We start from the raw sequence: 55,769 nt of genomic DNA, 5'->3' as shown, positions 1-55,769 counted from the left end.
GCAAGTTCCGCGACAGCGGGAGCCGCGTGTACGAACTGTCACCGCTCGCGGAAGGGTTCGTCCCCCAAATTTTTGACGCGGTCGGGTCGCGTGACGAGGCAGTCTAGGTATCGTCGCGTTCTCGAACGAGACCGGGGATCGAGGAAGCACGACAGGTCGGTCGATCCGAACGGACTGACCGACCAGTTCTTTTGCAGGACGGGAAAATACAGGTACTGCCCCGTTCGCGGGCCGATTTCTGAATCTGGATTGTGACTGGAGAAAACCCGTCGATAGAACCACCATAGCTATAGCGATATACAGTTTACAAGGTGGCGGTCGAGCACGAGTAATACGCACTGAGAGCAGAATAGAAGCTCCAGAGGGGGCGAAATGAGCGAATTCGATCGATACTACTACTCGGTCACCGAGTAGATACACTCGAGATACGTATCCCGAACCCGGTCGCCCCAGTTGTGCGTGTAGGTGTCGATCACATCGCTCGCGACGTCTCCGCGGAGATACTGGACGATACCGCGGTCACCGGTTCGATCCCGGAGGTGCGTCGTGAAGAAGTGCCGGAAGTAGTGGGGCGTGACGTTCTCGGTCGTACCGCCGCCAGTTCGGTACCATCCCCGCTCTCGAGCGTGTTTCTTGACGATGTAGCGGACGTCCGACGGCTCGAGGCGCTGTCCCCACGACTCGCCGGTGTCGAGAAACAGAGGTTGGGCCGGAGAGACCGCGTCCGGCCGGATCGCGAGCCACTCGATCAGTGCCCACTGGAGTTCGTCATCGACGGGAACCACCGTGTCGCGCTTTCGCTTGTTCGAGGCGGTCCGTACCTCGTCGTTGACGCTCTTCCCGCGGGCAGGCTCCGAGGAGACGAAGATCGAATCCGGCCGCCGATCCAGGTGGACGCGTGGCTCCCACTCGAGGTCGATTTCGGGCGTCTCGAGGTGTAGATCCTCCAGATCGAGGTTGCAGAGTTCGCCGACACGCATCCCCGTCTTCAGCAGTGTGACGACGATGGCCCGCTCGAGGGGATGGGAGATTGAGTCGACGAACGACTGCATCTCGGGAACGGAGACGTCCCGTCGAGTCGGATCGGTGTCGATCGATTCGGACATCTCCTCCATGACGAGCGCCATCGGGTTGTGTTCGAAGACGCCGACGCGGTTCATGTAGTCGTAAAAGCGGTTGAGGTAGGAGGCGTAGGTGGCGATCGTACTCGGTTCGAACTCCCCCCGCAGGGAGTGAATCCAGGCCATACACTCCCGGCGGTCGGCGTCACGGGGACCCTCGACGCCGTCGAATCGCTCTCGAAGGAACGCCTCGAACTCGTGGAGCACCCGGTCGTAGGCCTCGAGGGTGCGTTCGCTCTTGCCGTGATACCGCTGGTCGTCGAGGAAGTACTCGATCGGATCCTCTACCTCCTCCGGAACCTGGGTGCCGCGTGGATCAGTCGCCATCGTTATCACCGACAGTGGTGTATCCGCCGTGGCGTCCGCTGTACCTGATCTCGTTTCGCGCCTGGAGTTCCTCGAGTGCGTCGTCCAGTCGCGACTCGATGTCGTCGCTGACTGCCTCGAGGAGTTCGTCCCAGTCGTACGTGTCATTCTGTAGCAATTTCAGGACACGTGTTTCGAGGCCGTTACCCCCAGGGTCTGGGTCCGGAGAAGTGGGTTCCTCACGACCCGATTCGAACCCCGCGCGCCCCGCCTGGACCATCGTCCGGACGAACTCGCTTTGACTCATGTCGAGGTCGTCGGCGTGGGACTGCCACTCCTCTTTCTGGTAGGCAGGGACGTAGGTCTTGACCGTCTTCCTGGAGGTGTCCGCAGCGTCGCTCATACGTGACCGATCAAACGCCGTGACCTTCAATCTTCCCGTTATTCGGGCTAAGTGAGTTTATCTCTTTTTGTAGACCGAATTTCCTCTCAAAAGTAGCACCACCAGTACGTATTTTCTATATGAGGAGACCACATTCTGGGATTTCATTATCAGATATGTGGCCCCACAATTCGAGATATAGATTTGGGTAGGATTCGTCTTCACAGTGGCCACAGTCGCCGGGAAAGTTTCCGATGGAGGACTCGAGTGATCGGAGTTGTCGACAGTCGCGATACTAAGGACTGCAACGATTCACACACTGATCGCACGACAACTGTGCGATCAGGTGTGAACTGACTTACAGTGGCTACTATAGTGAACGAGTATTGAACTCGGCCCCAGCTCGGCAAACAGAGCTACCTACAATGTCGCAGTGATCGGTACGAGTCGTATCGAACACTGGGAGTTCCTGGCGTTCGCAGATCAAGAGGTTGGAGGCCAGCCGTCGGCGTTCCTAGTGTGGCTGTCGTCTCGGTCCAGTGCTACGGATCTCCGAAAGTCATCGTCGGGCCGTCAGTGGCCGCAGTTATCGGTTGCTGCAGGTCCTTCAGTGCGTCTCAGCGGCCGACTGTCGCCGATTTCGTCGGCAGAGGAGTGGTTGCCTGCATAGTGGCATCGGCCGTTTCGAGGCGATCTGCAACGATCGAAGCGCAGGGAGGAGTACGGATCGAACGTCGCCAACTGTCGAGACGGTCGTCGAAGAAGCGTCTCGAGACGATTATCCGAAAGTCACCGAAACTACATTCGCGAAATCGGGCTCGAGAAGCCCTATATGCCGCACTCTTCGAATTTCAGTCGCTGCCACGCCCGTTTTGAACCCGGTTTGTAAATTCTATATCGCTATATCGATGGTAGCCTCGAGTTGCCGGTCACAGCACGTCTCGAGACTGCAGGAACGACACCTGCCGGTACATCCGACAGCCAAGGCAGAATCCAGTCGTCGCCGAGAGCGCCGCGAGTAACCCGACCAGTGCAGCTAGAGCGAATCCGGCAGTTGGGGAACCCAGGAGCAAGAAAAGCGTCGCAGCGCCGGAGCCGACCGCACCCAGGACCTTCGCGAAGCGATGTGGTGCCGCAGCCTCGAGTTCGTCGGGCCGACCGACCACGCGAACCACGACGTGTTGCCAGAGCAACCGATATGCGTCGAGTCGCCAGCCGGAGACGACCGCGAGCCCGAGAATCAGGGCCACTACGTAGACGAACGCCGACTCGGTGAGTGCGACCCCGGCGAGCAGCAACGTCGCCGTAATCGCCTGTCCGAACCTGGCTGCTCGAGGATCGGTCAGTTCGTTGTTCGAGCGGGCCCTACTCGAGGACCCAGATCCCTGATTTACGTTCACATGTGACGTAGTAACTCGAGAGAGAAGAACACGTTGCCAGTCGGATACAGAGAACGTCGAGAGTTAGTGAGTCGCAGTTCGTACGTCTTCTACCTGATACAGGTCTTCCTGGAGTCCTTCGCCGTCGCAGTCCTCGCTTGGACACTCGTAGTGCCACCCGTCCTGGGTCGCGTCGGCCTCCTGGAACCGGTCGCCACATTCCTGACAGAAGAGCTGGCCCTTCTTGCAGGTGTCCCGGTGTAACTCGAGGGCGAGCTCAGTCTGGAAGGACTGGTTGCAGTTACGACAAGTGTGCATATTTCGTCTGACGCGAGCATCCACCAAAACTGCTTGGATTCGTTTATTACGTTGAATTCGGCAGTGATTAGGGCCCTATGCGCTGGTTTACGTCGAATGTGCTCGGAATAAAGAGTTACAGAATACGCTGTTTACTATGACTCAAGTACATTGTCGGCTGTCAAGAACAGCCGTCGTGGGGGTTCAGGAACACACAGACCCGAGCTAAACCGAATCCGACAGTTACTGAGCGAAACGAATCGAAAACAGCGACAGCGACTCGAGACGTCAGACTGGCTCGTAGCCGTTCAGTCGTCCTGACCGAGAATACCGCGTTCGGTCATCGCGGCGGGGTCGAGCACTTCGTCGGCCTCCTCCTCGTCGAGGTAGCCTTTCTCGAGGACGACTTCTCGAACCGTCTTGTCCTCCTTGAGCGCGGTCTTCGCGACCTCACTGGCCTTGTCGTAGCCGATGTGGACGTTCAGCGAAGTCGCCATCGCCATCGATTGCTCGACGCGATCACGACAGTACTCCTCGTTTGCCTCGAGCGGATCGACGAACCGCTCGGCGAAGACCTGACTCGAGTTCGAGATCAGTTCCGCGGACTCGAGGAAGTTGTGGGCCAGCACGGGCTTGTAGAGGTTGAGGTCGATCTGACCCTCGGCAGCGCCGGCCGACACTGCGGCGTCGTTGCCGACGACCTGCTTGTGGACCTGGTTGACGGCCTCGGCGACGACCGGGTTGATCTTGCCGGGCATGATCGAAGATCCGGGCTGGTTCTCCGGCTGTTCGAGTTCGCCCAGACCATTGCGGGGCCCGGAAGCGAGCAGGCGCAGGTCGTTGGCGATCTTATTGAGCGATCCAGCGACGACGCGAAGGGCACCGTGGGCCTCGCTCATGGCGTCGTGGGCGGCCTGTGCCTCGAAGTGGTTGTCGGCCTCGCGGAACTGGACGCCGGTCTCTTTGGTGATGTACTCCGCGGCGCGGCCGGGGAACTCGGGGTGGGTGTTCAGCCCCGTTCCCGTCGCGGTGCCACCGAGTGCGAGTTCGGCGAGGTGGTCTCGTACCTTGTCGACGCGGTCGAGTCCCTTCTGGATCTGCGTGCGGTAGCCGCCGAACTCCTGGCCGAGCGTGACCGGCGTCGCGTCCTGAAGGTGCGTGCGGCCGGTCTTGACGACGTCGTCGAACTCCTCTTCCTTGCGCTCGAGCGACTCACGAAGCGTATCGAGTGCCGGGATGACGTCTTTCTCGACGGCCTCGAGGGAGGCGACGTGCATCGCGGTCGGGATGACGTCGTTGCTCGACTGGCCGTAGTTGACGTGGTCGTTCGGGTGGACGACGCGGTCGCCGATCTCCGCGCCCATGATCTCGGCGGCACGGTTGGCGATGACCTCGTTTGCGTTCATGTTCGAGGAGGTGCCGGAGCCGGTCTGGAAGACGTCGACCGGGAACTGGTCGTCGTGTTCGCCGGCGATGACCTCGTCTGCGGCTTCGACGATCGCCTCTGCGACGTCGTCCTCGATCAGGTCCAGATCGCGGTTTGCCTGTGCAGCACCTTTCTTGACGACGCCGAGTGCGCGGACGAACCGTCGGCCAAACGAGATTCCGGAGATGGGGAAGTTCTGGATCGCACGCTGGGTCTGGGCGCCCCAGTAGGCGTCCGCCGGAACCTCCATTTCGCCGAGGCTGTCCTCTTCGATTCGGTATTCGTCTCCCATACGCGGAGCGTCGCGGGCGGAGGGGTAAAATCCACCGAAACCGCGGACGTGGCCGGACTGTACGCGTTCAGGTAAAGTCGACGGAGAGGCCGACGTCGTCGGCGGCCGCCCGTTCTTGCAGCGCCGTCTGGAGGCGCTTGCGGCTGGTTCGGTGAACGTCTCGTGCGTCCTCGAGATCGATATCGTAGATCGTCGTCGGCGACCAGAAGAACGTGCGGGAACTGGCCGTATCGACGACCAGCGACGCGATACCGAGTCGCCGCTGGAAGATCGACCGCCGCGTCGAGACCGTCTGGATTCGGTAGTAGGGAATCACCGTCGTCCGTCGCCGCCAGAAGCCACCGCGGATCACGAGGTGGTCCTCGCCGACGTAGTAGCCCAGGTTGACGTATCGGAGGTGGGCTGCCGGCGGCACTGCCAGAAAGACGACCGCGACGAAGTACCAGCCCTCGAACGCCGTCGTGTAGGCGGCGCCGAACGCGACTGCGACGAACGCGGCCGCAAGCAGCGAGTACCGGACCAGATATCGCCGGCGGGCGATCGGTGGTGGACTCTCGAACTTCGGCGTCTCGACGCCGGTGAGGTTCTCCGCGAACGTGTAGACCCGTCGATGCTGGGCCAGCGGCACTGCAGACTGGCTCCCGCCGTTGCTCTCGGGGCCGTAGCCGGCAGTTTCGACCCAGAGTCCGGCATACTCGATCAGGCGCTGAATCGGGTTGTCGGTGACCGTAATCGACTGTACCTTCTCAGAGGGGATCGAGCCGCTGTAGCGCTGGAGCAGTCCGCGCTCGTAGACGAAGTCCTCGCCGACCCGCCCGAGCCGGAAGTCGTAGTACGTCGCGAACGTGTACGCGACGCTGAGCAGGTAGGTGACGAGAATACTGATGATCGCCGAGACGATCGACAGGATGCCGTAACTTCCCGTATCGCCGGTCTCGAGGTCGGCCGGTCCGCCGAACGGCTGGGCAGCGGTGACGAAGAACTCGAGGATCTGGTCAGTCGCGAGAAAGAAGATAAACAGGACTGCAGCGACGGCCGCAGGTCGGAACGAGGTGAACGAATAGAGCAGCAGTTCCCTGGCCTCGAGGTCGAACAGCCGCTGTTTCCGGGGATGGGTCGTCGGGTCCGATCCGACGGCTGGCTCCCGGTCAGCCGCGGGTTCGTGATCGTCGACGTCGTCTGGGTCCGGGGGGACGCGAGTCGCGTCGTCGACGGTTTCCCGATCGGTTTCGACCGGTTCGGCGTACTCGTCGTGTTCGCCCTCGACGTCGGTCGGGGCGTCGGCCTGCGCGTCGGCGTCGGCGGCCGCACGACGGTCGCGTTTCCGTTCCTGTCGTCGCCCCTTCGCCTCGGCAGTGCGTCGTCGGATCTCGCTTTGAAGACGGTTCGCCTCGTCTTCGCTGACGAAGTTCAGCGTCGCTTCGGTGTTGCCCCCACCTGCGGTCTCGATCGAGACGGTCGCGAGACCGAGCAGACGCTGAAAGACGCTCTGTCTGATGTCGACGTTCTGGATCCGACCGTACGGGATCTCACGAGAGCGACGGGCGAAGACCCCCGAAGAGACGTCGGCAGTATCGGACGTTATCTCGTAGCCAAAGCGGTAGTAGTAGGCGACACCGTACGCCGCGCCGAGAAGGAATCCGATGGGTGCGGCAATGGGGAACCAGGCGGCACTCACCGGATCGAAGACGCCAGCCAGCACGACGACGAGAAAGACCGGAATCCAGAGCCAGATGAACCCGTACTGGAGGCCGTACGTGAGCGCGCTGAGTGGATGGAGCCGGTTCATATTAGACTGCGTCGTCGGCCTCGCTCTCGACGGCGAGGTCCCGTAGCGTGTCCTGGAGTTCCCGTGCCCTGTCGGGGGTCAGCCCCGGGATCCGTACGTCCGCGTTCCGCGATCCCGCGGTGTAGACGACCACGCTCGAGAGACCGAGCGCACGCTCGATCGGGCCGAACTGTGTGTCGACGTGCTGGACGCGAACGAACGGCACTGCTGTCTCGACGAACGTGACGACGCCGCGCTCGAGATACAGCGCGTCCGACTGGAGTTCGAACCGCCAGATCTGGTAGAGGCGAATCGCGTACGCGGTTCCCGCGAGGAGGACGACCGCGACGATTCCACCGAGGACGGCCGTCGGGACCGTGACGATCCACTGATCGACGGCCGCGAGCACGACGCCCAGGATGGCCGCCAGGATCACCCCCTGTGCAATCCAGAGATAGCGAATGCGAGTGTTGAGCGCTTCCATGTACGTATCCTATCAGTATAGCAGGATAAAGCTGCGGGTACGCCCTCGGGCGACGAGTATTGGGTCGACTCAATCGTCTCCCCGTGCGCGTTCGAAAGTTTCTATCGCACGCTCTCGGCGTTCGTCGTGGTCGACGATCGGCGCCGGATAGTCGGGCGCGACCGACTCCCGGCGCTCGGCCGAGAGCGTCGGCCAGTCGTGAATGTCGTCGGTGGTCGCGCCCTCGAGTTCGGGGACGTACCGACGAACGTACTCGCCGTCCGGATCGTACTCTCGACATTGTTTCGTCGGGTTGAACACCCGGAAGTACGGCTGGGCGTCCATCCCCGTCGAGGAGGACCACTGCCAGCCGCCGACGTCGTTTGCGGTTTCGTGGTCGGCGAGTTTTCGCCGATACCAGTCGTACCCCTTCCGCCAGTCGACCAGCAGATCCTTCGTCAGGAACGCGGCCGCGATCATCCGGACGCGATTGTGAACCCACCCCTCCTCGAGAAGCTGGCGCATCCCGGCGTCGACGATCGGATACCCCGTCTCGCCGGCTTTCCAGGCGGCGAGTTCACCGGGGTCGTTTCGCCACTCGATTTCGCTCTCGTAGCCGCTGAAGTTCTCCGTGACGATTTCGGGGTTGAACGAAAGCACGTGTGCGTAGAACTCGCGGAACGCAAGCTGTCGCTGGAACGCGGTCACGCCGTCGCGTGCCGTGCTCGTCTCGGCGCGTTCGGCTGCACGTTCGGTCGCCGCGTACACCTCCCGCGGTCCGATCGTCCCCCACTTGTAGTGGACCGAGAGTCGCGAGGTTGCGCCGGCCGCAGGAACATCCCGGTTCTCGTCGTAGCGGTAGATCGGTCCCGAACAGAACGACGTAACGCGTTCGCGTGCCGCCTCTTGCGTGACAGTCAGCGGCGTCGCGTCGGGAGTGTCGAACCCGAGGTCGGCAGCCGAGGGAAGGGGCTCGCCCGTGACGTCGGCGAGGTCGTTCTCGGCTGGGGGCTCGAGCGGTGCTTGCTTCTCGCGGTCGCGCCACTTCTTCCAGAAGTACGAGAACACGGAGTAGTACTCGCCCTGGTTTGGGGTGATCGAGCCGGGTTCGTGGAGGACGGCGTCGTGGGTCGTCTCCGGCGTGATTCCCTCGTCCTCGAGTGCCGCAGTAACGGCCCTGTCTCGTTCCTGGGCGAGGCCGCTGTAGTCTTCGTTCCAGGTGACGGCGTCGACGTCGTATTCGGCGGCGATCCGGGGGAGAACGTCGCTCGGGTCGCCGCGTGCGATCAGCAGGTCGCTTCCGCGGTCGCGGTACCACGACCGGAGTGACTCGAGGGCCTCGAGCAGGCACGCGACCCGGATTGGCGAGGCGTGCTCGAGGACGACCGGATCGAAGACGAACAGGGGAACGACTGGCTCGTCGGCTGCCACAGCGCGGGCGAGTCCACAGTTGTCCCGCACCCGCAGGTCCCGTCGGTGCCAGTGGACGATCATACGTGAACTGTGGACTCGAGGATCGAAAGTACCCGGTTACCGGCACGTCACTCGAGTGTCACTCCCCGCCGGGCTGACCCTCGCGTCCGAGGCGGGAGTCGACGTAGTCGCGAACGCCGCGGAGGATGCCTGCGACGGTGTAGTTGCGACCGATATAGACGCTGACGAGAGCCAGCGCGGTACCGGCAACGACGTCGGAGAACCAGTGGATTCCCAGGTACATCGTCGAGAGCAAGACGCTGAGCGCGAGGATACCGGCGATCGGAACCCACGCCGGATACTTGTCGCGGGTGAGCCAGGCGAGGAGGAAAACGGTCACCGACAGCGACGTGTGCAGGGAGGGGAAGACGTTGGTCGGCTGGTTCACCTGATAGGTGAGAAACCCTGCCTGTGGAAAGGCGTCGTACAGCAGTGGCTCGAATAAATCCGGCGCGATGTTTCGTGGCCCGACAGCGATGAAGAAGACGTAAAACACCAGTCCGATCCCGTAGTTGGCCGTAAACGAGAGGATCAGGGTCGACAGCTCCTCCATCTCCTCGAGGGAGAAGTACGCGACGAAGGGAAACAAAAGCAGGAACGCGTAGCCGTAGATGTAGATGAACACGAAAAACGACGTCAGTTCGGGCGACTGGAACGACTGCAGGACGGCGACGGGATTCTCGGGGAAGACCACGCGCTCGAGTTCGAACAGGTACGGCGTGATGTTGTAGCCGACGACCCGGCGCTCCAGTCGGATCGCAACGTCGACCGTCCCCCATCGAAGTAACAAGACGACGGCGAGTGCCGCAAGCGGGAGCAGGCACATCTGGAGTCGCCATCGAACGTCCGTCAGCGCCGCCGCTAACCGTCGCGGACCGACCACGACCAGCGCCGTGGTCACGAGCATCGTCGTCACCACGACTGCGAGTTCGAGAACGACAGTGGCGAGAGCCATCCCTTCTCGTGTGCTCTACGAACTAAACGGCATTAATATCGATTGGTTGCTCGATCCCGACGAGCCGTCACTACTCGAGGTAGCGGGAACCATTCAACCGAGCAACGAGCCGTCCTCGTACCGATAGCCGGCGTCCTGGAACAGTGACCGGACGAGTTCGACGTCGAGTTCGCCGTCGGAGCCAGGGAACTCGAGTATCGGAATATCGGCGTCGACGTCGAACTCGCTTTCGGAGAGACCGACGAGCGATCCTGGCGACGTCGCAGCGTCGGCGAACCCGTCGAAGACGTCGGAGACGACGTGACTGCGATCGATCAGCCGCGAGAGGATCACCCGGAACCGCGGGTTTCCGAGTTCCGAGTGATGGTGGTTGTAGCCGATCAGGTAAAACGAGTCCGTCGGAGTGCTAATCGCCGACACCTCGTCGTGGCCGGTTATCGCGTCCGCGTTCCCCGGGGGAACGTTGTCTCCGGTCACGTCGATGTCACCCTCGAGAAGCGAGTCGAGCATCGAACCGACGTTCGGATTGATCTGGAACCGGATCCCCGAAAACTGTGAGAAATCCTCGATGACGTCGGGCCGATCGGCGTCCTCGTCCCGGAACACGTGGTCGGAGAACGGCTCGAGGACGATTTCGTCCATTCCGACCGTCTCGAGTTCGAAGAGGCCGGAGCCGACCGGGTTCTCGTTGTCGCTCGTCAGCACTTCGGTCCGGTGGTCGGCGACCACGTTAGTACGAGGCCCCCAGACGTGTTCCGGCAGCACAGGCAGCGAAAATACCCGCTCGGCGACCGGTCGAACCGTCTCACCGAACGAAAGTCGAACCGTCCGAGAGTCCAGGACGTCGACCGTTTCGATGACCGTCTGTCGGCTCCGGTATCGGGGTGCTGGGAGCCCGTCTTCGATCTCGCCCATCGACGTATCCTGAAGCAATCGCATCGTGAACACCACGTCGTTCGCGTCGAGGCTCTCGCCGTCGTGCCACTCGAGTCCTTCGCGGAGCGTGACTTCGGCCCGGAGCTGGTCCGACGAGTCGTCCCAGGCGATTTCCTCGGCAAGCCACGGGACGTAGGTAGAGTCGCGTTCGTCCGTATCCTCGTCCTCCGGGAGCAGACGCTCGTCTACTCGCCGGGCGAGCGGATCGTACAGCAGTCCGAGCAACCCGTCGATCCCGTCGTAATCGACGGAAATCGGGTTCAGCCGTTCGGCCATTCCCTCGCCGAAGACGCCGACCTCGAGTGGCCCTTCCCTGGGTCCTTCATCCAGTTGGCGGCTCATGAGATCGAGGTACTCGATCGAGCAGCGTGGCGGACGGTCGACGTCGAGCGCGTCGCGTCGGCCACCGATTCGAGTGGGGAACGCGACGGTCGTGTAGGGAGCGGTCTCACCGAGATACTCGATCAGTTCCGCGACGACCTCGCGTCGGTCGTCGCCGGTCGTCAGTCGTTGTTGTTCGAGGAGGTCGTCGGCAGTCAGATCCGAGAAGCGAAACGGGTTCTGCCAGCCGAGTTCGCTGACGAAATCCGAGTGGAGCAGTTCCCGTAACCCATCGTAGTCATCCAGTCCCGGGTGCCGGAGGACGAACACGTCGTAATCACCCTCGAGGAGGACGTCACGATAGATGTCGGGTTTGGGGACGGGTTCGTGAGTGACGGCGATTCCGGCCTCCCGGAAGTTCTCGCGGAGGCGACTCATGATAGTGGCAGCGGCGACGTCGTCGTCCGCTGGCACCGTCTTGATGGTAAGCGACACCTGATCGGGGCCGACGTTCTCCGCCCGCGACCAGAACCGCTCCGAACAGCCAGCGAGGGAACTCACAGTGACGGCGCTGACACTCGCGAGGAGCCCTCGCCGCGTCGTCGCCGGTGCGACCTCTTCCATGTCCGTGGGGGTATGCCACCACGAAGTATAGGACTTACTCTCGAAGCGACAACTTCGGCCAGACGACCGGTCGACGGCGTGGGCCGACCAGTACCTCCAAAATATTATATTTCACGACGGTCAGATAAGTATGATTCTCGGTAGGCCACGACTATAACGAGTAAGAGAATGTCACGAATAGATGAACGTCTTTTCTTCCTCTATACGAAGGCCATAACAATGGCCGATACCGGGTTGGTTCGAGTCGTGGCACCCGCTCCCCCACTCCCGGACGTGAACGCCGAGCTATCTCGGGCACGAACGACGCTATCGCGTACGGGAAAGAGCGGCCACGAGAGACAACCATGAAACTCGCACTTATCGGCTTCGGACAGGCAGGCGGGAAGGTCGTCGACGAGTTCCTGGCGTACGACGCATCGATCGACGGCGGGTTCGTCGAGACGGCTATCGCCGTCAACTCCGCGACGACGGACCTCCACGGACTCGAGCACGTTCCCCAGCAGAACCGCGTTCTCATCGGACAGGCACGCGTGAAAGGACACGGCGTCGGCGCCGACAACGAACTCGGCGCGACCGTGACCGAAGAGGACATCGACGAGATCCAGGGCGCGATCGACCGGGTTCCCGTCCACGAGATCGACGCGTTCCTCATCGTCGCCGGTATGGGCGGCGGCACGGGAAGCGGCGGCGCGCCGGTCCTCGCGAAACACCTCAAGCGAATCTACACCGAACCCGTCTACGGGCTCGGCATCCTCCCCGGAACGGACGAGGGCGGAATCTACACCCTCAACGCGGCCCGTTCGTTCCAGACGTTCGTCCACGAGGTCGACAACCTGCTCGTGTTCGACAACGACGTCTGGCGTAGCGCCGGCGAGTCAGTCGAGGACGGCTACGACCGGATCAACCGCGAGATCGTCGAACGGTTCGGCCTCCTCTTCGCCGCCGGCGAGGTCGACGAGGACGACGATGTCGCAGAGAGCGTCGTCGACTCCTCCGAGATCATAAACACCCTGGAAGGCGGCGTCTCGACGATCGGGTACGCTCGCGAGACGGTCGACTCGAGCGGTGGGCTCCTCTCGTCGTTGCGCGACGAAGAGGGGTTCGACGAGGGCGAGGCGACCAACCGGATGACCAGCCTCGTCCGCAAGGCGACGCTGGGCCGACTGACGCTTCCCTGTGACGTTTCGAGTGCGGATCGCGGGCTGGTCGTCGCCACCGGGCCCGCAGAGCACCTGAACCGCAAGGGCGTCGAACGCGGACGCCAGTGGCTCGAGGACGAAACCGGCAGCATGGAGATCCGCGGCGGTGACTACCCGCTGTCGGATCGTAACGAGGTCGGTGCGATCGTCCTCCTGTCGGGCGTGACCGACGTGCCACGCGTCGACCAGCTCCAGCAGGTCGCGATCGAAGCCCAGGAGACCGCCGAGACGGTCCAGGCGAACTCCCAGGACGAGTTCGCGTCGCTGATGGACACCGGCGGCGAGCTAGACGCCCTGTTCTGATCGTCGCCGGTCGTATCGATCGTCGATCTCAAGCGGATACCGGTTCGGCGAACGTCGTTTTCGCGGGGGAACTTTAATAGAGTTGACTGTGTCTTTTCGAGGGGATGACCGACAGAAGTCTTCACCTACCGGTCGCAGCACAGCCCAGCATCGAGTCGATCGTCGACTTCGCCAAACGCGGGGAAGAGCGCGGGTACGAGTACGCCTGGCTCCCCGAGACGTGGGGCCGGGACGCGCCGACCGTGCTCACGGAAATCGCACGCGAGACGGAGACGATCGGCCTCGGACCGAGCATCGTCAACGTCTACTCCCGATCGCCGGCACTGATCGGCCAGACCGCGGCGACGTTGCAGGAAGTCTCCGACGGACGGTTCCGGCTTGGGGTCGCACCGAGCGGCCCTGCCGTCATCGAGGGCTGGCACGGCGTCGACTTCGACCGACCGCTGCGTCGCACCCGCGAGTACGTCGACATCATCCGGGAAGTGCTGTCCGGCGAGACCGTCAACTACGACGGCGATATCTTCTCGCTGTCGGGCTTCCGACTTCGCTGTGATCCGCCCGAAGAACCCGTCCTCATCGACGCCGCCGGGATGGGGCCGAAGTCGGTCGAACTCGCCGGCCGCTTCGCCGACGGCTGGCACGCGATCGTCTTCACCCCCGAGGGTCTCGAGGAACGACTCGAGGACCTCCAGCGTGGGATCGAACTCGGTGACCGCGACCCCGACGACGTTCGCGTCACGTTCTCGCTGACGGCCTGTGCGCTCGAGGACGGTGAACGCGCGCGCGAGCTGGCCCGCGAACACATGGCCTTCTACGTCGGCGCGATGGGAACCTACTACCGCGAGTCGCTGTCCCGCCAGGGATACGAGGAGGAAGCTCACGAGATCGCCGCAGCGTGGGCAAGCGGCGACCGCGAAGAGGCGCTCGACTGCATCTCCGACGAATTGCTCGACGCGACGAGCGCGGCCGGGACGCCCGAACGCGCCCGCGAGGAACTCCAGAAGTTCGCGGAAATCGACGGCGTCGACGACATCGCCGTCGGCTTCCCGCGCGGTGCCACGACCGAGGAGATCGAGACGACGATCGACGCGCTGGCACCCGAAAACTGAAACGATCCACCGACGGTTTACCGGCGTAGCCACAGGATAGTTCGCGATTGGGCCGTCGATGACTGACGGGAGTCCATACGGGTCGACTCGAGACACCAACGAATTCCTGACTTTCCGGTTAACGAGAGTATAACGAACTGTGATATACGATTCGGGTACTCTATGGTCAGCCAGAAGCAATCGAAGCGCGCAACGACGTCGACGATGCGAAAAGCCGTCAAGCGGGTTCTCTTCCGGGGTGACGACGTGACCACCATCGAGGAGTGCCGGCGGTGTGGAAAGTCGATCGAATCCCACCACGTCGACTGTCCGTCCTGTGGCTGTGCCGATATCGTCGAGTACCGGATTCAGTAGCCGTTACTCCTCGGTGAGTGGGAGTGGCTCTATCTCGAGTCCGTCGCGTCGCCCGTCCAGCACGTCGAACCGCTCTCCTCGTCGCCTCTCTAGCCAGTAGAGGAGTCGTTCGGCCCATTCGAGTTTGCGCGCTTTCGTTTCCGTGACGGCGGGGTCGTCGACGTCCCAGCCGACGAACTCGAGTCGGGAAGCGCCGAGGTGGTCGGCGAGAAAGGCCGCCCGGTCGCCGTCGGTGAAGCCACCGAAGTTCCTGACGTGGTCTCGTGGGGCTGCCTGCGTCGTCGGAAGGACGTACTCGTCCGAACAGTCGGGGACGATCGATCGAATCGCATCGACGTTATCGCCGTGTGCGTGGACCGCGACCGGAATCCCTCGCTCGGTCAGTCGACGGACAGTCTCCGGGTTCTTGTCGAGGTCGGTGACCATGCAGTCGACGGCCACGTCGTTTGCGCCGAGAACGTCGGCTGCCGTCGACGCCGCGAATACGGTATCGGCACGGCGTGCCCGCTCGAGTGCCGAGTCGTCCTCGAGCGACGGCCCAGCGCCGGCGACGGCGACAGTGCTGTTGTCGACCGATGGTAGCGTCTCGAGGTCGAACGGATCGGTCAGCGACGCGAGGACGTCTCGTGCCCGTTCGTCGCCGGTTCGGTCGTAGCCGAAGTCCGCGAGAATTTCCTCGTAGACCGGCTCCCAGTCGTCGAACTCCATCAGTGGTGGTTTGCAGTCGAACTACTCGAGACTGACGGTTGGGTGGCAGGTTGTACTCTGGCGGTTAGGTGGCAGGTCGTACTCTGGCGAGTCAGCGATTGTTCTTGCTGTGGCGGGTGGGCGATAGTTCGGACGCTGGTGAGTTAGCTGTAGTTCGTACACTGGCGAATTCGCTGTAGTTCGAACCCGACAGCTATCCGGTAGTTCAGCGGACAGTAACCAGTCAAGCGTCGCCACTGGGCGAGTAATGTCCCAATAATTCTGTGTTGTGGGCCGGGGGTCGCCTCCGAAGTACCCCTACCCGGGAGGCCGCCCGGCGTCCACTCCCCTGTTTCGAAGCATCCGCCATAAGCTTTCTCTTACTGTAGTATATTCTCTATTTCCTCGAGTGGAGTGCTGTCAGTGCCGTTTTCGACTTTTAAAAACGTCGAAATGTCTGAAAACGCCGACGGTGTCCCGGCCAGTAAGACGCCATTACCGGGGGTGGGGTACGTCGAGACGTTCGCGTCGGCGGCAGCCTCGGTCAGGCGGGTTCGCTCGTCGACGGCAAGACCCTCGATTTCGACCAGCTGGGACCCCCAGCGGTCGACCTCGTCGGGATCGACGTCTCGCTCTTCGAGGTGTCGACGAAGTTCACGGTCGGACTGGGCCTCCAACCGAGAGATAGTGACGCCATCGCTCGTAACGGTCGCTCGATCGGCGAACGCGTCACCGATCAGGGCGGCGTCGCGGGTCTCAGCGACGTCGTGGGTTCGGACGACGTCCGCACCACGTTCGACGGCCATCGAGGTGGCTGCCAGACTGACCGGCAGTCGCTCCTCGGTATCGCGGCCGGCGATATCTCCGAGGAAGTTCTTCCGATTGATCGAAACCAACATCGGCTGACCGAGCGCACGGAACTCCCGGAGCCTGCGGAACGTCTCCCGATCGTCCTCGAGCGTCTGGGCCTCGCTCCAGCCACCGAAGGCGGGGTCGACGATCGTCTTGTCGGTAAGTCCGTTCTGTTTGAGCGCCTCGTAGACCTGATCGACGTAATCGGCTTCCGCTGCCCAGTCCGCCGACTTGCGTCGCTTCCAGTCGGTCTCCTCGACCGCGCCCGGCCGCTCGAGGTCAGGCGGACTCGCCATCTTCGCGACGGCGACGTCGTACTCCTCACAGACGGCCGGTAGCTTCGGGTCGGCGAACCCACAGATGTCGTTGACCATGTCGAACCCCTGCGAGAGCGCCTCGTCCGCGACGGAAGCGTAGCGGGTCTCGATCGAGAAGACGGCGTCGCCGGAAACGCTCTCGATCGTCTCGAGGGCGACGTGGAGTCGCTCGAGTTCCTCCTCAGCCGAGAGGACCTCGAAGCGTTTGTTCGCCGACTCGAGGCCGATATCGACGATGTCCGCACCCTGGTCGATGAGTTGTTCGTCGACGTACTGGGCTGCTTCGCCCGGATCGTCGTAGACGCTCGGATCGTACGGGGACTCCTCGCTGACGTTCAACACGCCCATGATACGGGGCGGGTGGCCGTCGCCGATCTCCAGCCCCGCGGCGTCGACGGTGTTCATACCTCGAGTGAGGAAGGGAGACTGAAATGAGACGCGGTTCCGGCGAACCAGTAGAACGAATTTCGAGGGTGCTCAGTTGTCGTCCTCGAGCGCCGTCAGTTTGTATCAGTCGTCGTCCTCGAGCACCGCGAGCCTGGCGTCTCGCAGGAGCACCTTCTTGACGATCGAGGGGTTCTCGAGCAGTCGATGTTTGGCGTGTGCGCCGCGACCGCGTCCGCGTCCCTCGCGTTCGGACTGGATCACGTTGAGGAAGTTCTGTTCCTGGAGGATCTCCTGGACCCGGCGCTCGGAGAGCACGTCGAAGTCGAGCTGTCGGGCGATCTCCTTGTACTGGTTGTAGATGATCTTCGTCGGGAACTCCTTCTGGGTGCTGTTCTCGGTGAGGATCGTCAGGGCGTAGAGGATGGCTTTGGCCTGCTGGGGCGATCCCTCGATGAGTTCGTTAAACCGGTCGGCCTCGGTCTTCTCTTTGGCGTCACGGACGTGATCGGCGGTGACCGCGTCGTCGTTTTGCTTCTTTGCGATACGGCCTGCGTTTCGAAGGATGTCGATCGCTTTGCGCGCGTCGCCGTGTTCCTGGGCCGCGAGTGCCGCAGTAAGCGGAATCACGTCGTCCGAGAGGACGCCGTCGTGGAACGCGTCGCGTCGTTTCTCGAGGATTTCGACGAGCTGGTTCGCGTCGTACGGCGGGAAGACGAGTTCGTCCCGCGAGAGACTGGACTTGACCCGCTCCGAGAGGTGATCCGGGAAGTCGATCTTGTTCGAGATGCCGATGATGCCGATGCTCGAGTCCGAGATGCGCCGGTTCTCGCCCGCACGCGAGAGCTTTCTGAGGACCTCGTCGTCCTCGAGCATGTCGATCTCGTCGAGAATGACGATGGTGACGTCGGTACAGCCGTCGACGGCCTGCCAGAGCCGTTTGTAGTAGTCGCCGGTTCCCAGACCACGATCAGGGACGGTGATGCCGCTCTCGTCCGGTTCGTTGACGATCTGAGCGATGGTCTTGATGATCGATGCTTCCGTGTTTTGCTCTCCACAGTCGATGAAGGCGTATTTCACGGTGACGCCGTCGTGTTCGGCCTCCGAAATCACTCGCTGAGTGACCGACCGCGAAATCAGCGATTTGCCGGTTCCGGTCTTGCCGAAGATGAACAGGTGGTTGGGCTCGCTCCCGAAAATAGCCGGATTCAGGGCGTCCGCGACCCGTTGCATCTGCTCGTCACGACCGACGATCCGGTCCGGCCCGGGCAGGTGCGTGATCTCGAGCAGTCGCTCGTCGGCGAAAACCGGATCGTCGTACTGGAAGAGGGGATCACGATCGTCGTTCGCGGACATTGCAGTACCGAGAGCCTACCAACCGGACTGAAATAAAAGTATAGGGATCGGTCGCGGATGTAAATCCGTCGATTTGGCGGTCGAAATGCCGGAATTTGACTAGGCTAGGAGAGAGTGTCTGGAACGGCCCATATCGCGCTTCTAATCGGGGACGCGTATGGATCGCTTACTCGCCGTTCGACACCGACACCCCCTTCGCGTATGTAAGTGTCGAAAACGGGCCCGAGAGAGGATAGAAGCGAGGTTCGGTCCGAGGTCCGAAGCGGAAAAAACTCTCGAAATGAAATTTTCGGCCGCTGGGACGTGACGCGTCCGTTGGTGATCGAAGTGGTTTTCTCGAGAATCCGGACGACACCCACACCACCGTCGCGGATGTAACGCCGAAACGGTGGGTGGGGTTCGACCGAACTCCCGATTTGGTCGATTTGGGTAGGTCATAACCGAGAATTTTCATCCGCGACGGTGGTGTGTTCCTGATCAGAACTCCCCCACCCTCTAGTGCGCTTACAAACGCGAGGGTGGTGTGTGTGTCAACCGTGACGAGCACTGCACTTCCGAGAACCGAAACCGGTAACCCACACTCGAGTCCATATCGAAGGGATGAGCGAAACGCCGTCCGGGACGGATCGTCGAACGCCAGCGGTCGCCGTCGTCGACGCCCAGTCGCCGGGCAACGTCGGAACGATCGCTCGGGCGATGAAGAACTTCGGGTTCGAGGATCTGCTATTGGTCGATCCGCCCGAACTCGATCCCGACGGTGAGGCCTACGGATTCGCTGGCCATGCTCGAGAAGATATTCTCCCGAACGCCACGGAGATCACGTTCGAGGAACTCGTCTCGAACTACCACACCATCGGTTGTACGGCGGTCACGAACGAGGACGACCGGAGTCACGTCCGGTTTCCGTTCTCGACGCCGGCGGAACTTGCGGATCGACTGCCGACGGTCGATGCACCGACTGCACTCGTCTTCGGCCGGGAACGCGTCGGATTGACCAACGAGGAACTCGCCGAGATTGACGAGATCTGTTCGATTCCGGCCAGCGCCGAGTATCCCGTGCTGAATCTCGGACAGGCCGCGACCGTCACCCTCTACGAACTTCGAACGCTGACGCTCGACGATGACGGCACACAACTTCCCGACGTCGAACGTGTCCGAGCGCCGGAAGCAACGATAGATCGACTTTACGATCAGTGGGCAGAGCTACTCGAGGCGATCAACCATCCCGAGGAGAAACGGGGGAAGACGATGCGAATGCTCCGGAGAGTGTACGGCCGGGCGGATCTCACGGATCGCGAGGCGAATACGCTCCTCGGTCTGCTCCGCCGAGCGACGGAACGGCCGGAACCGAGCGACGACGAGTCGTGATCTTTGGAGACGGACACGACTCCTAAGCACCAGCGATTTTCCACCTGCAACATCAGATTTGGTTGCTAACTCCCCATCTCTAGTCTAGAACTACTACTAGTCTAGATACGATAACTAGTACGAGTAACTAGTATACCGTTTACGAACAGTTCGCTCGAGCGAAAAGGCCGTCACAATGATGTGGGCTTATCGACCACGACCAGAAGATGACTACGCTGGATCGACGTACAGCACTGTCCCTGTTGGGAGCAAGTGTCGCATCGGTATCGCTCGCTGGCTGTTCCGACTCGAGTGAAGAGCCCGAAGAACAAGCGGTAGACGAAGCAGCGATCGCCGCCGACGGTGACCTCCCGTCGTACGCCGGGACGCTTCCCGAGGTAGACGACACGGAGTATCTGTACGGTGCAATCGACTTCGAGACCATGAACGCGCTGTTAGACACCGACGACGCGACGGAGGCCGAGGAGCCGACGGATCCGCTGCTCGGCAATCCCGTCGTTGTCGCACTTCACTGTCTGTACGGCCTCGAGTTGCTCTCGAACTCTCCGAGTTTCGGCGCTTACGTCGAGCACAACCGGACGAGTGACGGCCAGGAGACGTTCGTCTTTGTCGACGGCGTCTACGCGCTGGCCGGCGACTACGACGCCGAGGAACTCGCGGAGGGACTCGAGGAGGCGGGATACGAGCCCGAAGTCACGGACGACGAGTACGCCGTCTATACGTGGCCGAACGCGGGTGAGGTCGTCGGTGTGACCGACGACGCCTTCGTCTTCTCCTACGACGGGGCGGAACTGGAGACCGGCGACGAGTTCGATGCCGTCGACGCGGTCGAGCGAACGGTCGCGACAGCAGCCGACGAACGGGACTCGGCACCCGCTGGAGACGAGGCGTTCGAGGAACTCCTCCGAACCGGCGAACCGGCCGGGATCACGCTGGGACTGTACACGACCGACGACGAGTTCGACGAGGAGACCATCGACGATCCGGCCGAGGCCGAGACTCTGACTCTCTCCTTCGGTGGGTTCACGGGCGCGAACGGCGTTTACCAGCAACTCTCGGTGCTCGAGGGTGGCGACGCCACGGCCCGGACGGTCGTCACCTACGCGGACGAAGAGCGGGTCGACGAGGAACGTCTCGAGTCGACGTTCGGGGCCGATGCGGACTCGTTCGAGACTGTTCATGACGGGACGACCGTTGCACTCGAGGCAGAGTACAGCGGCGACCTCGTCGAGGAGTAGGTCGGCTACTCGTCCGTCGTATCGAAAGCAACACCCTCGCTATCCGGCTACGGGATCGTCGGCGTCTCTTCCGCTCGAGTCGGCGACTCCTGCGAGACGAACTGACCGGCATCGTCGACCGTTCCGAGCCAGCCACATTCCCGGCAGGCGAACAGCCCCTGGCCGTCGACTAACTGGTCGCCACAGTCGGGACAGGTCCCGTCGTTCTCGCCTGCGGATTCGGTGGGCAGTTCGCCCAGCGGCGTCGGCACCTCGCCAGTTCGAAGCGTGGCGATGGCCTCGTCGGTCGTGGCGGTCTCGTCGGTCTCGTCGTCGGAGTGGGGGAACACGCCGACCAGTTCGTCGTCCTCGTAGACCTCGAGACAGAGCAGCGGCGTCATCAACAGCTCCCGTGTCTCGCCGGTCAGCGAGGTCCTCGTGCGTTCTCTGAACGGCGGACGAATGCTCACGCCGCGGCGGTCGGCCCACGACTCGAATCGCTCGAACGTCTCGAGGACCTCCTGGTGGGGACTGGTCTCCGACCGCGTGACTTCTTTCGGCCAGCTTCGAAGCAGCAGGTCGTCGACCGTTCCCTCGGACTCACACGCCTGCAGGGTCTCGACCTGGCTGTCGACCGGTTCCAGGAGCAAGGGCGCACGGACGTGACATACGATTGTAATCGGCGATTCCGTCATCGTTCGGATCGGCCACGTTCTCGCTGATAAATCTTGGTGGTGGGCGTGGTATCACTGGCCATAGGCCGTCGATACAATCTCTCTACGATCGATTCCGCTCGAGTAGTGAGGTGGTCTCGGCTCGATGCCGGGCCGAACCGAGTGGCCGTACTCGTTCTCGAGGACGGCGACAATCAGGATAGTGGATACGAACGGTAGCCGGCCACTGGATTCGCCCGTCAGGACTCGAGAACGAATCGGTCCTCCGTCACGGAGAGGCGAGCGTCGAACAGTTCCGAGAGCAGGTTCATCGTCGGTGCGGCCGTCGTGTCTGGGTCACAGTAGAAGTGAGCGAACGCGTCGGCGGTTTCGACTCGCTCCGTGAGCAGGTGGAAGAACGTAAACGCCGGCTCAAGGTCGTTCGTCGCGAGCACCTCCGAAAGCATGTCGAAGGCAAGCGAGACGTCCGCGTTCGGCGAGTTGTGTTCGGCGATGACACGCGAGATCGTCTCCCCGACCTCGTCCAGTCCGAGCGTCCGATCCAGTTCGACGACCTCGAGTGGGACGTCGCGAAGATCGAGGTCGTCGACCGACGCAAGCGGTCGTTCTTCCGTCGTCAGAACGATCGTTCGATCCGGCCACGACGAGCCTCGTTCCGCGAGCAATCGCAGTCGATCCGCGACTGCAGTCGTCACGAGAATCGCAACGTCACAGGAGTCGAAGAAGTGGATGCGGGCGTCGTTTGCCCGCTCCGGCGACGACAGTACCAGGGCGTTGCCCGCCGATCCGATCTCGTCAGTGACGTGGGTGTCCGTCTCGAGCTGTTGTTCGACGTGATCGAAGAGGTGCTGTTCGAACGACCATACAGCGTCTTCCTTCTCGTGTTTCGCCCTGGCCGCGCCACAGCGGGGGCAGTTCCAGCGGAACTGGTAGCCTTCCCTGGAGAGTGCCCGTTCGTTGTGGTCGAACAGGTGGGTACGGACTGCTTCCCGTACCACGTCTCGCGTTTGCGACCAGACGGCGAACTCACATCGACGGCAACTCCAGCTGTGTGTTACGTCGGTTTTACGCTGCAACGTCGCTTTCGGCGGTATGTCAGTCATCGTTTTCGGTCATCCTCGAGTGACGCATTTCCGGACGGCCGTCGCTGGACCGTAACACGCAGGTTCGGCCGTGCTCCGATTCGTTCGTTCTGTCGCCGTGTTCGGATTCGTGAACTCATTCTGTCGATTCGATCCACGATCCCGCTCCCTGTCCCCGCTTTTTCGCCGTGTAATCGAACGGTTCGGCGACGTAGGTGTACTCCACAGAGTCGACGACTGCTTTCCGCGATGGACCGCGAGTCGTCTGCTTTCGAAGGACGAACTCGGCTCTCGACTTCGCAGCCCCGGAGAGATCGTCGCGGTCTACGAACGCCTCGAGTCGATCGACCAGTCCGGAGTCGTCCAGTTCGGCCAGCGTCGAGAGTGCAAACTCTGCAGTGATCTCGTCGGGATCGTCGAGGGCTTCGACGAGATAGTCCACGCTCTCGTCCGGCAGTTCTACCCCGTGTTCGGCAACGTGCCCGAGCAACCAGGTCGCGTTCCGTCGAACGTACTGCGGTTGATTTTCGTCCAGGATCGCCAGGAGTTCCGAGGGCAGATTCGGCGGGGCTGCATCGCAGATCCGCTCGGCGATTTCGTGGCGAACCTCGTGGCTCCGGTCGCTGGGAGCGTTGGCCAGCAGTTCGAGCAGCGTTCGTGCCGCAGTCCGGCGAACCTGCTCGGACCTGTCCTCGAGTCCGTCGAGCAAGAGCGGCAGCGGCGCTGGAGAGCCGAACTGATCGAGCGAACCGATCGCGATAGCGCGGACGTCCTCGCTACCCGACCGTGCTGCGGACGCAAGCGCCTGAATCGACCGCTCTGTCCCGATCGAAGCAAGCGACATGACGGCGGTACGACGAACGCGTCGTTGTGGATCGTCCAGTCGGGACGCGACCGCGTCGATACAGCTTGGATCACCGATCCTGGCACACGCCCCGAGTGCTTTGGTTCTGACGCGTACGTCCGGATCGCCGATCACACCGACGAGCGCGTCCGTCGCGGCGTCACTGCCGATCCGTCCGAGGGCAGTGGCTGCGATCAGTCGGAACTCGGGATAGTCGGTGTCGAGCCAGTCGGCGGTTCGGTCGACTCCCATCCACTCCGGTGTTCCGTCGGGACCGGCCGCCGTGACCTCCGCGAGTAACCGGTCCAGATATCCTTCCTCGCGGAGGTACATCGCGTTGATCGCGGCGGCACGGACCTCGTTTCGATCGTCCGTCCGGACGGCCCGAAGTAACGCTGCCCCGATGCGTTCTTCGAGTTCCGGACTCGTCCCCGTCTCGAGGCCGCCGAGCAATTCCGCTGCCCGGTACCGGACGACTGGATCGTTCGCTTCCGTCAGGTACTCGAGTAACTCCTGTTCTCTGGAGTCACGAGCGAGTTCGTACAGATACGCCGTATCTCCGTCTTGCATGAGTCGATTTCCCCCGTATAACCGCTCGAATTCGAACGACGACCGGCCTCGAACCGATTGCCGATCGCGGTCCGAATCGGTATCTGTCCGGAAGTCAACATTCAATTATATAATTGTTTGGGTCATTTCGAACATATAACTGTTTCCGTCTGACTGATAACCGTTTGGGCCGAATAGAACGACCTGCCACGAGAAGAACCGATCATAACCGCATGACTGCGGCGGCTTTTACTCTGTTTACTAATTGAGTATCTATCGGGTCGGAAAATAGCGTCTCCGAAACGTACCACTTAGTTGTCTGTTTTCACGACCCCAGATCCGACGTGTTCGACCAGGTCGGCGGCGCCGGTACGGTGATGGCTACTCGAGGGAGTCGGACTCCGACGACGTTCCGCCATCTGTACGCGTCGGTTGGTGATCGCTCGAGACGTCCGGTACGTGTGGTCGCTGGATTCCGTCCGACGGCCAGTACGGGCGGACGAGCCGTCGAATTGCGTGGCGTTTGATGACGACGAACCCGACGAGGATCGTCACGAGCCCGACGATCGTCAGCGAGTCGACGACCGAGCCGAGCAGGATCCAGCTCACGACGATGGCGACCGCGGGTTCGGCGTAGCCGACCAGGTTGACCTGGACTGCCCCGCTGCGATCGAGCAGCTGGAAGTACAGCAGGAAGGCGAAGACACCGGAGACGAACGTGAGATAGACATACGAGAGGATCGCCGTCGTCGTGAACTCGATCGCTGCTACCGACTCGCCACGCAGAGCCGCCCAGCCGAGTAACACGCCCGCGCCGAGTAACATTGCCCAGGCCTGTAGCGTCTCGAGCGGAAGGTTCGACTCGATCGGACGCACGAGAACGCCCCCGAGCGCGAACGCGACGGCGGAGGCGAAGACGAGTGCGGCACCGTAGGTCACGTCGTCGCCGAGCATTCCCGGCGTCGGCTGGACCACCAGAACTACGCCGACAAGTCCCAGGATGAACCCGAAGACACCGACAGGGCTCAGGCGCTCGCTGGGTAACAAGACGCCTGCGAAGGCGACGGTGAGGATCGGAGCCGTGCTGACGACCGTCGCGGCGACCGCGCCCGAGACGTACAGTTCACCGATGTACAACAGCCCGTGATAGAGCGCGATGACGAACACACCGGCGACGCTGACGGCGAGCCACTCGCCGAACGTAGCGGGACGAATCCGATCGGTTGCGAGATACGCGTAGCCGAGGACGATCGCACCCGCGAGCGCGTAGCGAAGCCCTGCGAACAGCAGCGGTGGAACGTACTCGAGGCCGATTTCGATCGCGACGAACGAACTTCCCCAGCAGAGTGCCAGTATCGAAAAGAACACCCCATCCCGGTACGTGTCCGGAAGAGATCCGAGTAGAGTCATACGCAGTTCGAAACTCACGGACGTATTTAGATCCTTCTACAAGACGCGCCGTTTCGACGAATACAGAATCACACATATGGATGTGATTCGAACAGGACACTACATCGGATGCACTCTTTGTAGATATCTTCAATTACCTCGAGTGAAGGACATTTATCCCGTTCCGTCGTGACCGTCCGTGCATGGACGAACGCGACGTGCGCTTGCTGAAGGCTATCTCCGAACTCGAGACCGGAAGCCCGGAACGGCTCCACGAGGCGACAGACATTCCGGTGTCGACGATCCACTACCGACTCTCGAACCTCCGCGAAGAGGGGATCATCGCGAACGATCGGTACGAGATCGACCTCGAGGAACTCGGCCTCGGCGTAACAGTCATCGTCGAAGTGCACGCGGACTACCAGGGTTCCTACGAGGAGTTCGCGGACCGTCTGCTGACGATCGAAGGCGTCACGAACGTCTACTTCACGATGGGCGAAACCGACTTCATCGTCCTCGCACGCCTGAGCAGCAGCGAGACCGTCGAACGACTCATCGCCGACTTCGAGCAACTCGAGGGCGTCGACCGAACCGACTCGACGTTCGTGATTTCCGCGATCGAGGAGCGGGACGCGTTACAGAGCTACGAGCTAGAGACGCTGCTCGAGGAACTGGTCGACGACTGAGCTGGCTGACTCGAGCCGTCTTTCGCTCGACCGGTCGCCGACCGGCGAACAGTAGCCAGCTATTTGGTTTCGTCCCAGAAATGGTGGGAACGAGCCAACATGATCGACAGTATCGTCGTTTTCGTCGTCAGCCTCCTCATCGGCGCGCTCGGGATCCACGTCGGCGCGATGGTAATCGCAGACGTCAGCGACTACACCTACGCGGTGTTCACCGCGCTGTTCGGTGCGATCGTCTGGAGCGTCGTCGGATTCCTCTTCGGCTGGATTCCGCTGCTCGGCCCGGCGCTTGTCCTGCTTGCCTATCTCGGAGTCGTCAAACGGCGGTACCCCGGCGGCTGGATCGACGCAGCGGGGATCACGCTGGTCGCGTGGATCGCCGTGATCGTCGTGTTGTACGCTCTCGCGTTCGCCGGCTACACGACGTTCGACGCGGCTGGCGTGCCCGGAACGTAGAAACACTCGAGTTCGAACCAGTTCGATCGGTTCAGTTCAGGCTCGTTTCTGAATCTCCTCGCGGAGCAACTGGCTCACGAGGTCGCCGTCGGCCTTCCCGCGGAGCGCACCCATACACTCGCCCATGAGCCCGGAGAACGCCTGCATGCCCTCTTCTTCGACCTGCGACTCGTTTCGCTCGACGACCTCGGCGACGGCCTCGCGGACCTCCTCTTCGTCGGCACCGCCGAGACCTTCCGCTTCGGCTGCCTCTTCGGGCGTCCGGTCGGGGTTCTCGGCCAGCGCCTCGAGCAGGTCGCCGACGCCCTCGTTGGGCAGGTCGCCGTCCTCGACCATCTCGAGCACGCCACGCAGATGTTCGTCCTCGAGGTTCTCGACGGGGACGTCGTCACGGCGGAGTTCGGTCAGCGTCGACTCGAGGGTCGATGCTGCGAGCGTGGGATCGATCCCGTTGGCGACGACGTCCTCGAACAGTGGCATGTGCTTCCCGTAGGCGACCTGTTCGGCTAGCCCTTCGCCGAGGTCGTACTCGTCCTGGTAGCGTTCGACCTTCTCGGTCAGCAGTTCGGGTTCGGGGACGTCACTCGGGTCGGGTTCGACGGGCGGAACGTCCGTCTCGGGGTACATTCGTGCCGCGCCGGGCAGCGGCCGCAGGTAGCGGGTCGTCCCGTCGTCGTTCGCACCGCGTGTCTCCTCGGGGACGCCCTCGAATGCGGTCTCCGCGCGTTCGGCGACTGCCTCGATCGAGGCCTTCGCGACGTCGGTATCGTCGGCGACGATGGCGACGGCGTCCTCGGAGCCAGCACCGACGGCGTCTCGCAGGGCTGTGACTTCGTCTTCGGTGACGCCGTAGGCCGGCAGTTCGTCGGTGTGGAAGATGCCGCCCGCGCCGTGGCGTTTGGCGTGGTCGGAGAACTCGGTACCGAGACGGCGATCTGGTGCGATCTCTCGGCCGACGAGTCCGTCGAAGCCGTAGAGTGGGACGGCCATCACGGAGCCGCCCGAATTCAGTGCCCCACTGATGACGCCGCTGTCGGTGCCCTCGAAGACCTCGGTCACGTCCTGGGTCTCGCCGACCTCGGCCTCGCGGTCGGCCAGATCGTCGGCGATCTCGACGAGTTCGACCTGCCGAGCGACCTCGTTGCGGACGATGTCGTCGATGTCGTCGAGACTCTGGACGCCCTTGATCTCGACGCGGGCACCCTCCTCGATCGAGACGTTGACGTCCTGGCGGATCGTCCCCAGACCGCGTTTGACCTTGCCCGTCGACCGAAGCAGCATCCCGATCCGTTCGGCGGCCTCGAGCGCCTGTTCGGGCGTCGAGATGTCCGGACTCGTCCCGATCTCGACCAGCGGGATGCCGAGTCGGTCGAGGCTGTAGCGGACGCCGTCGTCGGTCTCTTCGACGCGCTGGGCGCTTTCTTCCTCGAGCATGAGGTCCTCGATGCCGACTGCGCCGTCGCTCGTCTCGATCTCACCGCCAGTCGCGATGAGAGTCGAACGCTGGAACCCGGAGGTGTTCGAGCCGTCGACGACGAGCTTTCGCATGACGTGAGCCTGGTCGACGGGGTTCATCTCCATCAGCTGGGAGATCTCGAGGACGGTCTCGAGAGCTTCCTCGTCGAGTTCGTGCGGTGGTTCGTCGTCTTCCTCGACGAGACACGTCGAGTCGTACGCGAGATACTCGAACTCGCGGTCGACCTTGCTCTCCTCTAGGGCGGCCTCGTCGATCTCGCCGAGTTCGCTCCGGGTAGGATGGAGGTAGCGGGTGAACGTTCGCTCGGCTTCCTCGGGTTCGCGGAGTTCGGTCGGACACTGGCAGAACAGTTTCGTCGCCGTATCGAGTTGCTGGTGGATTTCCAGCCCGGCGACGAGTCCGAGCTCGTCGTAGTCGTACTCGCTCGCAGTCATTGGCGTTCACTCGGTGACGGAGGGGTAAAAAACCGTTCAGTTCGCCGTTGTCGTTCGGTGGCTGGGGTTCGACCGAGAATCAGTCCGTCGAGGACTCGAGTGGCGAGTCCGATGGGCCGTCCGGATCGGCTCGAACGGATTCCAGACTGCCTGCAGTCTCACCGGTGTTTCCCGTCCGTTCCTCGTCGGCCAGTACACGCTGGAGGGCCTCGAGTACCGTCTCCGGAGACGCCTCGATCGCACGGTCGCAAATCCGCTCGTACCGCGTTCGCGCCGTTGCCGCTGCGAAGAGCCGATCCTCGAGCGGCTGGCGATCGACGACGACCAGCGACGAGACCGATTCGAGTGTCTCGAGTACGCACTCGTTGCCAGCACTGATCACGGGATCGGCGAGCACCGTCGCGTCGGCGGATTCGACGGCGTCCTCGAGTTTTCGTCGCTGAGAATCGGAGAGCGGCGCGTGTGGATCGACAGTGATGGTTTCGGCCTCGAGCCGATCCGCGGTCTCGGTCACGACACCCTGGGTGACGGGGCCGACGGAGACCGAGAGGTCGGCGGCTGCGAGTCGGGCGACCGTCCCTGCGGCGGTCGTTCCCGTCCCAACGACGTGGACGTGGGTCTCCCGGCCGCCGTCGTGCTCGAGGCGGGCTGGCTCGCCTCGGTCGTCGCTCTCCCCGGCCGTTTCGGGCGACTCCGCGGTGGCTACCGAGCTTGCCGAGTTCGACAGCGCAGTCACCGTCTCCGTCCCCGTCACCGGGTTCGGGACGACTGTCGCGTTCGCGTCGAACGCGTCGGCCAGTGCCTCCCTCGTGAGCACCTCCGATGGCGGGCCGACGCTTCTGACGCCGCCGTCGGCCAGCATGACGAGCCGATCGCAGTACCGCGCAGCGAGATCGAGGTCGTGGATCGCCGCGACCGCCGTCCGGCCGTCGGCGACCAGTTCCCGGACCAGCTCGAGCGTCTCGATCGCGTGGTTGATGTCGAGGCTCGCGGTCGGCTCGTCGAGCAACAGGGCGGGCGTCTCCTGGGCGATGGCTCGAGCCATGACGACCCGCTGGCGCTGGCCGCCGCTGACCTCGTCGATGGACCTGTCTGCGAACGTCTCCGTTCGTGTACGCTCGAGGGCCCGGTCGACTGCCGCTCGATCGGTTTCGGCCGGCGGAGTGAACCGGGATCGATGCGGGTATCGTCCCATCTCGACGACCGTCCGGACGTCGAACGAAAACGAGAGCGTCGTATCCTGGGGAACGACCGCGACCCGTCGACTCGAGGCGCGTGCGGAGAGATCGTGGATACTGTCTCCGTCGATAGTCACTCGTCCTCGGTCCGGGGAGAGAGCGCCGCTGAGGACCCGAAGGAGTGTCGTCTTTCCTGCCCCGTTCGGGCCGACCAGCCCGACGAACTCTCCGGGCTCGACGGTGAACGAAACGTCTTCGAGCACGTCGACGTCGCCGAACGAGACCGCGACGTCGTTGACCTCGATCGGGGCAGGATCCGTCTCGTCTGTCGTTTCGTCTCGAGTCACAGCGAGTGCACCTCCCGTCGTTTGAGCAGATAGAGGAAAAACGGCGCGCCAAAGGCGGCTGTTACGATCCCGACAGGCACCTCAGCGGGACCGGACCGTGCTATCGTATCGGTCACGACGAGAAACGAGGCGCCCGCCAGCGCGCTCGTCGGCAGGAGGATCCGGTGGTCGGGGCCGACGATCAGTCGCATGATGTGGGGGACGACGAGGCCGACGAATCCGATGACACCCGCGACGGCTACCCCTGCAGCGGTAACGACGCTGGCGATCGCCAGCAACAGTAGCTTGGTTCGTTCGACGTCGACGCCGAGATGGTGTGCGTCCTCCTCGCCGAGCAGGAGAACGTTCATCTCGCGTGTGTAGGCACCGAGAACGACGACGCCGATCAGGACGAACGGGAGCGAGAGCGAGACGTCGTCCCAGGTACTGTTCGAGAGATGTCCCATCAGCCAGACGACCGCCTGTCGGAGGCTATCGCCGCTGTGGACGAGCATGTACGAAATCATTGCACCGAGAAACGCCTGGATTGCGACTCCCGCGAGCAGCAGGGTTGCGACGGGAGTTCGCCCGCCGTCGGTCGCGATTGCGTAGACGAGAAACGCCGTTGCGATCGCACTGAGAAACGCTGCGGGACGCAACCCGATCGGAACGAACGCGGGGAACGCCAGTGCTGCGACGGCACCCACGGCCGCTCCCGTCGAGACCCCGATGATCGACGGATCGGCGAGGGGATTGCGGAAGAACCCCTGCATGACCGTTCCCGCGGCTGCGAGGGCGAATCCGACCGTCGCCGCGAGTGCGATACGCGGTAGTCTGATATCCGCGACGATCGTCTGGTGGGGGCCATGTATGTCGAAGGCAAAAATCCCGGTGTACTCGAGGGAAGGGACGGGAATCGCCCAGCCGAACACGGGGACCGTCCACGATCCGAAGCCGACTCCGGACGGTACGACGATACTGTTCATGATCGCGAGTGCGACCGTGATCGGGTCGATTCTGACCGGGCCGAGCCCGGCGCTGACGATGACGACCCCCACGAGGAGTATCGTCAGCGCGATCGACCACGAGAGGGCTCGACTCCGAAGTCTCACAGTGATCAACCTCGCTTGCTTTAGACAAATATTTGTTGGAGTGCGGTGGATAACTCGACCGATGCGAAACGTAACGACCACGCTGATGGCAGTCTTGCTCGTCGTCTCCGTTCTCGCTCCCGCGACGATCGCTGGCAGTGTCGCCGCTGACACGGCACAGCCGGACGTCGACTGCGAGCACCCGATGGAACTCACGGACGCGACGGGTGAGGAGGTATCGCTCGAGGAACCCCCGGAACGGGTCGTCGCTCTACAGCCGAGTGACACGCAGACGGTCTTCGAAATCGGCGCCGAGGACCAACTCGTCGGCATGCCGATCAACGACTACACGGACCACCACGACGCCGGTGATCGGACGGACATCGACATTCCGGAAGACGAGCGTATCGACGTCGAGACCGTGATCGACCTCGAGCCGGACGTCGTTCTGGCTGCCAACGTCACCGTCGATGGGGACGTCCAGCAGCTTCGCGATGCCGGGCTGACGGTCTATCACTTCGAAACCGCGGAGTCGCTCGACGACGTTCGCGACAACGTTTACACGACCGGTCAGCTGATCGGAGAGTGTGAGGGCGCAGAGGAGCGCGTCGACTGGATGGACGAACGCCTCGAGGTCGTCGAGGAGGCCGTCGACGGTGAGGACCGACCGCTTGCCTACTGGTCGCTCGGCTTCGGCTGGACGGCCGGCGCGGAGACCTTCCAGGACGAGGTGCTGCAGACTGCCGGCGTCGAGAACCTCGGCGCCGAAGCTGGCATCGTAGAATGGCAGGAGATCAGCGACGAAGTGATCATCGAGGAAGACCCCGAATGGATCATCTACGGCGTCGACGAAGAGGGTGAGGACCCCGGTCTCTCGGAGGGCGTGATGGCGACGACCGCCTACGAGAACGACCAGCTAGTCGCGGTCGACTCGAACCAGATCAACCAGGCGGCCCCCCACGTCGTCTACGCCATCGAAGATATCGTCCAGGCTGTCCACCCCGAGGCCTACGAGGAAGCTGTCGACGAACTCGAGGGTACGGATAGCGAGGAAGACGAAACTGACGAGAGCGAAACTGACGCAGACGACGAAGAAGCGGCGGCGGTCGCGGACGGTGACGCCGACGACTCGATCCCCGGATTCGCCGTCTCCACGGCACTGGTAGCCGTTCTGCTGACGTCGCTCGTGCTGGTTCGCTCGAGGCAGTAGCGACCTGAAGTCGATCAGCGGTTCACTTTCTCTCGGACGAGCGTTGTCAAACTATAGTAACAACTGCAACTAGTTACACGCTGATCGCACAGCTGTCGTGCAATCAGGTGTGCAGTGCCTTGCAGTGGCTACTATAGAGTAACTGCTGTTGCGGTCTGACGACCTGCCCATACCCTGCGCCATCCGATCCCGTGAACGACCGATTTTTATCCCGTCCTTACGGACGGGATGATATGGTCGAAAACGTCATCTGGCCCGCTTACCTCGACGCCTCTCTCTCGAGGTCTGACGGCCGCCGGGTCTCCGAGGACCTCGCCGTCGAGGAGCCGACGGTCGAGGAGATCGCCAAAGCCGTCCAGCAGATCGGATACGACGCCACGATAGAACGCGACAAGTCCTACTCTCGAGAGCACTGGGAAGATCGGGGTCGCGTCGTCGTTCGCGGTGCGGACGACTCGACGAAAAACGATCTCGTCCAGGCAGTGGCGGCGTACGTCGTCGCGATGCGCGAATGAGCATGCGCCGTGTCGGAACGGTCGTCAGGACCGCACAGGGACTTGCCGTGTTGCGAACCGACGACGGTGATACGAGTGCGGACGCGGACGAGCACCGCCACGAGATCGGGACGATGGTCCTCGACGACTCGCTCGAGGAGGTCGGCCGCGTGGTCGACGTCTTCGGGCCCGTCGATCGCCCCTATCTTTCGGTGACGCCGGACGACGACGTCCACCTGCCGTCGCTCGTCGGATCGACGCTGTACGCTCGTTGAGATTGGAAAGCATCGTATTCAGATCCTATTCGAGCCAGGGGCTTTCGTGGTGGTCACAGACGCTTTTGATAACACAGACGATTGTCCGAACACGATCCTCGAGCGCCAACGAAAACACCCATACGAGAGGGGTGCAAACGGCGCGCTATGAACGATCGGACGCGGGTGCTCGTCGCCGTTGGCGTGACGGTGGTCCTCTTTCTGGGCGTCCAGTTCGGCGCGCTGGCGCTGATCGAGCCCTTCCACGAATCCGACCGACAGGCCGTCGAGAACCCCGAAGATCCGACTAACAGCGTCGTCTACTTCGCGATCATCCTCGCCGCGACCGGACTCATGCTCGCGGCGTTCAAGTTCGACCTCCAGTGGCTGATCCGGGCGTTGATCGTCGGCGTGAGCGTGATGCTCGCCTGGTTCGTCTTCACCGAGTTCGTCCCGCCGGTGATCACGGCCGGGCCGGTGAACGTGATCGCCGTGCTCGCGTCGCTGGGCGTCGGTCTTGCGCTCCTGTTATATCCCGAGTGGTACGTCATCGACGCAACGGGGGTGTTGATGGGCGCTGGCGCGGCCGCACTGTTCGGTATCAGCTTCGGCCTTCTGCCGGCGTTGCTGTTGCTGGCCGTCCTCGCGGTCTACGACGCCATCAGCGTCTACGGCACCGAACACATGCTCGACCTCGCCGAAGGCGTGATGGACCTGAAGATCCCCGTCGTGCTCGTGATCCCGACGTCGCTGTCGTACTCCTATCTCGAGAGCACGGATCCCGCGAATCTCGAGGAGTCGAGTGAACCCGACGCGCTTGACAGCGAGACCGAAGCCGTTCCCTCCAGTTCCGGTCCCGGGCCGGAGCCCGGTCTCGCGCCCGATCCGGACGCCGCCGAGGAGACCGAAAGCGAGGACGCGCGGGACTTCGAGCGCGACGCCCTGTTCATCGGACTCGGCGACGCCGTTATCCCAACGATTCTCGTCGTGAGCGCGGCCTTCTTCCTCGAGGTGGAGGCGCTCGAGGTGCCCTGGATCGCGCTGAACGTGCCGGCACTTGGGGCGTTGCTCGGGACGATTGCCGGGCTGGTCGTTCTCATGTACATGGTTATCCGGGGTCGGGCGCACGCGGGCCTGCCGTTGCTCAACGGTGGCGCGATCGGTGGCTATCTGCTCGGTGCACTCGCGAGCGGCGTCTCGATTGCGACGGCACTCGGGTTCTGAGTTGTTTACACCCGGCCACTCCGATTGCCAAAAATAGGAAAAATATATGCTTTCCGAAGGTTATTTAGACAATTGTTTCATTGTGTTCGGTATGTTCGGTGATGCTACTCCAACCGGCGCTTTCAGCGAGGTTCAGGCGGTGCTCATGGGCGTCGTCGTCCTGTCGATCGCCGTAACGATCGGGCTGTATAGTCTGGGACTCCCCGTGGGTCCGGTCGGGGTCACGTTCCTCTTGGTTTTCTTCGGGACGATGGTACTCGCGTGGCCGCTGTTCGAGAAGGCTCGTCCCACTCACGCACACTCCGATCGGGACTAACGTTTCAGGACTCGAGTTCCACGTCGACGTCGTCACCGTGTTCGATCCCGTCGATCAGCGCGTCGATCCGGTCGCGTTCGGCCTCGCGCTCGAGGCCGTCGACGTCGGGATAGACGCCGGTGATCACGAGATGGTCGCCGTCGTGATCGGGCTGTGAGACGTCGACGTAGACGTCGACTCGCCGGTCTTCCAGCAGGGTGGCTTCGCCCTCGAAGCTGTCGACTGTGATCGACTGGCCGAGCGTCTCGCGCGTTCGCCGATCGATCGGTTCGTCGTCGACTGCGAGGTCTCCGTACTGGTCCTGAACGTGTTCGGCGATTTCGGCGTGGGACAGCTCCCCGACGGGGTTGAACTCCTCGCCGGCGACGCTCACTCGTGGCGTCGTGACGAGGCCGAAGACGCCGGCTTCGGTCTCCGCGTCGAACGCGTCGATGGGGAGGTCGATCGTCCGGACGTACTCGCTTATGTAGTTCGTTGCCTCGATAGATTCGCCCGCGACGGTTTCGGTTCGGACAGTTTCCTCGGTTCCCCGGTACTCGTACGCTGTCTCGTCCGTAGCTGCGTCGGCAACGACGGCCGGCGACGCCGAGTGTGTCGTCACGTCCTCGAGGACGTCGCCGAGACAGCCAGCCGACGCGACGGCTCCGGTCGCGACGACCGTCGCGACGAACGAGCGTCGGTACATACGGGCTCCACCACGACCGATCGGATAAGTATCGTGACGGGCGTCACGAACTGACGAAACGCGAGACGGCGGCGCTCGAGGAAGTTCCCGTATCGCGGGAACGTTCGCCTGGATTATCCATCCAGCCATCGTATTTGTCGTATGGAGAGAGAACTACAACCGAGCGTCGCCGTCGTCGAAGCGGTCGCGAGGGCCGAAGGAACCGATCCGATGGCGCTCGACCCCTCGTTGTACCGGGCCATCGACCCCGATGCACTCGATCGGCTGGTCGAATCGGCAGACGAGGAACTCACTGTCGAGTTCACGTTCGCCGGGTATACCGTCCGAGTCGACGGCTTCGGTGACGTCACGCTCTCCCCGTCCGATCGAACGAGCGGTTCCAGTAATCAACCGAAGCGGTCGTGCAACGGCGTTCGATAGGACGCGAATCGTCACTGGCCGATCAAAGCACAACGTCGCTGACGGTCACGATCAAGCATACCACTATCTGTCTGGACATCGAACGGCCGGATATGCCCACACCGACTGCCGAAGAACTACTCGAGGAGAGCGTGGCCTCTTTCGAGGCAACGGTGCCGGTAGACGACGCCATCGACGCGATCCGTACGTCGTCGTCGGAGTCGGAGTACACCGTCTACTACGCCTACGTCGTCGACGAGGACGGCACCCTCGAGGGAGTCGTCTCGCTTCGGGAACTGCTGAACGCCGACCAGGGGGCGTCCGTGTCCGCGGTCGCGACCGACCGCGTCGTTTCGGTTCACACGGACGATCCGGCCGACCGCGTCGCGAAGACCTTCTCCCGGAACGAGTTCATGGCGCTCCCGGTCGTCGACGACGAAAACGAGTTGCTCGGGGTCGTCACGGCTGGCGACGTGATCGAGGCGCTCGACGAGGCGACGTCCAAAGCAGTGCTCCGGGAGACGATCCGGGACGTCGACTACGATCCCGGAGAGGAGAGCGTCTACGAGTGTTTCGAGTGTGGAACGCTCATTACCGCCGCAACCAACCCGGGAGAGTGCCCGAACTGCGGCGGCGACGTTCGCCACAGACAGACTGCGATCGAGTAATTACTCCGAGGGGAGTCGGTAGGTCGGACCCTCGTCGGTGTCCTGGACCTCGATTCCCAGCGCCTCGAGTTCGTCGCGGAGTTCGTCTGCGCGCTCGTAGTTGCCCGCATCGCGTTCCTGCTCGCGAACGTCGAGGACGAGGTCGACCACGTCGCCGGCGAGGGCAGCCGACCCCGTCGTGTCGCCGGTGAACGAGAGGCCGAGCACGTTGCCGAGTTCCTCGAGGGTCTCGACGGCTTCTCTGACTCCGCGATAGTCGTACTCCTCGCGGTCCTCGAGGTGTCGGTTGATCGCGGTCGCGACCGACAGCAAGGCAGACTGAGCCTCGCGCGTGTTGAAGTCGTCGTTCATCGCCGCGGTGAAGGCCTCACGAGCCTCGTCGACGGCGGACTGCAACGTCTCGTCGTCGACCTTCGTCGCCGCGTCCGGCGAGTCGATGGCGTCGACGGCGGCCTCGTGTGCGCGCTCGAGTTGCTCCCATCGCTCCTCGGCCTCGGCGATCGTCTCGTCGGAGTAGAGCTGTTTGCTGTTGTACGAACCCGCAGTGAGGAACGTTCGCAGGACGTTCGTGTCCCAGCGGTCGACGGCCTCGTCGACGGTAACGAAGTTGCCGAGACTCGAGGACATCTTCTCGTCGTCCATCTGGAACAGTTCACAGTGGAGCCAGTAGTTCGCGAACTGCTGGTCGGTCGCCGCCTCGGACTGGGCGATCTCGTTTTCGTGGTGTGGGAAGACGAGGTCGCGACCGCCGACGTGGATGTCCAGGGTCTCGTCCAAGTGGGTCATGCTCATCGCCGAGCACTCGATGTGCCACCCCGGTCGCCCCTCACCCCACGGGGAGTCCCAGGTCAGGGACGTCTCGCAGGCTTTCTCGGCCGGTGCTGCGCCCTCGTGTCGGTGTTCCTCGATCGCCTCTTCGTCGACGCCGCCGGCCTTCCAGAGCGCGAAGTCCGCCGGATGGCGCTTCTCGGAGCGTTCGTCGGGGTCGCCCTGGGATTCGATCTCGTCGAGTTCCTGGTTCGAGAGTTTGCCGTACTCGTCGAACTGGGTGACGTCGAAGTAGACCGAACCGTTTGACTCGTAGGCGTACCCCTTCTCGATCAGCGTCTCGACGAGGTCGACGATTTCGGGGACGTGCTCGGAGACGCGGGGGTAGACTTCCGCACGCAGGAGGTTCAGCGAGCGCATGTCTTCGAGGGTGTGCTCGACGTAGCTCTCGGCGACTGCGCTTTCGTCCTCGCCTAAGTCGTCCTCGCCGACGCGGGCGACGATCTTCTCGTTGACGTCGGTGAAGTTCTCGACGTGACGGACGTCGTAGCCGAGATACTCGAGCCAGCGGTGCATGACGTCGACGTGGACCCACGAGCGCGCGTGGCCCAGGTGGGGCGGGTCAGAAACCGTCAGGCCACAGTAGTAGAGCAAGACGTTCTCGGGATCCTGTGGCTCGAACGGCTCTTTCTCCCCCGTCAACGTGTTCGTCACGTGTAGGGTCATTACCAGTGTCTACCCGCGGCCGGCAGTTAAACGCTGTCAATACGCGGTTCTCGAGGAGCGTTCCGCTACTCGTCGGCAGGAGATGGAACGGACTCGAGCGCTGCTTCGACCGCACGAACTGCGTTCGCCCCGTCGAGACGGTCGACGACGACAACCAGCGTGTCCGCGCCGACCGCAGCAGCCGTCGGAGCGATGTCCTCGAGCGCCAGTACCCGCAGCGTCTCGGCGAGTGCGGGCGGATCGACGGTGCCGGTCGCGAGAATCGCCGTTCGGTCGCCGTCGCCGCCGAATCCGAACGCAGCGCCGCCGACCGAGAGCAGTGGCTCGTCGCCGCCGTCGGCCGGTCCGACGCCGCTTTCCATGCGCACCCGGACGTCGCGCGCGCTGGTCTCGTAGGCTGGTAGTTCCTCGGCGTACCGGCGCAGTGCCGTCGCGACGGCGTCGGTATCCCCCTCGAGGTCGAGAAACCGGGCAGCGGCGGTGTAGTTGACGACGCCTGCCCGCAGTGCCGTCACGAGAAACGGATGCTCTTCGACGGCGCGTCGGGTCCGTGCTGCCAGTGACATATCACTGGGGGTGTACTGGGACAGCATAAAAACGACGACCGTTTTCTCGACCGCGTCGTTTTTGGCTCGAGCGTCCGACCTATCGCGTATGGATCCGAACGACGTCGAGGAACTCATCGAATCGGAACTCGAGGACGCCGAAGCGACGGTCACCCACGCCCGGGACGAACACGACGAGGACCACCTCGCGGCGACGGTCGTCTCCCCGGCGTTCGAGGGACTCCCGCTGGTCCAGCAACACCAGCAGGTCTACGACGCACTCGACGACCACATGACGACCGACATCCACGCACTCGAGTTGTCGACGTACACGCCCACAGAGTACGAGGAATAGGACTGCCCGCTCGATGATGTCATCGAAACGCAACGAACGAGAGGTGCCAGTATCCTTATCTGAGGGAATCTGCTAACTGGTGATATGCCCTCTTCCAAAGACAGGTCGACGGCAGATGGCTCGGGCACGCCGAGTCAGGCCATCATCGACGCAGTTGCCGCACGCGAAGGCGTCGACGCGACCGAGATCGCACCCCCGGAGTACGAGCCACTGTACTCGGTCGTCAATCCGGAGGCGCTCGACGATCTGTTCTCGACGGCCGCTTCCGAGGCCCAGCGGGACGCCGTCGTCGCCTTCGAGTACGAGGGCTACGACGTCGTCGTCCGCGGCGACGGCCGCGTCGACGTCAGCGAGTCCGGGGATGGCAAATCGCTCGAGGACCGATTCACGGATTGATTGTCCGGCGCTCCTCGCTCGAGCGATAGATGCCGTCGACGACTTTCTGAACGGCGAGTGCCTGTTCGACGCTGCTGTTTCCACCTGTCCCGGTCACGACTCGATCGAAGAACGCCCGCTGTTCGTCCCTGTGCGTGTCGTTCTGGCGCGTCTCGATCGACGTGTTCTCGAGGTGATCGGGACCGGCCTTGCTCGCGGAGTGAAAGGAGAGATCACCCTCGAGCAGGTCGAATCGGGCGGCCGTCTCGGTTCCCCGGACGACGAACTCGTGGTTCTCCGGGCGATTCGTCGCCCACGCAACTTCGAGCGAGATCGTCTGTCCGTCCGCACAGCGGACGAACGCGCTCGCGGAGTCGTCGACGTCGAACTCGCCGGGACCGGCGTCCTCGGCCCACATCTCGAGGTAGGCGTACTCCTCGCGGGAGCCGAACTCGCTTCTGGTGGTTCCGGTTACCTCGTCGACGTCGGGATACTCGAGCAGGTAGAGAGCGAGGTCGACGGCGTGGACGCCCAGATCGATGAGTGCGCCGCCGCCGGCGATTCCCTGGCGGGTGAACCACGAGCCGCGGCCGGGAATACCGCGACGGCGAACGTAGTTGGCTTCGACGTGGGTGATTGCTCCCAGATCCCCGCGATCCAGCCGGTTCTTGACGATCTGGACCGTGTTCGCGAACCGGTTGTTGAATCCGACCATGCAGTGGCCGTCGGCCTCTTTTGCTGCCTCCGCGATCCGGCGTGCGCTCTCTAGGTCGTGGGCGAGTGGCTTCTCGAGGAGGACGTCGAGCCCGTGTTCTAGTGCGTCGACGGCGTACTCCTCGTGGTACTTGTTTGGCGTGGTGACGACGACGGCGTCGACCGTCTCGTACAGTTCCGTGTGGTCCTCGTAGACGTCGACGTCGTATCGCCGGGCGAATCGCGAGCGTGCGTTGTCGGCGACGTCCATCCCTCCCACCAGCGGGACGCCGAGGTCGACGAGTCGCTCCGCGTGATACTGCCCAATATTGCCGAGTCCGACGATTCCTGTCCTGATTTCTGTTCTGTCAGCTGTCATTTTCTCGTACCGTGACTGTCCAGTTTCGAATCCATACACCCTTTACCGCTATATCGAATTCAGGGCTCGACTCCCTTTGCTTCGTCGCCAAACGCACGGGCACAATCCCCGTCACGACGGGCTAGCCGTCGGCTCTCGTCCGTTCACCGGGTTCGTGCTCCGACGGCTCGACCAGGCCATGGCGTAACGCCGCGCCGGTCTCCGTATCGAAGAGGTGAATCTTCGATCGGTCCAGAACGACGTCGATTTCCTGTTCTTCGCGGATCTCCGTGTCCGGCGCGGCGCTCATCAGAAGTTGATCGGGAGCCGTCGCCGGATCCTCCGCCATCGACCGACCTGCTTCCTCGGCCAGCAACAGGTAGACGAACACCTCGTCACCCATCGGCTCGAGGACGTCCGTCCGTGCGTCGATCGGGTCGGTGGCCGCGGGCAGTTCGTCTGCCTGCCTCGCGGGATAGACGTCTTCCGGCCTGATCCCGAGCGTGACCGTGTCGCCGACGGATACCCCTGGAATCTCCTCGAGATCGAGATCGATCCGGAAATTGCTGGTCTCGAGGCCGTCCGTGACCAGTTCGCCCTCGACGAAGTTCATCGATGGCGAGCCGATAAAGCCCGCGACGAAGAGGTTTGCGGGTGCGTTGTAACACTCCAGTGGCGGTGCAATCTGCTGGAGCCGTCCCTCGTTTAAGACGGCGATCCGGTCTGACATCGTCATCGCCTCGGCCTGGTCGTGAGTGACGTAGATGACCGTCGTCCCGAGCTGGCGGTGGAGTCGCTGGAGTTCCGTCCGCATGTGGACCCGCAGCTTCGCGTCCAGGTTGGCAAGCGGCTCGTCCATCAGGAACACGTCCGGGTTGCGGACGATCGCACGGGCGATCGCGACCCGCTGGCGCTGACCGCCGGACAACTCGTCGGGCATCCGCTCGAGCAGCCCCTCGAGTTGGACGATCTCCGCGGCTTGCTCGACGCGCCGGTCGATCTCGTCGTCGGAGTACGTGCGCAACCGGAGGCCAAAGGAAATGTTCTCGAAGACGTCCATGTGGGGAAACAGGGCGATGTTCTGGAAGACCATCGCGACCCCACGGTCTTTCGGTGCGAGGTTGGTTACCTCGTCGTCGCCGATGTAGACGCGACCCTCGGTGGGCCGCGTGAGTCCGGCGACCGTCTCCATCGTCGTCGACTTGCCACACCCCGATGGGCCGACGAAGGTGACGAACTCGCCGTCCTCGACCTCGAGGCTGACGTCGTCGACTGCCGTGACGTCTTCGTAGCGTTTCGTGATGTTCTCGAGTCTTACTCGTGCCATGGTTACTCTTTGAGTGCTCCAGCGGTCAGTCCGCTCACGATCTTCTCCTGGGCCACGACCACGAGGATCGCGACCGGAATCACGCCGATGATGCTCGAGGCCGCCATCAGGTGGTACAGCACCTCGTACTGGCCCTGGTAGGCGAGGATCCCCTCGAGCAGCGGGGCCCAGCTTTCCGGCTGGCCGTCGGTCATCAAAAAGGAGAAGAAGAACTCGTTGTAGACGGCGATGAACGTCAACACGCCTGCGGTCGCGACGCCGGGTGCCGACAGGGGGATGATGACCCGGAACAGCGCGCCGAGTCGGGTCGTTCCTTCGACCCTGGCTGCGTCCTCCAGACCGTCCGGGATCTGGCTGTAGAACGTCGTCAGGATGAAGATGGCCAGCGGCATGAAGATCGCCGACAGCGGCAACACCATCGCACCCGGCGTGTTGTACAGCGTCCCGTCGCCAGTGATCGGCTCGAGGACCGCAAACTGCGTGTTGAACAGGTCGTTCAGCGGGATAAAGAAGGCTGCCGGCGGGAAAAAGGAGATGACGAGCACCAGCAACAGCAGTGGCACCTTCCCGGGGAACTCGAGGCGGCCGAACGCGTAGCCGGCGAGGCTGGCGATGACCAGGACGACGATGGTCGAGGCCGTCGCGATGACGAAGCTGTTGAAGACGTACCAGTGGAAGGGGATCGTCTGGAAGACTTCGACGAAGACGCCGGGATTGAAGCCGTTGGGGGTGAAGACGATGTCCTGGAGCTGTCCTTCCGGCGTCAGCGCGACCATGAGCAGCCAGTAGAACGGGAACAGCGTCGTCACGAGGAAGAAGATCGCGGCGGTGTAGAACATCGCCCGGTAGACCTTCTGGGGGTTCTGGATCGACTCGTCGACCCACCGCTGGAAGGGGCCACGGTCGAGTTCGGCGTCGCTTTCCTCCTCTAAGATCGCCGTTCCCGTCTCGCCGCCGTCGGTTCGTGGTGACGAATCGGTGTCTCGCATCAGTACAGCCCTCCCTCGGTGTCGCGGAACAACACCACGTACGCCGAGATGATGATCCCGATGACCAGTGCGGTCGAGAACGCGACCGCCGCTGCCGTCGCGTAGATGCGCGTCCCGCCGAACATCGCCTCGACGACGAGACAGGTCAGCGACGGGACGGTCGTACAGCCGACGCTCGACTCGATCAGTCCGTACACGCGCATCGCGTCCATCGTCCGGAACAACATTGCGACCAGCAGCGCCGGCAACACGAGTGGCAGTGTAATCCGCTTGAACCGCTGCCATGGGCTCGCTCCGGCGACGCGAGCCACGTCGTAGAGGCTCCGATCGATGCTCTGAAGACCGGCGAGGATCAGCAACGCCATGAACGCCGAGGACTTCCAGATGTCCGCGACGAGGATGATGATGAACGCGTCCTGACTGTCCGCCAGCGGGTTCGGCCCGAAGATCCCGAGCCACTGGCCGAGTTCCGTCCCGAAGCCGACCTCCGGCTGGAACAGCAGGAAGAAGATCATCCCCTGGATGACGATCGGCACCGCCCACGGGAGGATGATCGCGACCCGAACCCAGCGTCGACCCCTGAACTCCTGGTCCAGCACGTACGCCTGCCCGAACCCGATCACGGTCTCGAGAAAGACGCTGATGACCGCGAACCCGATCGTGACGAACAGTGCCTGCTGCAGGATTGGGGTGCCAAACTCGAGGAACGGGAACGAACTGGTGAGGCCGACGTCGACGAACTGTCTCGCGAGGCGGGCGTTCCCGGTGAGGATGTCGACGTAGTTCTCGATCCCGACGAACCCGCCAAGCGGCTCCGCCCCGCGAGTCTGATCCTCGCGCAGCGACGTGACGAACGTCGCGATCAGCGGATAGAACGCGATCAGCGCCAACAGCGCGAACGCCGGCAGCAGGAGCAGGTAGGCGTAGGCTGCCTCGCTCAGGTTCTCCATCCAGTTGACGACCGCGTTCCCGGTTCGGTCCCGGTCGGTCTCGGCCTCGCTACCGATCAGGCCGTCCGTATCAGTCGCCATGCTGCTCTGCCACCTCCACTTCGCTTCTCTCGAGTCGGGCCGCCAGGTCGCTCATCCCTTCTTCGGGATCTTCACCCCGGTAGCCCGCATTGATCGCCTGGTAGATCAGCGCCGACTGTTCGGGCCAGACGTCGGTCACCGGCCGCGGAATCGCGGTCTCGCTCGCCCGTTCGATCTGGTCTGTGTACCGCGCGATCGCGCCGATATCGTCCTCACTGGCTTCCTCCACGAGGTCGATGATCGGTGGCAGGAAACCCTGCAGTTCGAGGATCGTCAGCATTACCTCCTCGTGAGTGAACGCCTCGAGCACCTCCAGGGCCTCCTCGCGACGATCGGTGTAGGGGCTCACGACGAGGTTCCACCCGCCGAGTGCCGAGGTCGTGCCGCCGACGCCGTCGTATTCGGCTTCCTCCTCCGAGACTGCATACGGCATCGTTGTAACGCCCAGATCCTCGCCAATGACCTCCTCGTCGCCAGTCGCGGCGATCGAGAACGTCCAGTTACGGTGGGCGACGGCGTCACCGGCCTCGAACGGTCCGAGCGACTCCTGTTCCGTCCACTGGACGATCGCCGTCGGACAGATCTCCTCGTACTCCTCGAGTGCGTGCGGATCGGTCTCGTCGATGAACGTCCGCATCATCCGGATCGCGTTTACGACGTTCTCGTCGTCGACCGTGATCGGGCGGTCACCGGCTTCGAACAGGTTGCCAGCGCCGCCGAAGTACGCCCCGCCCCACGAGGTCATCACCTCGTTGAACGAGCAACACGCCAGTCCCTCGTAGGCATCTCCCTGGGTCGTCCAGCCGTATTGAACGTCCCCTTCGTCCATCGCGCCACTGACTGCCGTCGAGAACTCCTCCCAGGAGGGGGGCTCCTCTCCCCAGTCGCTCGTGTCGTGACCGGCCTCCTCGATCAGGTCCTCGCGGTACAGCATGAACCCGAGGTCGGGAAACAGCGGAAGCCCGTGGAGGTCGTCCGTCTCCGGATCCCGCGCCGTCTCGAGAGCGGCCTCGAGGTACTCGTCTTCGACCCGATCCAGGACGTTCTGGGGGAGTTCCTCGCTGAGGTTGGTCGTCTGTTCCCGGAGGATGAACGGGATCGTCCACCCGCTGTCCATCATGTGGATGTCGGGCGGGGCACGACCGGCCTGGAGCGCCGACTGTGCCCCCTCCATCCGGGCGTCGGAGTCGCTGACGACCGTCTGAATCTCGACCTGGATGTCCTCGTCGAGACCCGCGTCCCAGAGCGCCTCCTGGATCGAAGCCTCGTCTTCTTTGGGATACATGATCCCTTCGACGTCCGTCGCAGCGGTCATCACGACCGTCCCTTCGCGGGGTGAGCGGCCGAGACAGCCCGCGACGGCGACGCCGCCAACTGTAGCGACTCCGGCCGTCGCCTCGAGGACCGATCGCCGCGATCGACCCTCCCGGAATCGTCGACCTGTGCTATTGTCACCCATTCCCTCCCATCAGAACACGCTTTCGACTATAATTGTTGGCCAGGAACGCCGTAAAATAACTGGACAGTCCGGATTGCTGTTCTGTCTAATACCGCATTACGTTCACAGTAGGGTGTGTGAAACGAATAGGAGAAGCGAACGGAATCTAGCTTCGTCAGTTCAGCCGACAATACGTGGTCGATACTCCGAAAATCGTCGGTATCGACCAGTAACGCCCACGATGCTTTCTCGCGCCGGAAGCGGCTACCAGTGTTCGCGTGGCCAGGACGAAATTCGGACGGAGCGAAGGGTTGTCACTGGCGACGAGAGACGACGCAACGACGAACTGGGGAGAGTCTCGAGCGATTACTCTTCGAGTGCCGGCGGTTCGTGACGGCCGATGTGGATCTGGTGGGCTTCGAGATCCTCGAGGGCGGCCACGCGGCCGCCGACGGTCAGTTCCCGACCGCCTTCGGTCTCGAGAGTCATACTGGCGACCTCCTCGCTGACCTCGAAGGAGACGTCGACGACGCGGCCCTTGACGACCTCGGTGCCGCCGAGTTCGACGTCGCGACCCTCGATCGTCGCGTAGAACTCGCCACCCTCGTCGATGACGTCTTTCACGCATCGGCGGATCGAGGCGTACTTGCGGGGGTAGCCCCGTTCGGTGCCGTCCTCGGCGAGCGTTCGTTCCGCGGTCGTCCAGAGGACGGTGCCGAAGAAGCCCGAGACCAGGAAGCCGAGCGCCGACCGGTTGAAGATGACGCCGTAGCGGTCCTGGTCGTCGCGAAGGGCATCCTGGGTCGCGTAGACGGAGTAGTTGCCGTCCGCGACGGCGACGACGGGCGTCGTGATCCCGCGGCGTGCCCGGGCGCTCGTCGCGACCGAGAGGTAGTCGAACTCGTCCGGATCCGGTGCTTCGCTGCCGGGCGTGACGATCAGGTCGACGCTGACGCCGTCGGCGATGGTCTCCTGGAGTTCGTCCTCGAAGCGAGTCAGCAGGTCAGGGGTCAGCGACAGGGAGAGCTCGTACTCGGCGGCGTCGATGACCTCCTCCAGATACCGCAGGATCGTCGATCGAGACTTGACCAGCGACACTGCTTCCGTGTCGCGAGCGGGCGCGGTATACCGGGCCTCGAGTTCGTCGATCATCTCCTCGAGGGAACTCTGGACGTCGTCGAAGGCCTCGTCGGGGTCGATCGCGACGACTTTCATCGGGCGGGATTCCCGCAGTTCGACCAGGCCGCGGTCGCTGAGGCTACGCACGGTGTCGTAGACGCGGGGCTGTGGAATGTCCGTCTGATCAGCGATCTCGCTTGCAGTGAGCTGACCCTGCTCTAACACGGTCAGGTAGGCGTCGATCTCGTACTCGCCGAGGTTGAACCGGTCCCCGACACGCTCGACCGTCGAGCGCAGTTCGTCTGGTGCCATATCGGGTGTACGATCCCGATGGCTAAATGATTTATTATACACCGAGTAGCACCTGTTTTCGAAATCGGGTAGTTTTCCTGAACTGATCGCGTAAGGGTGGCGTATTCCCGTACTACGGGGCTCGTCGAGCCCACGCCTGTCGATCGGATCGGACGTATCCGTCCGAACGCTTAACCATCACGCTCGTGAGTGTGCTTCCATGTACGGGGTGCTCCAGGACGAGACGGCCACGGGCGCAGATCCGGAGGAGACGCTCCCGATAGGGTTCCCCGAACCCGACGAGATCGGACTCGCTCTCCTCGTCCTCGTGATCGGCTGGGTCCTCTCGAAACTCGTCGTTCGTCTGGTCGGTCGCACGGTTGCCCAGCGGATCGAGCGGCCGAGCGTCACCAGGGCGGTCCTGCGAGGAATTCGAGCGTCAGTGTTGTTCGTCGCACTCGCCGTCGTCGCCAGCATCCTCGGAGTCAGCGAAGAGAACATCTTCCTCTCGGTGGGTGTCATTTCGGCAGTCATCGCCGTCGTCCTCGCGCCGCTGGTCGGGAGCCTGATCAACGGCTTCTTCGTCCTCGCGGATCGGCCCTACGAGATCGGCGACATGATCGAGATCGTCGACGAAGGCCACCGTGGGTTCGTCGAGGACATCACGATCCGCTACACCAAGATATTCACCCTCGAGAACACGTTCATCGTCATTCCGAACTCCGAAATTCAACAGCGAGACGTCGTCAACTACTCCGCCGAGGACGAACGAACGCGCATCTCGATCAGGTTCGAGATCACCTACGAGAGCGACCTCGAGGCCGCCACGAAACACGCCCAACGAGCGGCGCGCAACGTCGACGACGTCATCACTGGCGGTCCGGACATACGAATCGGAAGTGCACGGTACGCCGCAGCGCCGGTGTGTACCGTCGACGAGTACGCCGACGACGGTATCGCGCTCGTGCTGTACTTCTGGATCAAACATCCCTACAAACAGTCACTCGCCAAGTCCAGGGTCCAGCGGGCGATCGGGAACCGGTTTGCGGACGCAGACGTCGAGTTCGCCTATCCACGTCGCCACCACGTCTTCGACGAAACCAGTGGCGTCGCACGGATGGCTGTCGACGGTCGCGAACCGGATCGAGGCCCATCGCTCGAGTCGGAACCGAGGCGACCGCGAGCAGACGGGGAAACGAACGGATCGATCGGGGCGAGTACGGGCGAGGAGTCGACCGAGAGCGGCGAATGAGTTCCCACGAGAGTGGGATTTCCGGGTGCCTTTATGCCGGTTCTGTCCGAACGACGAAGTATGTACGACGACGTCCTCGTCCCGACCGACGGCAGCGACACCGTTTCCGAGACGCTCGAACACGCCCTCCCGATTGCAGCCGACAACGACGCGACAGTCCACGTACTGTACGTCGTCGACAGTCGCATCACCGCCGCGGCCGACGACAACGCCGACGACCTCGAGACGACACTCGAACGGGACGGATCGGAAGCGATCGAGGAAGTACGGGACCGGGCGTCTGCCCAGGGTCTCGAGACGACCGCCGAGATACGAAAGGGGACGCCCGCGAAGACGATTCTCGATTACGCCGACGAAGAAGGAATCGACCTGATCGTCATCGGAACTCGCGGGAAGAGTCCACGGGAGAAGGTCGTTTCACTGGGGAGTGTCTCCGAGCGCGTGGTCGACAACGCTTCGATTCCCGTGTTCGTCGTTCGCGACACCGATAGTAGCGACTGAACGTCAATGCACACCCGATCGCAGGACAGCGGTGCGATCGGTGTGTAAATCGTTTCAGTCGCTACTATAGCTCGCAGCGGCGCTCCCGCCATTGACCGTGATCACCTCGCAGTCGAGGTGTTCTCGCAGGAACCGGTCGATGTCGGGATTGCTCGTGAACCGCCGGAATACGCGACGAAGTCGGCTCGCGCTCTGGTTGCCGATCACGACGACGTCCGCGTCTTCCGCCGCGACTTCGTCCAGAATGCTCTCTTCGACGAGGAAGCCGGTTCGAACCACGTAACGGGTGTTCTCGATCGGACCGAACGACCGCTCGACGGCGGTTTTGAGATCGATTCGCGTCACTTTCTTCCCGTTCTGGTAGAGATCGACGTGCAAGACCGTCAACGCCGCGTCCCGCTCCTGGGCGACTTCGATCGCCCGCTCGAGTGTTCTGCGGGAGCGTTTCGTCAACGGGTACCGAACGGGAACCACGACCAGCGCCATTATCCCACCGAACGATTTCCGCGAGGGTAAAGGTTTCAGTACGACAGTTCTTCGTGGGTAAGAGACGCATACCCACGTGTTTTCCGGACGCCAGTCGACCGGCCACGCGGACGGACAGTCCTTTATCCGAACGTCCGCTATGGTCGAGTATGCGATCGACCGTGACCGAGGATGGAGAGACGGTCTACGTGTCCGAGACCGAAGGCGACAGGGGTTCGAAGGGGCCGTTTCTCGTCGCGTACGAGTCCCAGGACAGCGACCGTCGGTACGGCTGGTTCTGCACGAACTGCGAGAGTCTGGACAACGCGATGGACACGATGGGCCGTATCAGGTGCAACCAGTGTGAGAACTTCCGGAAGCCGACCGAGTGGGACGCCGCTCACGAGTGAGTACCGGCGGATCGTCGCTGCTCGATAGTAATTCTCTGTTATCGAACACCGTTTCGCCGAATTGACTTTCAATCGACCAGTCTTCCCTGCTGTAGGTTGGTATCGGCGAAAAACATCGGACAATATCTTCTACACACAAAGACTTATGACACCTGGTGATGTATACCAGTATGAATGGGTCCTGTTAACATGCGACTCGTCGAGCAGGCCAGGTCGATTTTCGCAGAGCTTGGATACAGCGTCGAAGGCGACGGACCGGAGTTCCGAGCCGAACGAGCGTGGAAAGTCGTCCACGTAAACACCGTCCTCGAGAACGACGAACTTCCAACCTCGACAAACGGAGAGTTCCACTGTTTCGTCGCACAACCCGACGACGCAGACGATCTCGAGGAACGGCTCACGAGTACCGACCCCAGCTACGAGTGGGCGATCATCGTCGTCGACGGAGACGACTATCAGGTCGAACGTGCCCCGCCAGGACCGCGAGTAACCGCGTAGAAAACCGCGATACTGCTTTTATTCGAGCGCGCGACGCGTCGCTGTCACGCCAGCGCCCGGATCGACGTCCGCACCCATCGACTCGAGGACGTCCCCCAGCGCCGTCACCACGAAGATCACGTTCTCCGGTCGCGCGGAGTGGCCCATGCAGCCGATCCGGAAGATCTCGCCGTCCAGATCGCCCAGACCGCTCGCGATTTCGAGATCGTACTGTTCGATCAGCGCGTCACAGACCTCGCCGTCGTCGATGCCGTCGGGGACGCGGACGGCGTTCAGGCTCGGCAGCCAGTAGTCGTCGGGCGCGTTCATCTCGAGTCCCATCGCCTCGACGCCTGCCTTTAGCGCGCCGGCGAGGCGTTCGTGGCGCTCCCAGCGCTCTTCGATGCCTTCCTCGGCGACCAGCCGCAGCGCCTCACGGATCGCGTAGACGTTCGTGATCGGCGCGGTGTGGTGGTAGGATCGCTCGTCACCCCAGTAACCCTCGAGCAGGGAGAGGTCGAGATACCACGAGCGCGGGTCCTCGTCCCGGGAGAGGACTTTCTCCATCGCCTCGTCGGAAAGCGTCAGCGGGCTCGCACCCGGCGGACAGGAGAGACACTTCTGTGGTCCGGAGTAGGCGACGTCGATGTCCCACTCGTCGACCCGGAGTTCGACGCCACCGAGAGAGGTGACGGTGTCGGCGATCACCAGCGCGTCGTGGTCGTGGGCCGCCGCGGTGAGTTCCTCCACGTTCGGCTGGAGCACGCCGGTACTCGTCTCGGCGTGGACGAACCCGAAGACGTCCGGATCGTGTTCGGCGAGCGCGTCCGAGACGTCGGCCGGCTCGAGCGGTTCGCCCCACGGTGCGTCGACCTCGACGACCTCGCCGCCGGCCCTGCGAGCCATCGACGCCATGCGGCCGCCGAAGTAGCCGTTCGTCGGGACGAGCATCGTATCGCCCGGTTCGACGACGTTCCCGATCGCGGCCTCCATCGCGGCCGATCCGGTCCCCGAGACCGGAATCGTCCACTGGTTGTCGGTCCTGAACGTGTAGCGCAAAAGCTCCTGGACCTCGTTCATGATCTCGACGAACGAGGGATCGAGATGACCCACGAGCGGCGTACTCATCGCTCGAAGCACGCGCGGATGAACGTCGCTCGGTCCCGGCCCCATCAGCGTCCGGTCCGGCGGCGTCAGTTCACTGATCTCCGACACGTCGATCGGATCGTCACTACCTGGCATGGGTACACGTGCGACCGGAACCCCCAAAAACGTTCACGCCTCGGCGAATGGCGTGCTCCGCTCACCGTTGGCTTCGATTACAATTCCGGGTTGCGATCTACCGGTAGGACCCCCGAACCGATTTCGATCGTCCGCGTATCAAATACAATGCTCGTTGCTATCATTAGCCATACATTGAATACGAACGACACTGTACGCATACGAGCGATGGTATTCAAGAAGATCACCCTGATCGGTACCAGCTCGGAAAGCTTCGACGCGGCAGCGGACGACGCCATCGACCGCGCCGAGGACACCCTTCAGAACGTCCACTGGGTAGAGGTCGACGAACTCGGCGTCGAAGTCGCGACCGCCGACGACCGACAGTACCAGGCAGAAGTCACCGTCGCCTTCGAACTCGAGGAGTAACACGCCGGATACATCGACCAGCGCCTTCGAGATCACGTGACGAGGCAGCTAGTGCCACGAAGAACGGAAAACCTGTCAGAGAGCGGACGGTATCGGACAGTCGTCGACGTTACGTCCGGAACGACTCGCCACAGCCACACTCACTGACGACGTTCGGGTTCTCGACGTGGAACCCCTCTGCCTGCAGGCCACTCTCGTAGTCGAGGACGCTGCCCTCGATGTACTTCAGGCTCGCCGGATCGACGAACACGCGCAGGTCGTGGTGTTCGTAGATCGTGTCGTCCTCGTCTGGCGCGTCGTCGAACCGCATGCCGTAGGAGAGACCCGCACACCCGCCTTGCTGGACGAAGAGGCGAAGCCCCGCCTCGTTCTCGTCCAGTCCTTCGCTCTCGAGCAGGGAGAGGGCTTGCTCGGCCGCGTTCTCGGTTACCTCGATCTCGGGGCGCGTCTCCGCCTGCCCGCCGTCCATGCTGTCCGTGCTCATACTCACTCTTTCCGGCGCGACGATGTTAACCTTGACGCCCTCGGCGAACGTCTACAAAGAGACTCGAATAGACGTCCGTCCCGTCGCTACTGCGATCGGTCGACGGCGTCTCCGTCGGTGACCTCCTCGACGTGCTCGACCATCTCGTCGATGGCATCCCGCTGGGCGGCCGTCCGCTCGGTGACCTCGCTGATCCGCTCTTCGATCCTGTCTGCGTCGGCGGCGACGCCGTCGGCTTCCGCCGCCACCTCCTCGACCGACGCGGCCTGGTCGTCGTTCGCCTCCGCGATCTGCTCGATCCCCTGGGCAGCCTCGTCGACGGCGTCCGCGATCTCCTGGAGGTTCTCGATGGCCGTATCGACCTGTTCGCCCGCAGTCTCGAGGCGATCGTTCGTCCGTTCGGTCACGGCGACGGTCTCGTCCGTCCGGTTCTGAAGTTGCTCGACTCTCGAGGAAATCTCCTGGGTGTGTTCTTTCGTCTCGCTGGCAAGCGACTGGACCTCGTTTGCGACGACCGCGAACCCGTCGCCGTCCTCGCCGGCCTGGGCCGCCTCGATGTTCGCGTTCAACGCCAGCAGGTTCGTCTGGTCGGCGATATCGCTGATGACCTCGATGACCTCGTCGATCTCGTCCATCCGCGTTTCGAGCTGGTCGACCGTCTCGGTGAGTTCGTCGGACGCCTCGCGGACAGCGTTCATCTCCTCGCGTGCCTCCTGGCTGACCTCGACGCCGTCCTCGGCAGCGGCCTGTGCCTGTTCAGCGGCGGCCGACACCTGATCGGAGCTTGCAGCGACCTCCTCCATCGTCGCGCTGAGGTCACTGATCTCCTGAACGATCGTTCCGATCGAGTCGGTCTGTTCGCTCACCTGATCGTCGACCTCATCGGCAGCGGATGCGATCGTCCTCGCTTCTTCCGAAAGCTCCTCGATCTCGTCGGCAATGCCGTGTATCGTGGTCTCGACGTGGTCGCCGATCTCGTTTATCGTCCCGGTGATCTGGTGGACCTCCTCCTCGAGGACGTCGTGATCGTCCGTAAACTCGACCCGCGCCGAGAGATCGCCGCCGTTGAGCGCACGTCCTGTTTCGGTCACCTCCGAGACGAGATCCGTCATCGCCTCGCGACGACGAATGACTTCCGTATTGTCCTGGACGAGCTGGACGACACCCTGGAACTGCTCCTGCTGATAGATCGGCGTCGCGACGGAGTGGACGTGAACCGTTTCGCCGGCCGCGTTCGTCAGTTCGCGTTCGATCTCGTAGGCACGCTGGTCGCGGCCGGACTTCTCGGCGTCCGTCCCCCGATGTGCGTCTCGCGGATTCTCGACGACCTCGTCGGCCAGCGTCGTGGTCCGATGATCCCGGAAGAACGATTCGGTGGCCGTCTCGCCGAGAACCTCCTCGCGGTCGACGCCGGTCAGTGCCTCGAGTTCCTGGTTCCAGCCGATAATCCGGTGGTCCGTGTCGACGAGAAACGCTGGCTGTGGGAGCGTATCGAGCAGGGCGTCGGTCGCGATGTTCAGTTCCTCGCTTTGAGCGTCCCGGTCACCGAGCGTTTCGTCCGTCTCGGCTGCCGATTCGTCGTCGGTCGAAACCGTCGATTCGGTTGCCGACTCCGCGACCGTCGACTCGTCCTCTTCCTCCGTCTCTGCCGGCTCGTCCCCAGTCTCTACGACCGTTCCACCGTCGACGGTCACGGTCTCCTCGGAACCCTGTTCGTCGTCCGTCTCGACCGGTTCCGACGACCCCCGTTCGTCTTCGTCGTCACGGCCCGCCGACCGATCGTCACTGTCGCTCCCGACCGGATCCGACTCACTGGACCCATCGTCGTCACTCCGGACCGAGAAAACACGTTCGAGTAACTTGCTCATACCCTTCGTGTTCACTATCAGTTGGTATTTTTTGTGGCCACCGAGAATAGAGCACGACTCAGCCGATGGACCGCTACCGGAGACAGCCCGTCTCTCCCTACCGATCTAGCCGCTTACGAACGCTTTCAGCGTGGGCCTCGAGCCCCTCCGCCTCCGCGAGAGTCGTGACCGTCTCGCCGATTCCCTCGAGTCCCTCCTCCGAGAGTCGCTGGACGGTCGTCGACCGGAGGAAGGTCTCGACCGAGAGACCGCCAGTCACCCGTGCGCCACCGTTGGTCGGCAGGACGTGGTTCGTTCCGCTGGCGTAGTCACCCGCCGCCACGGGCGTGTTCGGCCCGAGGAAGACGCTGCCCGCGCTGTCGATACGCTCGAGAATCGACTCGTCGTCGTCGGCGACGATCGAGAGGTGTTCTGGGGCGTACTCCTCGGTAAAGAGGATCGCCTCGCTCATCGACCGGGCCAGCAAGACGCCGCTTGCGTCGTTTGCAAGCGCCTCTCCAATCACGTCTTCGCGCTCGCGCGCACCCGCCTGCTCGTCGACAGCCTCGACGACCGCCTCTGCAGTCGCCTCGTCGTCGGTCACCGCGACGACGGCGGCGTTCGGATCGTGTTCGGCCTGGGCGACCAGTTCCGACGCCACCAGCTCCGGATCCGCCGTCTCGTCCGCGACGACGACGACCTCGCTCGGCCCCGCCAGGAAGTCGATTTCGACGTCACCCCGAACCTCGGCCTTGGCCGCAGTGACCCACCTGTTGCCCGGCCCGACGATCTTCTGGACCTGCGTCACCGACTCGGTCCCGTACGCGAGCGCGGCGACTGCCTGTGCCCCGCCGACGCTGTAAACCGCGTCCGCGCCCGCAATGTGGATCGCAGCCAGCGTCACCGGATTCAACTCGTCGGCCGGCGGCGTCACGACCGTCACGTGCTCGACGCCAGCCACGACCGCCGGGACGACCCCCATGATCGCACTCGAGGGATACGCCGCCGACCCGCCGGGAACGTAGACGCCGACGCGCTCTATCGGTCGGAACCGCCGGCCGAGTTCCCGCCCGTCGGCGAACTCTTCGCGCCAGTCCTCGGGCACCTGCGCCTCGTGGAACTCCCTGACGTTCGCCGTGGCCGTCTCAATCGCCTCGCGGACATCGTCCTCGAGTTCGTCGTAGGCCCGTTCACACTCGTCGGTGATCTCGAGGTTCCCGACCTCGACGCCGTCGAACTCGCTCGTGAACTCCCGGACGGCGACGTCACCCTCCTCGCGTACGCGATCAACGATATCGCGGACGTCCGTCCTGACTGCCTCGATACCGGCGTCGCGCTCGAAGAAGGCGTTGCGGTCGCTCGGCCCGAGATCCTGGATCTCTTCGACCTCGATACTCATGCCTCCGGGTTGGTGCGGGGGTCGAAAAACGGTTTCCCTCTGCCGGACGGCAATCCCGTGACCCGACGCGTCCGTTACAGGAGACACAGCGCAATGCCACGGCCTTTGGGCCGTGGATACGCGCGTACGCTTGATAGAATTGTATCCCGTAACTGGAAGTACCGGAGTTCCCTCGTTGAGAAACGCCGTCTTCGACGGTACCACGACTTTGTTGTGACTTCTCGCGTGGTAACAAATCCGACCGAACCAGTCCACGACGTAACGGCTTGGCCGACGCGAACCGTGGTACCGTGCGGGCTAAATACCCCGCCGTGGAGCGACGAGTGGTATTCGTCGCGTCGAAGCCCCGACCACGCGTCGGACGGAAGGACCCCTTGACAGGGCTACACGCACTGCAACGCACTCCCCCGGTCATAATTGGGAGGTAACCGTTGACGTGGCTCCCGAAAGGGAACTTGACCACCGAGGAAACGTGCAACCTTGCACTCCGCTTCGCGGATTCCTGCAACTGTAGGCGCGGGAGGATATCAATGTACTTCCCAGACCCCGACTGCGTCCAGCGTCGCCCGAACGAATAAGTAGACCAGCAGGAGAAATCCGGCGATTGCGACGGGAACAGAAAGCAGGCGTGCGACTTCGAGGCCGAATATGATCTGGCCGACGCCACGAATGCCGAAACTCACGAAGACGATGCCGAAGGCAATGACTGCGAGTTTGACGAATCCCTCACGCTTCATACGTACCGATTTCCGTCCCGTGAGTAAATCGTATCGGAACTCGTCGCCGTTCCCGCTCGAGTTTCGACCCCGACTGATTTCCAGGGCTTAAGGAGTGAAATTAGGTGGGTGTATGGTGGAAAATCGTGGCATGGTATCGGGTTCCGATATGGAACTGGTCCGACGGTCTTATATATGTACCCGCTATTTCGTAATAATGCGAACGACGTG

Annotated in this window: 56 protein-coding genes and 1 pseudogene (1 of these 57 running past the window's edge); 22 read left to right on the top strand and 35 right to left on the bottom strand. The window is 62.8% G+C overall.

All coding sequences use genetic code 11. The annotated features are described in order from the left end of the window. Positions 1-107, top strand: the 3' portion of a protein-coding gene (locus BLR35_RS18620; protein ID WP_090385463.1) for an ArsR/SmtB family transcription factor. 259 nt of this gene lie to the left of the window's left edge; 107 of the gene's 366 nt are visible here — the last part of the coding sequence; the start codon falls outside the window, past its left edge; its stop codon occupies positions 105-107. 288 nt (positions 108-395) lie between these two features. Here the strand turns inward: BLR35_RS18620 and BLR35_RS18615 are convergent, their stop codons facing one another. From BLR35_RS18615 to BLR35_RS18570, 10 genes are all read right to left on the bottom strand, one after another. Further along, positions 396-1,448 (bottom strand): tyrosine-type recombinase/integrase, encoded by a 1,053-nt coding sequence (locus BLR35_RS18615; RefSeq protein WP_090385461.1) that lies wholly within the window; start codon positions 1,446-1,448, stop codon positions 396-398. Then, positions 1,438-1,830, bottom strand: a complete 393-nt coding sequence (locus BLR35_RS18610; protein WP_090385458.1) for a DUF5805 domain-containing protein — start codon at positions 1,828-1,830, stop codon at positions 1,438-1,440. The genes BLR35_RS18615 and BLR35_RS18610 overlap by 11 nt, the downstream gene beginning before the upstream one ends. A 908-nt stretch (positions 1,831-2,738) precedes the next feature. After that, positions 2,739-3,209, bottom strand: coding sequence for a DUF4395 domain-containing protein (locus tag BLR35_RS18605; RefSeq protein ID WP_090385456.1), 471 nt, complete (start codon positions 3,207-3,209; stop codon positions 2,739-2,741). Between the two features lie 63 nt (positions 3,210-3,272). Further along, entirely contained in the window at positions 3,273-3,506 is a 234-nt protein-coding gene (locus BLR35_RS18600) for an HVO_2901 family zinc finger protein (protein WP_090385454.1), read from the bottom strand. A gap of 287 nt (positions 3,507-3,793) precedes the next feature. Continuing rightward, the gene (locus BLR35_RS18595; protein WP_090385451.1) at positions 3,794-5,203 is read right to left on the bottom strand and encodes a class II fumarate hydratase; all 1,410 of its coding nucleotides are present in this window, start codon (positions 5,201-5,203) and stop codon (positions 3,794-3,796) included. Positions 5,204-5,270: 67 nt separating this feature from the next. Beyond that, entirely contained in the window at positions 5,271-6,992 is a 1,722-nt protein-coding gene (locus BLR35_RS18590) for a PH domain-containing protein (RefSeq protein ID WP_090385449.1), read from the bottom strand. A 1-nt stretch (position 6,993) separates the two neighbouring features. Continuing rightward, the gene (locus BLR35_RS18585; RefSeq protein ID WP_090385446.1) at positions 6,994-7,455 is read right to left on the bottom strand and encodes a PH domain-containing protein; all 462 of its coding nucleotides are present in this window, start codon (positions 7,453-7,455) and stop codon (positions 6,994-6,996) included. A gap of 69 nt (positions 7,456-7,524) precedes the next feature. Beyond that, entirely contained in the window at positions 7,525-8,928 is a 1,404-nt protein-coding gene (locus BLR35_RS18580) for a cryptochrome/photolyase family protein (RefSeq protein ID WP_090385442.1), read from the bottom strand. A 58-nt stretch (positions 8,929-8,986) separates the two neighbouring features. Then, a complete protein-coding gene (locus tag BLR35_RS18575) occupies positions 8,987-9,862 on the bottom strand; it encodes a phosphatase PAP2 family protein (RefSeq protein ID WP_090385440.1) in 876 nt (291 codons plus the stop codon). 93 nt (positions 9,863-9,955) lie between these two features. Beyond that, complete coding sequence (locus tag BLR35_RS18570) at positions 9,956-11,743, bottom strand: ABC transporter substrate-binding protein (RefSeq protein WP_090385438.1); 1,788 nt, start codon at positions 11,741-11,743, stop codon at positions 9,956-9,958. Positions 11,744-12,087: 344 nt separating this feature from the next. Here BLR35_RS18570 and BLR35_RS18565 point away from each other — a divergent pair, with 344 nt between their 5' ends. The 3 genes from BLR35_RS18565 (at position 12,088) to BLR35_RS18555 (ending at position 14,708) form a co-directional block, all read left to right on the top strand. After that, the gene (locus BLR35_RS18565; RefSeq protein ID WP_090385435.1) at positions 12,088-13,245 is read left to right on the top strand and encodes a tubulin/FtsZ family protein; all 1,158 of its coding nucleotides are present in this window, start codon (positions 12,088-12,090) and stop codon (positions 13,243-13,245) included. 104 nt (positions 13,246-13,349) lie between these two features. Then, positions 13,350-14,354 (top strand): TIGR04024 family LLM class F420-dependent oxidoreductase, encoded by a 1,005-nt coding sequence (locus BLR35_RS18560; protein WP_090385432.1) that lies wholly within the window; start codon positions 13,350-13,352, stop codon positions 14,352-14,354. Between the two features lie 204 nt (positions 14,355-14,558). After that, positions 14,559-14,708: a hypothetical protein gene (locus BLR35_RS18555; RefSeq protein ID WP_342027647.1), complete on the top strand. Its 150-nt coding sequence runs from the start codon at positions 14,559-14,561 to the stop codon at positions 14,706-14,708. A 3-nt stretch (positions 14,709-14,711) separates the two neighbouring features. Here the strand turns inward: BLR35_RS18555 and BLR35_RS18550 are convergent, their stop codons facing one another. The 3 genes from BLR35_RS18550 to BLR35_RS18540 all read right to left on the bottom strand — a co-directional run bounded on the left by BLR35_RS18550 (position 14,712) and on the right by BLR35_RS18540 (position 18,304). Further along, positions 14,712-15,416, bottom strand: a complete 705-nt coding sequence (locus BLR35_RS18550; protein ID WP_090385427.1) for a 6-hydroxymethylpterin diphosphokinase MptE-like protein — start codon at positions 15,414-15,416, stop codon at positions 14,712-14,714. A 359-nt stretch (positions 15,417-15,775) separates the two neighbouring features. Beyond that, entirely contained in the window at positions 15,776-16,969 is a 1,194-nt protein-coding gene (gene folP / locus BLR35_RS18545; RefSeq protein ID WP_090385422.1) for a dihydropteroate synthase, read from the bottom strand. A gap of 105 nt (positions 16,970-17,074) precedes the next feature. Then, on the bottom strand, positions 17,075-18,304 hold the full coding sequence (locus tag BLR35_RS18540) for a Cdc6/Cdc18 family protein (protein WP_090385420.1): 1,230 nt from the start codon (positions 18,302-18,304) through the stop codon (positions 17,075-17,077). Between the two features lie 600 nt (positions 18,305-18,904). On the opposite strand from BLR35_RS18540, the gene BLR35_RS18535 reads away from it, so the two are divergent. Both BLR35_RS18535 and BLR35_RS18530 read left to right on the top strand, forming a co-directional pair. Beyond that, a complete protein-coding gene (locus tag BLR35_RS18535) occupies positions 18,905-19,672 on the top strand; it encodes an RNA methyltransferase (RefSeq protein ID WP_090385417.1) in 768 nt (255 codons plus the stop codon). A gap of 206 nt (positions 19,673-19,878) precedes the next feature. Next, positions 19,879-20,910, top strand: a complete 1,032-nt coding sequence (locus tag BLR35_RS18530) for a hypothetical protein (RefSeq protein WP_090385413.1) — start codon at positions 19,879-19,881, stop codon at positions 20,908-20,910. Positions 20,911-20,957: 47 nt separating this feature from the next. Here the strand turns inward: BLR35_RS18530 and BLR35_RS18525 are convergent, their stop codons facing one another. From BLR35_RS18525 to BLR35_RS18510, 4 genes are all read right to left on the bottom strand, one after another. Then, positions 20,958-21,584, bottom strand: coding sequence for an HTH domain-containing protein (locus tag BLR35_RS18525; protein WP_090385410.1), 627 nt, complete (start codon positions 21,582-21,584; stop codon positions 20,958-20,960). A 218-nt stretch (positions 21,585-21,802) separates the two neighbouring features. After that, a complete protein-coding gene (locus BLR35_RS18520; RefSeq protein WP_244510285.1) occupies positions 21,803-22,561 on the bottom strand; it encodes a DUF7504 family protein in 759 nt (252 codons plus the stop codon). 220 nt (positions 22,562-22,781) lie between these two features. Then, the gene (locus tag BLR35_RS18515; RefSeq protein WP_090385406.1) at positions 22,782-24,059 is read right to left on the bottom strand and encodes a HEAT repeat domain-containing protein; all 1,278 of its coding nucleotides are present in this window, start codon (positions 24,057-24,059) and stop codon (positions 22,782-22,784) included. A 360-nt stretch (positions 24,060-24,419) separates the two neighbouring features. Next, entirely contained in the window at positions 24,420-25,448 is a 1,029-nt protein-coding gene (locus BLR35_RS18510; RefSeq protein ID WP_170831074.1) for a DMT family transporter, read from the bottom strand. Positions 25,449-25,630: 182 nt separating this feature from the next. Here BLR35_RS18510 and BLR35_RS18505 point away from each other — a divergent pair, with 182 nt between their 5' ends. Together BLR35_RS18505 and BLR35_RS18500 are read left to right on the top strand one after the other, a co-directional pair. Then, the gene (locus tag BLR35_RS18505) at positions 25,631-26,113 is read left to right on the top strand and encodes an Lrp/AsnC family transcriptional regulator (RefSeq protein ID WP_090385403.1); all 483 of its coding nucleotides are present in this window, start codon (positions 25,631-25,633) and stop codon (positions 26,111-26,113) included. A gap of 99 nt (positions 26,114-26,212) precedes the next feature. Then, complete coding sequence (locus tag BLR35_RS18500) at positions 26,213-26,566, top strand: hypothetical protein (RefSeq protein WP_090385400.1); 354 nt, start codon at positions 26,213-26,215, stop codon at positions 26,564-26,566. Between the two features lie 36 nt (positions 26,567-26,602). Here BLR35_RS18500 and gatE read toward each other — a convergent pair whose 3' ends face one another. The 3 genes and pseudogenes from gatE to btuC all read right to left on the bottom strand — a co-directional run bounded on the left by gatE (position 26,603) and on the right by btuC (position 31,093). Further along, positions 26,603-28,477 (bottom strand): Glu-tRNA(Gln) amidotransferase subunit GatE, encoded by a 1,875-nt coding sequence (gatE, locus tag BLR35_RS18495; protein WP_090385398.1) that lies wholly within the window; start codon positions 28,475-28,477, stop codon positions 26,603-26,605. Positions 28,478-28,556: 79 nt separating this feature from the next. Then, positions 28,557-29,903, bottom strand: a pseudogene (locus tag BLR35_RS18490) (ATP-binding cassette domain-containing protein); the annotation flags it as partial. 95 nt (positions 29,904-29,998) lie between these two features. After that, positions 29,999-31,093 carry a vitamin B12 ABC transporter permease BtuC gene (gene btuC, locus BLR35_RS18485; RefSeq protein WP_090385394.1) on the bottom strand — a complete coding sequence of 365 codons (1,095 nt, stop codon included), beginning with the start codon at positions 31,091-31,093 and terminating at the stop codon, positions 29,999-30,001. Positions 31,094-31,154: 61 nt separating this feature from the next. Between btuC and BLR35_RS18480 the strand changes: the two genes are divergently transcribed. The 5 genes from BLR35_RS18480 (at position 31,155) to BLR35_RS18460 (ending at position 34,570) form a co-directional block, all read left to right on the top strand. Next, positions 31,155-32,282: a PGF-CTERM-anchored ABC transporter substrate-binding protein gene (locus BLR35_RS18480; protein ID WP_090385391.1), complete on the top strand. Its 1,128-nt coding sequence runs from the start codon at positions 31,155-31,157 to the stop codon at positions 32,280-32,282. A gap of 233 nt (positions 32,283-32,515) precedes the next feature. Next, positions 32,516-32,797: a signal recognition particle subunit SRP19 gene (gene srp19, locus BLR35_RS18475; RefSeq protein WP_090385389.1), complete on the top strand. Its 282-nt coding sequence runs from the start codon at positions 32,516-32,518 to the stop codon at positions 32,795-32,797. 2 nt (positions 32,798-32,799) lie between these two features. Further along, entirely contained in the window at positions 32,800-33,051 is a 252-nt protein-coding gene (locus BLR35_RS18470; protein ID WP_090385387.1) for an H/ACA ribonucleoprotein complex subunit GAR1, read from the top strand. A gap of 147 nt (positions 33,052-33,198) precedes the next feature. After that, positions 33,199-34,254, top strand: a complete 1,056-nt coding sequence (locus BLR35_RS18465) for a presenilin family intramembrane aspartyl protease PSH (protein WP_090385385.1) — start codon at positions 33,199-33,201, stop codon at positions 34,252-34,254. Positions 34,255-34,345: 91 nt separating this feature from the next. After that, on the top strand, positions 34,346-34,570 hold the full coding sequence (locus BLR35_RS18460) for a hypothetical protein (RefSeq protein ID WP_090385383.1): 225 nt from the start codon (positions 34,346-34,348) through the stop codon (positions 34,568-34,570). A 4-nt stretch (positions 34,571-34,574) separates the two neighbouring features. On the opposite strand, the gene BLR35_RS18455 is transcribed toward BLR35_RS18460, so the two are convergent. Next, complete coding sequence (locus tag BLR35_RS18455; protein ID WP_090385381.1) at positions 34,575-35,255, bottom strand: DUF6517 family protein; 681 nt, start codon at positions 35,253-35,255, stop codon at positions 34,575-34,577. A 141-nt stretch (positions 35,256-35,396) separates the two neighbouring features. On the opposite strand from BLR35_RS18455, the gene BLR35_RS18450 reads away from it, so the two are divergent. After that, positions 35,397-35,675: a HalOD1 output domain-containing protein gene (locus tag BLR35_RS18450; RefSeq protein WP_090385378.1), complete on the top strand. Its 279-nt coding sequence runs from the start codon at positions 35,397-35,399 to the stop codon at positions 35,673-35,675. Between the two features lie 92 nt (positions 35,676-35,767). Next, positions 35,768-36,322, top strand: coding sequence for a rubrerythrin-like domain-containing protein (locus BLR35_RS21050; RefSeq protein ID WP_090385376.1), 555 nt, complete (start codon positions 35,768-35,770; stop codon positions 36,320-36,322). On the opposite strand, the gene cysS is transcribed toward BLR35_RS21050, so the two are convergent. Then, positions 36,323-37,816: a cysteine--tRNA ligase gene (gene cysS / locus BLR35_RS18440; protein WP_090385374.1), complete on the bottom strand. Its 1,494-nt coding sequence runs from the start codon at positions 37,814-37,816 to the stop codon at positions 36,323-36,325. Positions 37,817-37,881: 65 nt separating this feature from the next. Beyond that, complete coding sequence (locus tag BLR35_RS18435; RefSeq protein ID WP_090385371.1) at positions 37,882-38,382, bottom strand: DUF7523 family protein; 501 nt, start codon at positions 38,380-38,382, stop codon at positions 37,882-37,884. A gap of 88 nt (positions 38,383-38,470) precedes the next feature. On the opposite strand from BLR35_RS18435, the gene BLR35_RS18430 reads away from it, so the two are divergent. Together BLR35_RS18430 and BLR35_RS18425 are read left to right on the top strand one after the other, a co-directional pair. After that, positions 38,471-38,716 carry a BolA family protein gene (locus BLR35_RS18430; RefSeq protein WP_090385369.1) on the top strand — a complete coding sequence of 82 codons (246 nt, stop codon included), beginning with the start codon at positions 38,471-38,473 and terminating at the stop codon, positions 38,714-38,716. A gap of 84 nt (positions 38,717-38,800) precedes the next feature. Beyond that, complete coding sequence (locus tag BLR35_RS18425; RefSeq protein WP_090385366.1) at positions 38,801-39,112, top strand: HalOD1 output domain-containing protein; 312 nt, start codon at positions 38,801-38,803, stop codon at positions 39,110-39,112. On the opposite strand, the gene BLR35_RS18420 is transcribed toward BLR35_RS18425, so the two are convergent. The 6 genes from BLR35_RS18420 to trmB form a co-directional block, all read right to left on the bottom strand. Continuing rightward, positions 39,102-40,163: a Gfo/Idh/MocA family protein gene (locus tag BLR35_RS18420; RefSeq protein WP_090385363.1), complete on the bottom strand. Its 1,062-nt coding sequence runs from the start codon at positions 40,161-40,163 to the stop codon at positions 39,102-39,104. The two genes, BLR35_RS18425 and BLR35_RS18420, sit on opposite strands and share 11 nt — an antisense overlap. 121 nt (positions 40,164-40,284) lie before the next feature. Beyond that, entirely contained in the window at positions 40,285-41,469 is a 1,185-nt protein-coding gene (locus tag BLR35_RS18415) for an ABC transporter ATP-binding protein (RefSeq protein WP_090385360.1), read from the bottom strand. Positions 41,470-41,471: 2 nt separating this feature from the next. Further along, positions 41,472-42,458: a carbohydrate ABC transporter permease gene (locus BLR35_RS18410; RefSeq protein ID WP_090385359.1), complete on the bottom strand. Its 987-nt coding sequence runs from the start codon at positions 42,456-42,458 to the stop codon at positions 41,472-41,474. After that, positions 42,458-43,489: a carbohydrate ABC transporter permease gene (locus tag BLR35_RS18405; protein WP_090385356.1), complete on the bottom strand. Its 1,032-nt coding sequence runs from the start codon at positions 43,487-43,489 to the stop codon at positions 42,458-42,460. Before BLR35_RS18405 ends, BLR35_RS18410 begins: the two co-directional genes overlap by 1 nt. Further along, positions 43,479-44,948 (bottom strand): extracellular solute-binding protein, encoded by a 1,470-nt coding sequence (locus BLR35_RS18400; RefSeq protein WP_090385355.1) that lies wholly within the window; start codon positions 44,946-44,948, stop codon positions 43,479-43,481. Before BLR35_RS18400 ends, BLR35_RS18405 begins: the two co-directional genes overlap by 11 nt. 345 nt (positions 44,949-45,293) lie before the next feature. Beyond that, entirely contained in the window at positions 45,294-46,358 is a 1,065-nt protein-coding gene (gene trmB / locus BLR35_RS18395; RefSeq protein WP_090385351.1) for an HTH-type sugar sensing transcriptional regulator TrmB, read from the bottom strand. A gap of 199 nt (positions 46,359-46,557) precedes the next feature. Between trmB and BLR35_RS18390 the strand changes: the two genes are divergently transcribed. Both BLR35_RS18390 and BLR35_RS18385 read left to right on the top strand, forming a co-directional pair. Continuing rightward, positions 46,558-47,589 carry a mechanosensitive ion channel family protein gene (locus tag BLR35_RS18390; protein WP_090385348.1) on the top strand — a complete coding sequence of 344 codons (1,032 nt, stop codon included), beginning with the start codon at positions 46,558-46,560 and terminating at the stop codon, positions 47,587-47,589. A gap of 60 nt (positions 47,590-47,649) precedes the next feature. After that, positions 47,650-48,090, top strand: a complete 441-nt coding sequence (locus tag BLR35_RS18385; RefSeq protein ID WP_090385346.1) for a universal stress protein — start codon at positions 47,650-47,652, stop codon at positions 48,088-48,090. Between the two features lie 54 nt (positions 48,091-48,144). Here the strand turns inward: BLR35_RS18385 and BLR35_RS18380 are convergent, their stop codons facing one another. Continuing rightward, positions 48,145-48,576, bottom strand: coding sequence for a universal stress protein (locus tag BLR35_RS18380; RefSeq protein WP_090385343.1), 432 nt, complete (start codon positions 48,574-48,576; stop codon positions 48,145-48,147). A gap of 149 nt (positions 48,577-48,725) precedes the next feature. On the opposite strand from BLR35_RS18380, the gene BLR35_RS18375 reads away from it, so the two are divergent. Then, positions 48,726-48,965 (top strand): DUF5816 domain-containing protein, encoded by a 240-nt coding sequence (locus tag BLR35_RS18375; protein ID WP_090385341.1) that lies wholly within the window; start codon positions 48,726-48,728, stop codon positions 48,963-48,965. A gap of 189 nt (positions 48,966-49,154) precedes the next feature. Then, positions 49,155-49,463, top strand: coding sequence for a DUF7116 family protein (locus tag BLR35_RS18370; protein WP_090385339.1), 309 nt, complete (start codon positions 49,155-49,157; stop codon positions 49,461-49,463). An 18-nt stretch (positions 49,464-49,481) separates the two neighbouring features. On the opposite strand, the gene BLR35_RS18365 is transcribed toward BLR35_RS18370, so the two are convergent. Next, positions 49,482-50,684, bottom strand: coding sequence for a pyridoxal-phosphate-dependent aminotransferase family protein (locus BLR35_RS18365; protein WP_090385336.1), 1,203 nt, complete (start codon positions 50,682-50,684; stop codon positions 49,482-49,484). A 207-nt stretch (positions 50,685-50,891) separates the two neighbouring features. Here BLR35_RS18365 and BLR35_RS18360 point away from each other — a divergent pair, with 207 nt between their 5' ends. After that, positions 50,892-51,092 carry a dodecin gene (locus BLR35_RS18360; RefSeq protein WP_090385334.1) on the top strand — a complete coding sequence of 67 codons (201 nt, stop codon included), beginning with the start codon at positions 50,892-50,894 and terminating at the stop codon, positions 51,090-51,092. 109 nt (positions 51,093-51,201) lie between these two features. Here the strand turns inward: BLR35_RS18360 and BLR35_RS18355 are convergent, their stop codons facing one another. From BLR35_RS18355 to BLR35_RS18340, 4 genes are all read right to left on the bottom strand, one after another. Continuing rightward, positions 51,202-51,576, bottom strand: coding sequence for a HesB/IscA family protein (locus BLR35_RS18355; protein WP_090385332.1), 375 nt, complete (start codon positions 51,574-51,576; stop codon positions 51,202-51,204). A gap of 86 nt (positions 51,577-51,662) precedes the next feature. After that, a complete protein-coding gene (locus tag BLR35_RS18350) occupies positions 51,663-53,444 on the bottom strand; it encodes a methyl-accepting chemotaxis protein (RefSeq protein ID WP_090385329.1) in 1,782 nt (593 codons plus the stop codon). A 97-nt stretch (positions 53,445-53,541) separates the two neighbouring features. Then, entirely contained in the window at positions 53,542-54,822 is a 1,281-nt protein-coding gene (hisD, locus tag BLR35_RS18345) for a histidinol dehydrogenase (protein ID WP_090385327.1), read from the bottom strand. 527 nt (positions 54,823-55,349) lie between these two features. Continuing rightward, on the bottom strand, positions 55,350-55,559 hold the full coding sequence (locus tag BLR35_RS18340) for a hypothetical protein (protein ID WP_090385324.1): 210 nt from the start codon (positions 55,557-55,559) through the stop codon (positions 55,350-55,352). Positions 55,560-55,769: the final 210 nt, after the last annotated feature.

The sequence above is a fragment of the Natronobacterium texcoconense genome, assembly GCF_900104065.1.
GTDB lineage: Archaea > Halobacteriota > Halobacteria > Halobacteriales > Natrialbaceae > Natronobacterium > Natronobacterium texcoconense.
This window is presented reverse-complemented; position numbering and strand designations above follow the sequence as displayed.

Coding starts and splice junctions, on each gene's coding strand:
- hisD (WP_090385327.1), bottom strand. CDS start 54,822: ATGAGTATCGAGGTCGAAGAGATCCAGGATCTCGGGCCGAGCGACCGC.
- BLR35_RS18465 (WP_090385385.1), top strand. CDS start 33,199: ATGAACGATCGGACGCGGGTGCTCGTCGCCGTTGGCGTGACGGTGGTC.
- BLR35_RS18505 (WP_090385403.1), top strand. CDS start 25,631: ATGGACGAACGCGACGTGCGCTTGCTGAAGGCTATCTCCGAACTCGAG.
- BLR35_RS18360 (WP_090385334.1), top strand. CDS start 50,892: ATGGTATTCAAGAAGATCACCCTGATCGGTACCAGCTCGGAAAGCTTC.
- BLR35_RS18525 (WP_090385410.1), bottom strand. CDS start 21,584: ATGACGGAATCGCCGATTACAATCGTATGTCACGTCCGTGCGCCCTTG.
- BLR35_RS18500 (WP_090385400.1), top strand. CDS start 26,213: ATGATCGACAGTATCGTCGTTTTCGTCGTCAGCCTCCTCATCGGCGCG.
- BLR35_RS18405 (WP_090385356.1), bottom strand. CDS start 43,489: ATGGCGACTGATACGGACGGCCTGATCGGTAGCGAGGCCGAGACCGAC.
- BLR35_RS18560 (WP_090385432.1), top strand. CDS start 13,350: ATGACCGACAGAAGTCTTCACCTACCGGTCGCAGCACAGCCCAGCATC.
- BLR35_RS18515 (WP_090385406.1), bottom strand. CDS start 24,059: ATGCAAGACGGAGATACGGCGTATCTGTACGAACTCGCTCGTGACTCC.
- BLR35_RS21050 (WP_090385376.1), top strand. CDS start 35,768: ATGCCCACACCGACTGCCGAAGAACTACTCGAGGAGAGCGTGGCCTCT.
- BLR35_RS18340 (WP_090385324.1), bottom strand. CDS start 55,559: ATGAAGCGTGAGGGATTCGTCAAACTCGCAGTCATTGCCTTCGGCATC.
- BLR35_RS18410 (WP_090385359.1), bottom strand. CDS start 42,458: ATGCGAGACACCGATTCGTCACCACGAACCGACGGCGGCGAGACGGGA.
- BLR35_RS18535 (WP_090385417.1), top strand. CDS start 18,905: ATGAGCGAAACGCCGTCCGGGACGGATCGTCGAACGCCAGCGGTCGCC.
- BLR35_RS18540 (WP_090385420.1), bottom strand. CDS start 18,304: ATGTCCGCGAACGACGATCGTGATCCCCTCTTCCAGTACGACGATCCG.
- BLR35_RS18550 (WP_090385427.1), bottom strand. CDS start 15,416: ATGGAGTTCGACGACTGGGAGCCGGTCTACGAGGAAATTCTCGCGGAC.
- BLR35_RS18565 (WP_090385435.1), top strand. CDS start 12,088: ATGAAACTCGCACTTATCGGCTTCGGACAGGCAGGCGGGAAGGTCGTC.
- BLR35_RS18510 (WP_170831074.1), bottom strand. CDS start 25,448: ATGACTCTACTCGGATCTCTTCCGGACACGTACCGGGATGGGGTGTTC.
- BLR35_RS18420 (WP_090385363.1), bottom strand. CDS start 40,163: ATGACAGCTGACAGAACAGAAATCAGGACAGGAATCGTCGGACTCGGC.
- BLR35_RS18425 (WP_090385366.1), top strand. CDS start 38,801: ATGCCCTCTTCCAAAGACAGGTCGACGGCAGATGGCTCGGGCACGCCG.
- BLR35_RS18375 (WP_090385341.1), top strand. CDS start 48,726: ATGCGATCGACCGTGACCGAGGATGGAGAGACGGTCTACGTGTCCGAG.
- BLR35_RS18595 (WP_090385451.1), bottom strand. CDS start 5,203: ATGGGAGACGAATACCGAATCGAAGAGGACAGCCTCGGCGAAATGGAG.
- BLR35_RS18350 (WP_090385329.1), bottom strand. CDS start 53,444: ATGAGCAAGTTACTCGAACGTGTTTTCTCGGTCCGGAGTGACGACGAT.
- cysS (WP_090385374.1), bottom strand. CDS start 37,816: ATGACCCTACACGTGACGAACACGTTGACGGGGGAGAAAGAGCCGTTC.
- srp19 (WP_090385389.1), top strand. CDS start 32,516: ATGGTCGAAAACGTCATCTGGCCCGCTTACCTCGACGCCTCTCTCTCG.
- BLR35_RS18390 (WP_090385348.1), top strand. CDS start 46,558: ATGTACGGGGTGCTCCAGGACGAGACGGCCACGGGCGCAGATCCGGAG.
- BLR35_RS18600 (WP_090385454.1), bottom strand. CDS start 3,506: ATGCACACTTGTCGTAACTGCAACCAGTCCTTCCAGACTGAGCTCGCC.
- BLR35_RS18385 (WP_090385346.1), top strand. CDS start 47,650: ATGTACGACGACGTCCTCGTCCCGACCGACGGCAGCGACACCGTTTCC.
- BLR35_RS18380 (WP_090385343.1), bottom strand. CDS start 48,576: ATGGCGCTGGTCGTGGTTCCCGTTCGGTACCCGTTGACGAAACGCTCC.
- BLR35_RS18555 (WP_342027647.1), top strand. CDS start 14,559: ATGCGAAAAGCCGTCAAGCGGGTTCTCTTCCGGGGTGACGACGTGACC.
- BLR35_RS18355 (WP_090385332.1), bottom strand. CDS start 51,576: ATGAGCACGGACAGCATGGACGGCGGGCAGGCGGAGACGCGCCCCGAG.
- BLR35_RS18570 (WP_090385438.1), bottom strand. CDS start 11,743: ATGGAAGAGGTCGCACCGGCGACGACGCGGCGAGGGCTCCTCGCGAGT.
- BLR35_RS18460 (WP_090385383.1), top strand. CDS start 34,346: ATGTTCGGTGATGCTACTCCAACCGGCGCTTTCAGCGAGGTTCAGGCG.
- trmB (WP_090385351.1), bottom strand. CDS start 46,358: ATGGCACCAGACGAACTGCGCTCGACGGTCGAGCGTGTCGGGGACCGG.
- BLR35_RS18400 (WP_090385355.1), bottom strand. CDS start 44,948: ATGGGTGACAATAGCACAGGTCGACGATTCCGGGAGGGTCGATCGCGG.
- BLR35_RS18575 (WP_090385440.1), bottom strand. CDS start 9,862: ATGGCTCTCGCCACTGTCGTTCTCGAACTCGCAGTCGTGGTGACGACG.
- BLR35_RS18590 (WP_090385449.1), bottom strand. CDS start 6,992: ATGAACCGGCTCCATCCACTCAGCGCGCTCACGTACGGCCTCCAGTAC.
- BLR35_RS18470 (WP_090385387.1), top strand. CDS start 32,800: ATGCGCCGTGTCGGAACGGTCGTCAGGACCGCACAGGGACTTGCCGTG.
- BLR35_RS18415 (WP_090385360.1), bottom strand. CDS start 41,469: ATGGCACGAGTAAGACTCGAGAACATCACGAAACGCTACGAAGACGTC.
- folP (WP_090385422.1), bottom strand. CDS start 16,969: ATGAACACCGTCGACGCCGCGGGGCTGGAGATCGGCGACGGCCACCCG.
- BLR35_RS18585 (WP_090385446.1), bottom strand. CDS start 7,455: ATGGAAGCGCTCAACACTCGCATTCGCTATCTCTGGATTGCACAGGGG.
- BLR35_RS18530 (WP_090385413.1), top strand. CDS start 19,879: ATGACTACGCTGGATCGACGTACAGCACTGTCCCTGTTGGGAGCAAGT.
- BLR35_RS18450 (WP_090385378.1), top strand. CDS start 35,397: ATGGAGAGAGAACTACAACCGAGCGTCGCCGTCGTCGAAGCGGTCGCG.
- BLR35_RS18610 (WP_090385458.1), bottom strand. CDS start 1,830: ATGAGCGACGCTGCGGACACCTCCAGGAAGACGGTCAAGACCTACGTC.
- BLR35_RS18580 (WP_090385442.1), bottom strand. CDS start 8,928: ATGATCGTCCACTGGCACCGACGGGACCTGCGGGTGCGGGACAACTGT.
- BLR35_RS18615 (WP_090385461.1), bottom strand. CDS start 1,448: ATGGCGACTGATCCACGCGGCACCCAGGTTCCGGAGGAGGTAGAGGAT.
- BLR35_RS18435 (WP_090385371.1), bottom strand. CDS start 38,382: ATGTCACTGGCAGCACGGACCCGACGCGCCGTCGAAGAGCATCCGTTT.
- BLR35_RS18370 (WP_090385339.1), top strand. CDS start 49,155: ATGCGACTCGTCGAGCAGGCCAGGTCGATTTTCGCAGAGCTTGGATAC.
- gatE (WP_090385398.1), bottom strand. CDS start 28,477: ATGACTGCGAGCGAGTACGACTACGACGAGCTCGGACTCGTCGCCGGG.
- BLR35_RS18480 (WP_090385391.1), top strand. CDS start 31,155: ATGCGAAACGTAACGACCACGCTGATGGCAGTCTTGCTCGTCGTCTCC.
- BLR35_RS18365 (WP_090385336.1), bottom strand. CDS start 50,684: ATGCCAGGTAGTGACGATCCGATCGACGTGTCGGAGATCAGTGAACTG.
- BLR35_RS18430 (WP_090385369.1), top strand. CDS start 38,471: ATGGATCCGAACGACGTCGAGGAACTCATCGAATCGGAACTCGAGGAC.
- BLR35_RS18455 (WP_090385381.1), bottom strand. CDS start 35,255: ATGTACCGACGCTCGTTCGTCGCGACGGTCGTCGCGACCGGAGCCGTC.